The following is a 46,720-nucleotide window of genomic DNA, read 5'->3' as shown; positions in this document are numbered from 1 at the left end:
CGCATTTTTGCTCTCGCGCCACGTGCTCAGGCAGAAAAAATAGAGGGTTTGACAAAAACGTTCATAGCAACGAATCTCATCCACGCTATTTGCACATATTTGCGATGTTTTTAAATCTAACGAATCTCAGACACTCTATTTTGCCGTTTATCCTCTGTTTGGAGCAGTAAAGACTGAAATAACGTTACCCAGCTTCGTTACATTTTGAGGAGGGTTATTTTTACACAGATAGCGATCATCAGCTTCGTTATAAAAAATTCGTTCACGTTCTGAGTCACATTTTCGATCAAGAAAGAAATAAACCAGTGTAACTGGTAAGTGAAAGTGACAAATAACACTGAGCCTGAACAGATTTGTGATCAGGCTAGCGTCTTTAGACGCAGTTTGGCAACAGGGTGTTATACCCCAACAGCAAACCACCCGCCCAACGGGTGGTCATGATTCTACCAGGTCATGGTATGGGATGCAAAGTTTACGGCCGCCTCCTTTGAAGTCATGTTACTGCCTCATCAATAAATTCAAGGGAACATGACTCCAACAGCGGTTGAAACCCCATACCCTGCCCCCTTATAATGCCTCCCGAATCACACGTTTGTAATACAGCACTGAGAGAAACGCGAAGATCGAGTAGAGCGCTGTATATAACAGCATAACCAGGATCATGGGCGTCCATAGCTCGGTGCCGAACAGGAACCAGCCGGACTTTACGGCAAAATAACTATGAGATAGCCCCGCAATGAGCGGGATGCCGAAATTGAACAATTGCTTCGCTTGAATTCCTCTTAACAAATCGCCTTGGGTGAAGCCGAGCTTCCGGAGTATCGTATAATTTGGCTTCTCCTCCTCGCTTTCATCCATCTGCTTGAAATACAGAATGCAGCCGGAGGTTATCAGGAAGGTGAGTCCCAGGAAGCCGACCACGAACATGATTACTCCCATCGTTTTCTGATGGCTGTGTATGGTGGCCAGCTGTGAGTCATTGGTGCGACTGTTGGCTAACCCAAGTTCGTCAAAAACAACGTTAGCCTCTTTCAGTTTATCTGCATCGGTAATATCGATCCCGATATAGGTGGGGTAGTTCCCTTGAATTTCCGGGTCGATATCCTGTCTTAAACGTTCGAACACCGCCTGGTCTACAATAGCAATTGGAAGGCCGCGGGTGAAATAACTTGATACAAGGAACTCATCCCCCAAGCCCTGAATTTGCTGTGGAACGCTCTCATGTTGACCAATCAGATGGATCTCTCCGCTATGTTGAATCGTGAAAAAGTTCTGCATCAGATCGTTATACCCCGTCAGGAGAGTCTCCTCCTCCGATAAATCAAGCTGATCGACCGCTGTTTCGCTAATGACACTCAGAATAATGGTATTGACTCCGGGATCGTTATTGTTAAGGTGAGTATCCATCACCTGGGCGAAATCCCCTTTGACTTGAAGTACATCAATGGATGTCTCCTGAAACGGAATACCATCAGAGGTCAAAGCCTCTTTGAACTTATCGGCATCAGCTTGAACGATAAATGCGAAGTCATTAGGCACATTGTCCTTCCCCGACTGCTCGGCGGAATAATAGGAAATGTAGCTGAGCGACAACAGGCCGATGGCTAGTGCGGATACCGTCGTAATGATGGTAAGCAGCAGCGCGTTGGACTTCATACGGAACATGATGGAGGAGAGCGACAGAACTTCGTTAATGTTCAAATAGCCCCCTTTTTGCCTGCGAATCAGGTAGAAGATGAACCGTACCGATCCCTTATAGAACAGGTACGTACCCAAAATGACCGAGCCGAGGATGCCCACCATCGCCAGGAAAAGCTCGCTCATATTAACGAAATCCCCGCTGAACAGCCTCGTTGAAATGTAATAACCGAGCGCGATCAACGCTAAGCCGAAGATGCCTAGAATCATCTCCCACACGGACACCTTCTTCACCTTCTCCTCGGTCGAGGATAGCGCTCTAAAAAGCGAGAGGATGCTTTGCCGCATTATGAACGTATAGTTCATCAGCATGATCAGCAGGTAAATCGCCAAGAATACGATGACGGTTTGAATGAAGGCTTGAACAGAGAACCTTAACGCCGCCCCGGAGTCTACCCCTGTGATTTTAAAAAGGATCATGAGAATCAGCTTAGAAAAAGAAAAACCGACGAACATGCCAATCAACAGCGAACCGAAATACAGTATGAAGTTCTCTGTCGTCAGAATACGGAATATTCGGCTCTTGGTCAGCCCGATCAATTGAAATAAGCCGATTTCTTTGCTGCGCCGTTTGATGAATAGATTATTGGCGTACAGCAGGAAGATCGACACAATGACAATTAACAGAATTGATCCAGCGCCAACTGCAGCCCCACCCTTGATGCTTCCCTTGACTTCGTCCATGGCTGGGTCGTACTGCAGCGTAACAAAAGCGAAATACAGCGCAACGCTGAAGATCAGGGCGAAGACGTACAGGTAGTAGTTTTTGGCGTTCTTCTTAAGGTTGCGGAGAATGATGTAATTAATGCTCAACCTGCACCCCTCCTAGTACCCCTTGCGTCTTCATAATGTCCTTGAAGAAAATCTGTCTCGTCACTTCCCCTTTATTTAACTGCGTATAAACCTGTCCATCCTTGATAAAAATCACCCGGCTGCAGTAGCTCGCAGCAACGGGATCATGTGTCACCATGACAATCGTTGCTTGCCGTTTCTCGTTCAGCTCGCTCAGCTTGTTCAGCAAATCGGAAGCGGACTTGGAATCCAGCGCCCCCGTTGGCTCATCCGCAAAAATAATGCTCGGCTCGTGAATGAACGCCCGCGCTGCCGAGGTGCGCTGCTTCTGTCCGCCGGAAATTTCGTTCGGATATTTATCCTTCAGCTCATAAATGCCCAGCTCAGTTGCGACGGCTTGGAATTTCCGGTCTGCCTCTTTCTTGGAGAAATTGGAAATGGACAACGGCAGCAGGATGTTCTCCTTCACCGTGAGCGAGTCCAGCAAGTTATATTCCTGAAAAATAAACCCCAAATGCCGCTTGCGAAACTCCGCCAGCTCTTTCTCCTTCATGCCCGTCATTTCCTGGCCTTCAATGAGTACGATGCCGCCGCTCACCTGATCGATCGAAGAGAGGACGTTTAGCAGCGTTGTTTTCCCGGAGCCCGACGCTCCCATAATGCTCACGAATTCCCCATGCTCGATCGTCAGATCGATCCCTTTTAGTACTTCTTGTTTATTAAATTTATTGCCGTAGCTTTTATGGATTTTCGTAGCTTCCAATATCGCCATTTCTCCACACTCCTATTATTCGGTAGCTCCATTATAAAAGAGGCCGCCAGCCTCGTTCCTTCGTTTCGCCGAACAAATGAACAAGGCATGTGACAATGCTGTCACATGCCTGTGCTACTCGCCTTGAATTTGCACGAACGCATTCCGCTGCGGGAAGGTAAGCCTCATCGTCGTACCGACTCCCGGCCTGGACTCAGCCTCGATGCGAATATGGAGCGCTTGGGCAGCCTTATTGGCTAAGTATAGTCCCATCCCCGTCGCTTTATCCTCATGATGCTTGGTCGTGGAAGTGAAGCCCTTATCGAAAATGCGGGAGAGATCGCGCGGATCAATCCCGCGCCCGTGATCCTGCACTTCCAGCAAAGTAAGGTTGCCACGGGTGCGGCTTGTTACGGAAATGTCTCCGTCTTCGCTGTACTTCACGGCATTGGTCAGCAGCTGGCGGACAATGAAGGCGAGCCATTTGGCATCGCTGAGTATCCGAGTCACCTCTAAATCCACGTCAAAGCCGATGCCCTTCTGCATGCACCACGACCGCAGTGTGCGAATTTCTGCGAAGAGCAGAGCTTTCAAGTCGATTTCCTCGACATACAGATCATTTTCCATGGACGGCATCCGCTTCTGGTGCAGCTGCTGATCGAGCAGCAGATGAATGCGCAGCCATTCGTAGGTCAGCTGCGTTTTCAGGGGCTCTTCCTCCAGCCGCTCCAGCATGAGGTGCATGGCGCTCAGCGGCGTCTTCACCTCATGAATCCAAGACAAGAGGTAATCTTTCTCCTCTTCCAGAGCCGTGCGGTTAAACGCTGCCTCCTGCCTGAGCCGCTCCGTCTGCTGCAGGAGCAGGGTGCGGGTGGCCGTCTCAAAAGGGCGGCGCCCTTCCGCTAAACCGGTGACGTCGAGATGCGGCTCCCATTGCTCCAGATTTTTATAGAAGCGGGTCTCTTGCTGATAACGGACGACCAGGAAAATAACGAAGATCATTGTCGATAGAAATACGATGTAGAGCAGTGAATCCAGCGGGATCTCCGCATCCAGGTAGGCCACAGACAAGGTAAGCAGCTGCAGGACGATGACGAGCACAATCCAGCTGCGGCGTTCGATCAGAAATTTTCTAATCACGGCCTTCACCTTCCTGGGTAGCTCTGTAGTCTTGCCCGGTCGTCGTCTCCCCTTGGATTGCGATGTAGCCTTGCCCGACCTTCGTTTCGATCATACGGCCTAAATCAAGCTCGTCCAGCTTCTTGCGCAGCCGATTCACGTTAACCGTCAGCGTATTGTCGCTGATGAAGCGCTCGTCGTCCCAGAGGCTCTTGATCAGCTCCTCCCGGGTGACGATCTTGTTTTTCTGCTCGATGAGCAGCTTTAAGATGTAAATTTCATTTTTGGTCAGCTCGACGGTACCTGTGGCATTGGTCACTGTGTTCTGCTCATAATCGACCGTCGCTCCGCACCAGGTACGCAGCGAGCCCGCCTCGGTATTGTAATCGTAGACGCGGCGCAGCGTGGCCTGGATCTTCGCCACAAGCACCTCGAAATGAAAAGGCTTCTGTATGAAATCATCCGCCCCCAGCTGCATGGACATGACCATATCCGTCGGGTGGTCACGCGACGACAGGAAGATGATCGGCACATGGGAATGGGCGCGAATCATCCGGCACCAATGGAAGCCGTCGAACTTCGGCAGCTGGATATCAATAATGACGAGATCGGGCTTAACGGCAGCGAACTCCTGCATTACGCTGCTGAAATCCTCGATTCCATATACGTCATAGCTCCATTGCTGCAGCCGTTCCCGGATTTCGCCGAACAGGCTGGCATCGTCTTCGATCAGCATAATTTTAAACATGGCGTCACCACACTTTTTTTCATCATGCTTCCATCTTATAACATAAAAAAAATATTTTGAAATGATGTATTTTTATATTGCGTATCGTAACGCTATATACTATAATATGGATAACAGCTTCGAGGGACTCTATTGTGGAGGGATACTGCAATAGGTTGCTCGTTATCCCAAGCCGTGCTTAATCATTATATAAAGAGAGGAAGATAAACATGGCAGTTAAAATTGAAATTTGTCCACCGTGTAACGCTGAGGGGCGCGACTTGCATGATATTCGTAATAGTGCAATCCAAAAATGGCGCGCTCATGCAAATACCTATGGAAAGAAATTCGGTGTCAACCCGGGATTTTTGCTCTCCGTGATCAGTATTGAGACGGGAGGAAGTGTAACCGCTGGTTCAAGTTATTACGGCCTGTATCAAATCGGGAAAGACATGTTGGACACCTATAATAAAGCCAAAAAAACGAGCTATACGTTAGATGACTTTCGAGGCAAAGGCAAGCTGGTCACTACAGAAGACGGCGCAGGGAAGCTCGCCATTCAGGTATTTGCGGAGTTTATTTCCAACTTGCTTTATATGCTGGATGGGACGAGTGATATATACGGTGACGAGCGACTAATCAAAGATTCTGCGACGAACTGGAATGGAAGTCTCAAATGCGGGACAGACGAAGCTGTTTACTTCTATCCGTTTACTGCTGAAAATGGTGGAACCGCTACAAAACGCGCTACCCGGACCTCGTTCACCTGTTATGGGCAAAATGCCTATAATTTGATGAATCATGCGAAGTCTTGGTGTGGAACTTCCCCATGGTACAGCAGTGATTTGCCATCGGTCACCTTCAGTACCACTTATCGCAAACTGATGGGTAGAGAGGCTTGATCATGTATCATCCAAGCACAGAGTAAATTCTACTCTGTGCTTCTTTCTATGTAATTGCAGATATAATATAATTGGAAATAGATACTTAAAAATGAAGGTGATGGATATTAAAGCTACATGGAAATTAAGCTTGGCTCTTTGGTTTGTTATGCTTGCTGTGGCTTGCAGCTCTCCTAAAGAAGCAGGGGGCAGCCAATCGCTGCAAGCGTATCGGGATTGGGAACAGCAAGTTCAATCCTTATTGAAGGAGACACCATATATTTTGCCTGCATACACTCCTGAATTGGGGCCGATTACAATGGTCTTTAATAAAGAAGCAGCCCCCTCAGAAGATGTGAGGTTTGAGCTGCATCGATCAGATGAATATGGAATTTCGAATAAGCTTACGGGTGTCGGGACGGCTCATGACTTTTATTTCATGTACTCCTGCAGTAAGGATCAAGAGCCAGAATGGAGCGATTCCGAAATTGCAGCACGGCTGATGAATGGCAATGACAGGATCAAGCCGGATCGTAAGGTCATTAATGAATATACTACGATGATAAATCAAGATATCGTCGAGTTTCGAGAAGGCGATTTAAAAGTTTATCAAGCGTTGAGCGTGGAAGGACAAATGCCCAAGGACGATTTTTTTAAAGGTATCATTGCTTTTTTAAAAAAGAAAGGGATAGCCGCTGCTCAAGTTACTGTAACCCAGTTAGAGCGAGAAACTGTGTTGGAGTTTCAAATTCCACAAATTCCTCATACGGATACGTCTATTCATGTTTCGTTTGCCGTCCAGTCGTTGGATGAATTGGAACGGTATTTAGGCGATTTGAATAAATTCAGCCAGTCTGTTTCTTAAATTTCAACAGGTTCAAATTCAATTTGATCCACAATGAACTGATTTCCAGCACGATCGAATTTATAGGTGACATTGAAATCACTCACATAATGGGGGGATACTCCAACAGATCCAGGGAGGTTTAATTTTATTTTTTGATTCTCCAATGAATAAACAACTACACCGCCGAAATAAAGGCGATCTTGATGGTAATCTGGCGCGGGATCAAACCCATAATTAAAGTTATATTCTTTTCCTTGCGTTTTAACTGAAATCGCTAACGTATCATCACCATTTTTAGCGACATTTGATTCAATCTGTTCGGCAACAATATCCTCATAACTTTGTATGCTAATCTCGGATAAATCCTCGGCATTGATTACATGAATATCATACATATCTAAGCCTGTCCCTCGGCCAGTCTGGATAATAATTACGGCTTCTTCCTGACCATCCCCGGTAAGGTCAGTATAGAATACCTGGGGTTGAGTTCCCATATCCGGGATTTCCCAATCAAAGTCTTTTTGCTGCCCATTTACAGCGAGCGTTGCCCCTTCAATTCCATTTTTCGACTCTTTAATGGCATAGAGTTCTACCTTATTATCCTCGGAAGCCCCAATCCGCTTGGCATCAGTCTCCTGTGCCGGCTGGTTTGCTACCAGTTTATTGGGAGACTCGTCTGATCTTAGCGCAACCGATGCTGGCTGATCTGAAGTGCATCCCGAAAGCAATACGACACTCAACAAACTCAACAACATCAATGCACTTATTTTTTTCTTCAATTTAAGCTGCCCCCTTCACATCTTATCTGCCAGAAATTATATCAAATTCAATAAGAAGACAAATTACATGAAAATGACAATATTTAAAAGTGACGAGAGTCTAAGCTTCACAGCCCCTTTCTCGTTATTTAATTTCAGTACGCTGCAGCCACAATTCTTCGATACTGCCCATATCGTTCTCCTTCAGGTACACGAGGGTGCTGCTTTCGATATTTTCAATCAGCTCGAGCCATAGGGAGTCTGACAGGCTGAATTTCCACTTATAGGGGTATTCTTGACTCTCTGTACCTTCCGCAGCTGCCATCCATTTCGCATTTAACTCCTGCACTTTTTGCAGTATACGCATTTGGTCAGCATCCAGCTTACCCTCCGGCATCTCGTGAAAGAGAAGGGTGATCTTTTGGGCATTTAACGCGCTTTGAATGTAGGGAGAGCCCTCTTTCCACAGCTTTAATTTTACAGCTAAATCAACATATTGTTGGATCGTACTGCTGATGCATTGGTTATTGTTTGCCAACGTTCCAGCTTGGCCTTCGGTAATTCGTTCAGCATTCAAAATGTCGTTATACAGGGGAGTGTTCGCTTGGAGGCAGGCTATGAACTGAATGAAGTCTTGATTCATTTCGCTGGAGATATGCTCTTTGTATAATTCCTTAGACCGGTATTGGGATACACATAAAAGAATGAGGAGGATCATAATAGCTCCGGTAATGATTTTACGATAATTCGCGCCTAGTCGCGCTTTGAATTGCACTAAACCACCTCTTTTGTCTATATTGCCGATAATGATCAGAAATCACATATGTACCCATTTTATAGTAAACCGCTTGAGGAGGCTATATTAAAATTCTGAGCAGGGAATGGGGAGGGAAACCAGAGCAGGGAAGGGAAGAGCAGAGCAGAGAGAAGGAGGGTATCTTCAGCCAATGCGCGGGATAAAGGTGGAGGAGTACTGGCATACTGGCAACAGGATGCACCGGACAAGCACATCCTGCTGTCGTATTGTTACACTGTTAAAAGATTCTGCGAGCAGTGACGAACCGCTCCTTCCATTGACCGTCAAACTCTCCAATATGCACGCCAAGCTTCTTCGAATAGGTGTGCAAAATTTGATTATTTCCCGCGTAGATCCCGACATGTCCAATGTCGAGCCCGCGTGAGCTAAAGAACAGCAGGTCTCCTGTACGCAGCTCGTCCAAAGCAACCTCCTGACCTTCCTTCGCTTGGTTGTACGAGACACGGGGAAGATCAATCGATAGTACATCCTGGAATACAAGCTTTACAAAAGAGGAGCAGTCAAACGTATTCGTCTGGTCAGGGGAAGCTCCGAATTCATAAGGCGTGCCTAAGTATTGCTTCCCGTAAGCAATTAGCGCTTCTCCTTGCCGGTCAACGAGAGAGGGGCTCGTATAATCGGTATATTTTGGCTTGGCTGAAATATATCCATGCTTGTTATCCTGGGTACGCACCTCCAGCCAGAAGGCATCGACTTCACGGATGACATGGACCTTCTCTCCGGCGGACAGCATTACTCCAGTGGCAGAGGCACTATTTGCATAGGGCTCGCTGCGCAAATTAACACCCCAGCGAACGGTCGTATCCAAGCTAAGAGGAGAAGAAATGTGAACCGTCCGGGTATCGGGATTCCATTTTACGCTGCTTCCTAAGGTTTCGCTGACAAAACGCAGCGGCATCAAAGTGCTGCCGTCAACAATTTGACCGGGAACCATCAGGCTGACCGGCTTGCCGTTGAAAACAGCGTTAAGTTCTCCTATACGATAGGTTAGAGTATTGCTGTCCTTGGTTGCGGTTACTGTTTTGGCTGCACTATTCCAGATTAGCTTCGCTCCATGCGCTTCAAACAGCGGGCGCATCGGCACCAGTACTGAGCCGTCAATGATCAGCGGCTCTGCTTCAGTCTGAAGCAGGCGGTCGTCAAAATAAATTTCCACCGGCCTTGCTGCTCCCTGTACTTGAGACGCTGTGGCAGCCTCTGCATGGGCCGGGAATGGGGCGGATACAGCAAGCAGAGACGCGGTCAGCAAAAGTAGTGCGGCGTTCATTTTCTTCATGTTGTTCATCACCTGGTTGATTTGATATGATCCTAATGAATTGGACGAGGGCAAGCCGGATTAGTTGTGTTCCAAAAAATTCCGGTATGAGATTGCATGCGTTAAACAGCGAAATGAGGAGGGTTCCTATGTTAGCAAACATTCAACAAGCCCAACAGGGATATATCGCGCGTTTTGAGCGGACGTTGGGGCATTCTGTAGAAGAGGTATGGTCCTGGTTAACCGAGAATGAAAAGCTGGCACAATGGTTCTCGGAGCTCCGGGTCGATGACCTCCGCATCGGAGGGGTCATTAAGTTTGACATGCAGGACGGGACATTTGAGGAACTGGAAATTACGGAGCTTAAGCTGTACTCTATTCTGGAATATACTTGGGGGGAAGACCTTGTGCGTTTCGAGCTGGAGCCGGAGCCTGGCGGCTGCCGTCTTCTCCTCATTGAGAAGCTGCAGCAAATTACGGACCATACCCCGAAAGATCTGGCAGGATGGCATGTTTGCCTGGACGTCATCCAGAAGTTAATGGATGGAGCGGCTATGGAGCCGCGTGAACAGGAATGGAAAGGTTGGTATGAGAAATACGTGCAGCTTATGAAGGAACTGACTTAGTAACGGGTCAGGAAGTTTGTATTTTAAGAAGAGGGGATTCTCCCTCTTTTTTTGTGCATTCTAACAACTTTTTGAAAGTTAGTGAGAAATCGTTGTTTACTCCGTCCTTTATTAGTATGATGAGGAATCACGGACTATAACAATAATCAGAACGAGGGATTTTTCTATGGCTGAAAAAAAGTACGATCAATCGCTGCGCATCAGGACGGTTGGGTTAAGGGAATGGCCTCAGGGAATGGTCTGTTATAACCGTTACGAAGCAACGCCTTACAAGGCATTAGACAGGCTGTTTCAAGTTTATAGGCTGAATAAGTCGGATAAGGTTGTCGATTTTGGATGCGGCCGGGGGCGTGTCTCCTTTTATATTCACAACCGCTTTCAAGTACCGGTGACCGGTATTGAAGTACATGACAAAACGTATGAGGAAGCGCTCGGTAACAAGGCGAGCTACAGGCAGATGGCGAGGCATATCCAAGCGCCGATCCGCTTGAAATATGGTCTGGCCGAGCATTATGAAGTGAAAGTCACGGACAATACTTTTTACTTCTTCAATCCGTTTTCCGCACAAATTTTTGAGCAGGTTGTCGATAACATTTTACAGTCGGTAGAGGGAGATCCGCGAACGGTGGACCTCATTCTTTACTATCCTATTGCGGCATACAAGCGGGTTCTGCAGAACACCCCGTTTCAATTAATCAATAAAGTAACGGTACCCGGGGCAGCTCAGCAGAAGGAGAAGTTTCTGATCTACCGCTGGGCGGACAAATAACATACATCTGAACCGGAAAAACGACCCATCAAAAGGTCGTTTTTGTTTGATTAAGCTTCGATTCGTCTAGCCGCAGCCTTTATTTAAGCTCCAGTTGAGCTTCTGAAGGAAGTCATTTCTTTAATGCTTCAAGCATGTCGTTGATATGACTGTGCATCAACTGTCGGGCTTGTTCACTATGGCGCTCCTCGATGGCGATCGCAATGAGGATGTGATAATTGGACGCTTTAGTCCGCATATGAGGCAAAGTATTCGTCTGTTTCCGGCCTTCGGCAAGGAGGGGGGAGATGGACTCCAGCATGCGAAATAGGACAGGGTGCTGTGCCGACTCGGCGATGAGATGATGGAAGGCAAGATCGGTATCCAGAAACGGGCCGCCCTCTTCCATCTGGTTCACCATTCTCTCTGCGAGCGCACGGAGCTGCTTGACCTGGGAGCGCGTAGCATGCTCAGCGCTTAAGGCAGCAAGTTTAGGCTCAATGAGCAGTCTGGCTTCCAGCAGTTTAACTAGGGAAATATCCCCCAGTTCCTTCAGGTCTGCAGTAGGATCTTCCAATAGTAACGGATCGTTCCGTACGTACATGCCTCGTCCATGTTCGATACTGACGTTGCCCTGGCTTTCCAGAGTCCGCAGCGCTTCTCTTACCGTAGTTACACTCACAGCTAAATCCTTAGCGATTTGCTGCAGCGTAGGTATGCGCGAACCGGGCGGCCATTCCCCGCTAATAATTTTCTGCTTAAGCGTATCTATCGTCATTGTAAAGGCAGTTTTCTTCATCGTAACAATCCCCTGTATATCTTCATATTAGGTTTATATTAACACAACTCGACAAGCTTCTCCTAATAGAAAACCATATTGACACCAAGAAATAAAGATAATATGATACCCTCATAAAGATATGATCTTTATGGAAGTTTTGAAGTATTCCAAAGTATTTGCCTCAATTTAGACAAATTAATCTCTATTAAGATCGTATCTTTATTCGTTTATCCCGATTATTTTGTATAGAGATATGATCTCTTAGAAGCGCGGCTTATTACGAATAAGGAGGAGGATATGATGGAAGTCGTAACTTTTGGAGAGTCCATGGTGCTGTTTAGTACGGATCAGCGCCTGCCGCTGGAGTACGTGCATCAATTCAACAAGCAGATGGCTGGCGCGGAATCCAACGTTGCGATCGGGCTGGCCAAGTTGGGACATACGGTGGGCTGGTTCAGCAAGCTTGGACAAGATCCGTTTGGGCGTTATATTCATCAATTTATTAGAGGACAGGGCGTGGATACTTCACGCTGCCTGTTTACCGGCGAGGCTCCAACTGCGGTGTTTTTTAAGGAGCGCAGAGCGGCTGGCCACACCCAGGTCTACTATTATCGCAACCACTCGGCGGCGAGCTGCATGACTGCAGAGGAATTGGATGAGGCCTATTTGACTCAAGCGAAAATATTGCATGTTACCGGGATTACCCCTGCCCTGAGTGACAGCTGCCTTCATCTGGTTTTAGGGGCGATGGATTTGGCCAGACAGCATGGTGTCAAAATTGTGTTCGATCCGAATATCCGGTGGAAGCTGTGGGAGGCTTCGGACGCGAAGGACATATTGTTGGAGCTGGCCAGTAAAGCAGATTATATATTGCCAGGGCTGGATGAGGGGGAGTTCCTTACAGGCTATAAGGAGCCGGTAGAATCGGCGTCGGCGCTTCTAAAGCTGGGTGCCCAGGCCGTAGTTATAAAGCTTGGCAAGGATGGCGCGTATTATCAAACCTCCGCGAGCAGCGGTTATGTACCTTCTTTTCCTGTTCAGGAAGTTGACCCGGTTGGGGCGGGAGACGGTTTTGCCGCCGGTTTTATTAGCGGATTGCTGCGAGGGGAATCGATCGAGCAGGCTGTCCGCCGGGCGAATGCGATTGGAGCCATCGTTGTTGGCGTGAACGGGGATGTCGAGGGACTTCCGACGGACGAGGAACTAGCCCGCATGCTGTCAGGTGAAAATGATTATCAAAATGTGAAACGGTAGGAGGTGCACCTGTGCACAAAGAGGAGCAATTACAGCAATTGCAAGATTCCGGTATCGTTGCAGTCGTGCGAAGACCCCCTTATTACAAAGCCATTGAGATTGCGGATGCATTGGTGGAGGGTGGTGTTGAAGCGCTGGAGATTACGGTGGATACGGACCGGGCATATGAAATCATTGCGCAGTTAAAAGAAAGGTACCAAGGCAGGGCACTGGTTGGCGCGGGTACGGTATTAAATGAGCAAGCCGCCAAAACGGCGATTGATGCTGGAGCAGACTTTATTTTCTCTCCGATTTTGGATGAAGCGACGATTCGTCTGACCAATCAGTATGGACGTATCTCGATTCCGGGGGTGATGACACCAACTGAGATTGCGAAGGGGCACGAATATGGTGCGGACGTGTTAAAGATTTTTCCCGGCTCGGCGCTGGGCGTGAATTATATCCGAGAGTTATCGGCTCCATTGGGGCATATTCCGATGATGCCGACGGGAGGAGTAACATTAGACAATGCCGGCCAATTTATTCGCGCAGGTGCTGTAGCCGTCGGTATAGGCAGTGCATTGACGGACCGGAGTGCAATCGAAGAAGGACGCTACGACAAGCTTACGGAGTTAGCCCGGCAATTCAGACAGGAAATTTATAAAGCGAGACAAGAAGGAGAGGTTTAAATTGAAAATTACTAAATTTGAAACTTTTATTGTGCCGCCCCGGTGGCTGTTCTTAAAGATTGAAACAGATGAAGGAATCGTGGGCTGGGGAGAACCCGTCATCGAAGGGAAGGCCCATACGGTACAGGCGGCTGTAGATGAACTGATGGACCAGTTGATCGGCAAAGACCCGCTGCGCATTGAAGACCACTGGCAAGTGATGTACCGCGGCGGCTTTTACCGTGGCGGACCGATCATGATGAGCGCGATTGCCGGCATTGATCAGGCGTTATGGGACATTAAGGGAAAATATTACGATGCTCCGATCTATGAGCTGCTTGGCGGAGCCTGCCGGGATTCGATTCGCGTCTACTCCTGGATCGGCGGGGATCGGCCGAGCGATGTAGGGCAAGCGGCATTGGAGAAGCAGCAGGCCGGCTTTACTGCGATTAAGATGAACGCTTCGGAAGAGATGCAATATATCGATAGCTATCATAAGGTGGATCAAGTTGTAGAACGGGTAGATGCGATCCGGGTGGCCACGGGTCCGGATTTTGGCATTGGTGTGGATTTTCATGGCCGCGTACATAAGCCGATGGCCAAGGTGCTGGCCAAAGCCTTGGAGCCCTATAGACTGATGTTTATCGAAGAGCCCGTGCTTCCGGAAAATAACGAGGCGCTTCGAGAGATTGCCCATCATACGAGCACACCGATTGCTACCGGTGAAAGAATGTTCTCGCGCTGGGATTTCAAGTCACTGCTGGAAGATGGCTATGTGGATATCATTCAGCCTGATTTATCGCATGCGGGCGGGATTACAGAGTGCAAGAAAATTTTTGCGATGGCGGAAGCCTACGATGTGGCCGTGGCGCCTCATTGCCCGCTAGGCCCGATTGCTCTTGCCGCCTGTCTGCAGGTTGATGCAACAGCCTACAATGCGGTCATTCAGGAACAAAGCCTTGGAATTCATTATAATCAGGGGAATGATCTGCTCGATTACATAACGGACGCCTCCGTCTTCTCGTATGAGGATGGGCATGTGAAGATTCCTCATGGCCCGGGCCTCGGGATTACAGTGAATGAGGAGTACGTCCGCAGGATGGCGCAGGAAGCGCCGCACCGGTGGAGAAATCCGGTCTGGAGGCATCAGGACGGATCGGTAGCCGAATGGTAGGAAGCAGCCCCCGGTTCACAGTTCAAACAAAATGACCCTGTAATCAAACAAGTGTCAGTTTGAGAGCCCTTTCATATCGTCTACAATGGGGGTACCTGTACCTAATTCGATCATGTGAGGAGTGTAGAAATGATTAAAGTACCAAAATATTGGGAAGATTTGAACGTACTGCAGAAGAACAGAGAAGCGTCAAGAGCTTATTATATACCCTACGGGGATGCGGATTCCGCTTTAAGTCAAAAACGGGGAAAGTCTCCATTTTACCGCACGCTTAACGGCAGCTGGAAATTTAAATATCATGAGTCAGTCCAGCATGTAGGGGATGACTTCTATCGTGCAGATGCGGATGCTAGCGATTGGGACGATCTTATCGTACCTTCATGCTGGCAGGTCAAAGGATATGACCAGCTCCACTATACGAATGTGAACTATCCTTTCCCTTGCGATCCGCCGTACGTGCCAAATGCGAACCCTGCAGGATTGTATATAAGAGATTTTAATATATCACAAGAGTGGGACGGCAAGCGGAAGTATATTGTTTTCGAGGGTGTCAATTCCTGCTTCTATCTTTGGATTAATGGAGAATGGGTAGGTTACAGCCAGGGCAGCCGCATGCCTGCGGAATTTGACATTTCACCTTACGTGCAAGCCGGGAACAATCGAATTGCTGTAATGGTATTGAAATGGTGTGATGGCTCCTACATTGAAGATCAGGACTTGTGGAGATTTTCCGGGATTTTTCGGGACGTTTATTTGCTGGCTCGCGAAGAGGCTCATATTCGGGATGTGTTCAATCGTGTGGAAGTGGCTAGTGACTATCAAACAGGCCATATCATTTGTGAGCTGGACACCATCGGAGAGCTGGAAGCTCGAGTGGAACTGACCGACGGAGAGGGCCGAATTCAGGCTTCAGGAACCGTGACCGCAAATGGGAAGGGAAGCCTTGAGCTTCCGATCGACAAGCCTAAGCTATGGTCTGCCGAAACACCGTACTTATACCAGCTCTATATTTATGCAGGTGATGAAGTGCTGCACTTTTCCGTCGGGTTTAGGCGAGTGGACATCGTAGATGGCGTGTTCAAGATCAACGGGGTGGCTGTCAAGCTAAAAGGAGTGAATCGCCATGATTCTCATCCTGAGCTGGGACAGACGATACCGATTAATCACATGATTCGGGACTTGAAGCTGATGAAAGCTCACAATATCAATACGATCAGAGCGTCGCATTACCCGAATGATTCACGTTTTTTGCAGCTCTGTAATGAATATGGCTTCTATGTCATTGATGAAGCGGACCTGGAATGCCACGGTGTTTTTCACGCGGTAGGCAATTTCAATATGCTTACGCGGATGCAGGAGTGGGAGCATGTATTTGTCGAACGGGCGGAGCGTATGGTGGAGCGCGATAAGAATCATCCTTCTGTCGTGATCTGGTCCATGGGGAATGAATCCGGCTATGATACGAATCATATGGCAATGGCCAGATGGACGAAGGCGAGAGACAACTCAAGGCCGGTTCATTATGAAGGCTCCGATCCAAGGCATTTGGGCAGCCCTGATGTGGATGTATTGGATATGGAGAGCCGGATGTATTCTTCCCCGGCATACATTGAAGCTTACGCCAAGGATGAGAACAGCACGAAGCCGATGTTCATGTGTGAATACAGCCATGCTATGGGAAATGGCCCTGGAGACATTAAGGATTATTGGGATGTCATCTATAAATATCCGAAGCTCATGGGCGGCTGTGTTTGGGAATGGTGCGATCATGGTATTTTAACAACCAATAGTGAAGGCATACGTTATTTCGCTTATGGCGGCGATTTTGGCGATCAGCCGAATGATGGGAACTTCTGTATCGATGGATTAGTCTCTCCTGATCGAATTCCCCATACCGGGCTGCTTGAATTGAAGAAAGTGATTGCTCCGGTTCGGCTGGAAGCAAACAACTTGGCGGAAGGATCGATCGAGGTCACGAACTTATATGACTTTATTGACCTCACCCATTTGACGCTGTACTGGAAAGTGGAGAAGGATGGAGAGCTGGCAGAGCAAGGTCAGATGGAACTGGGGCAGATAGCTCCGCACACATCCCAAGCTATCCAAATTGACTATTCGTTGCCAAAGGCATCAGGAGGAACCTGGCTGCTGACATTGTCCTGCCGATTGAAGCAAGATACCGGCTGGGCAAAAGCGGGGCATGAAGTCACCTTTGAACAGTTTGAACTTCCTGTAGAGAGGCTCGAGCCTGCAACGGGTTCGATGTGTTATCCCCCCATCCAGCTGACCGAGGGCGACCAACAATTGATCATAGAAGGCTTTGATTTCCGTCATGTGTTTGATTTGTATAATGGAACATTTATTTCCGTATCCAAGCATGGCGTTAGCATGATCGACAAGCCGATGAGCTTTAACATTTGGAGAGCCCCGATTGACAATGACCGCAAAATTAAAGTGAAGTGGATGGAGGAAGGCTACCATCGAGCATACATGCATGTTTATGAAGCAAGTGTAACGGAACAGGGAGCTTCGTCCGTGGATCTTTGCGTTAAGTTCTCCCTGAGCGGACATACCAAGCCTCCTTTGCTGCATGGAACAGCATATTGGCGTGTGCTCGGAAATGGAGAAATCAAGCTGAAGGTTGAAGTGGAGGTTCGCGAGGATCTGATATTCCTGCCTCGATTTGGACTGCAGCTTACGATGCCGGCTGGATCAGAAGAAGTGGAGTATTTCGGCAATGGTCCTCACGAGAGCTATATAGACAAACAGCAAAGCACACGCAAAGGGAAATATTTAACTACCGTAGACGAACTGTTTACGCCTTACATCATGCCGCAAGAGAACGGATCTCATAATGGAACCGATTGGGTGATTGTGTCCAATGAACAGGGGATGGGGTTGGAAATTACAGGGACCGAGCCGTTTTCCTTCAATGCCTCCCATTACACTCCAGAGGATTTGACCCAGGCGATGCATGCGCATGAGTTGGTCCGGCGGGAGGAGACGATCGTTCATCTGGATTATAAGATGAGTGGCGTGGGTTCGAATTCCTGTGGACCGGAGCTGTTGGAAGCTTATCGTCTCGACGAGAAGCAGTTCGTATTTGAACTTAACATCCGGCCAATCTTCAAGGAAGATGAATAAGCACGAGATAATCAAGGTGTCCCCGAAAACCATTTCAGGGACACCATTTGTTCAAAATAATCGGATTATTTGCTATACTGTGAGGGTTAAATATTCGGCCTAATTACATGACACTAGCTTGAAGAAGGTATTGATGATGAGTAACTTGAAGAGAAGATTGCCTTGGATCAGAATTATCGGAAGTGTACGCACCAAGCTGCTGCTCATTTTTCTCGTTGTTGCGATACTTCCCTTGGGTACACTTGGTTACTTCTCGTACCACAAATCGTCCAAAGTCGTAAATTCGCAGTTTGGCAGCTACGGCATGTATGCGGTAGAGCAGCTTAAGCTGCATTTCGATGCTAATCTGAAGCAAATGGATCAAATTACAGGGAATATATTAGCTTATATGATTGCTTCCTCTATTTTAATTGGGGACGAGGCGCCAACGACCTATGCCCAATACGTCGAGGAAAGAGATTTTCAAAACTACCTCTCGTCTTTGGAAAATACGAATATTTTTAAAGTGGCCGTCATTACTCCTTCCGGAAGAGTGCTGGGAAATAGCTCTGTGAATGAAGAGAGCCTAGGGAACTCTTCTTTTTGGTCTTCTGCGTTCGCTTACGACAAGAGACATGTGGTGATCCATATTCCAGATTACTATTCAACACCGGATGATAATTATACGATCAGCCTGGTAGTGCCCCTGAAAACCCGGTTTGGATTTCCTGGCGGGAGCTGGTTGCTGATCGATATGAAAGCGGATACGATTTTAAATTTAATACGTTCTTTCGAGAAGGATACACAGTCCCACCTGCAAATCAGAGATGCAGCCGGGGAGATACTGCTGCAGACGTCTTCCGATTATATGAACCAGGAGGATGATATTGTCTGGTCCCGCTCACTCGATACGGAAGACTGGACGATCGAAGCAAGGATACCTCATGCGAAGTTCTATGAATCCTCCACCGTTATTTTGCGATACTCTGTATTTATTGCTATATTAGCTGTCATTTTGGGAGTGGTCATGGCGAGCTTCTTTTCGTTTCGGTTCACGATGCCCATTATGAAGCTATCTCAATCGATGCGAAGATTTGGCGAAGGTAATTTGTTGATACGTACTCCTGTGATGTCATCCGATGAGCTGGGATATTTAAGTGAGTCTTTCAACAAGATGACCGGACAAATCCAGGAGCTGGTTCACGAAATTAGCCGGACGGAAAAGCTCAAAAGTGATGCAGAGCTCAAAGCGCTCCATTACCAGATCAATCCTCACCTTTTATTCAATACATTGAATTCTATCCAGTGGAAAGCCAAGCTGGCCCGCCAACCGGAAATCCATAAAATGCTGCAGCATTTAATCGTTGTGCTGGACGGCAGCTTTAACTTCAAACAGACCCTTGTCCCGCTTCATAAAGAATTGGAAATCGCCCGTCACTTTATAGAGATTCAGCGCTTTCGGTATGAGGATACCTTCACATTCGAGCTGCAAGTGCAGCCGGGGCTGGAAGATTGTCTTATTCCGCGTATGGTGTTTCAGCCACTGCTTGAAAATATATTTTTTCACGGATTTCGCGATGGTCACGGTCATATCCATATGAGAATTTTTGCCGCCAATAGTGAGTTATATATGGAGCTGGAGGACGATGGCATCGGGGTCAAGCCTGAGCATATGGAGTTCATTAGCTCCGGCATGAAGATACCAGGCAAGCAAGGCGGGCTCGGTCTGCGGAATGTGGATGAACGGTTTAAGCTGCATTACGGGGATGCCTATGGTTTAAAGTTTGAATCAAACAGAAATATAGGAACGAAGGTGACTTTGACATGGCCGATCACAAGAGAACTTCATCTCCAATCAAAGTATTAATCGTAGATGATGAACAGCTTGTACGAAAAGGGCTGCGTATGACCATTGATTGGGAGAAGCACCAGATGACCGTAGTAGATGATGCGCCCAACGGAAGCTTGGGCTGGCAGTTATTTATGAAGCACCGTCCTCAGCTGGTTATTACGGATATTGTTATGCCGGAAATGGATGGCATAGAGCTCGCTCAGCGGATAAAAGAGGAAGCCCCGGAGACGGCCATTTTATTTTTGAGCTGTCACCGGGACTTTATGTATGCCAAGCAAGGGATTCATATTGGGGTCCAGGATTATATTGTAAAAACTGATATGGATGATGAGCATATTGACGACTCCTTGAATCGTGCCCGCATGGAAATAGAGAAGATAATCGTGAAGCAGCAGGCTTCGCTGTCCCTGGTGAAGGGGCTGCAGGATCCGTCCGGGGAAGCGCTGGGGGCATGGCTCCACGACCATAGCTACGAGGCACAAGAGTATGTTATGCAGCAGCTTCGGGCCGGATGGAAATGGATGCTGTCAGGGGCTTGTTTATTTCATATTTACATTCCTCAAGAACAGGAAGCTGTTCTCTGCTCCTCCCGGAACCAGTGGAGAGGACTGTCCATGGCTTATCAGGATCAATTGAAGCTGCTGGACATTGATGCCCATTCCGCCCTCGTCGTATGTGATCAAAAGCTGCAACGGAACGTACAATCGAAACTGGTGGAAATGAAATTGCAGAACAATAGGCTAGAGTGGCGGCAGGCGGGCCCGATTGCAAACGCGGAGAGCTGGTTTTCCGCCGTCAGGAAGCTGTTCCGGTTATGGAAGGTAGAGTGTCATACGGAACTGTTAAGCATGGCGCATAAGGAAGATATTATTGAAGCCATGGACTATATTGATCAGCATTTGGATACGGACCTGCGGGCTGCGGATGTTGCTGCGTATATCGGAGTAAGCCGCAGTTATTTCAGCACTATTTTTAAGGAAGCTACAGGATGCAGTATTATTTCCTATATTTCAGAGCGCAAGCTGGAGAAAGCCAAGGAACTGCTTAGTGCCACCACGATTCGAACCGAAGAAGTTGCGGAGAAGATCGGTATTCAAGATGTGAAATATTTTTCGAAATGGTTTAAGAAGCGCGCCGAGCTGACACCTGGACAATACCGCACTCAAACAAAATGACGATTCTATCAAACAAATAGACAATAACGCCTGGTTTGCCCGGGCTTTTTTTTTTATTTATCGAAAAAGATCACCCTAAAATCAAACGTCTGTCGGTGTGAAAGCCTTTTCAGGGCATTTATGATAAAAGAGAACCAATTAACTTAACTCACTAGGGGGTTACGACGTATGAAAAGAAAAAGCACCTTGTTCGCACTGGTTGCTTGCTTGATGATCTCTTTACTGACCAGTGCTTGCTCCAGCTCTGAGCAGCCGGCCGCATCAAATGAGCCGAGCAGCACCGGCAACGATCCGGTCAAGCTGGTTGTCTGGATTTGGGAGACCGCAAAAGACGGCTTGGATTTAAATATGGAAGCTTTTCAAGCCAAGTATCCGAATATCGAAGTTGAGTTTCAAACGATGAAGTCTACCGACTTGTACTCTAAATATTTAATTACCTCAAGTACAAGTGATGCGGTACCGGACATTATTGCAGTGGAATCCACGAATCTGTCCCAGATTGTCCAGATTGACTCTTTGCTGGATATCACTGACCGTGTTGAGCCTTATAAAGATAAAATGAGTGCCTATAAATGGGAGGATGCGACCAAGGACGGGAAAATTTACGCGATGCCTTGGGACAGTGGCCCGGTCGTAATGTTCTACCGCAACGATCTATTCGCCGAAGCGGGTCTTCCTACCGATCCTGAAGAGGTCGCACAGAAAATTCAGACCTGGGAAGATTACTACGAGGCGGCCAAATTAGTCAAGGAGAAGACGGGAGCTTATATGTACGGGGACTCCAAGACAAATTCCAGCAGCCGTATGTTTGAATCGATGATGTGGCAACGCGGCTTGTGGTACTTCGACAACAATGGCAACGTAGCCGTAGATTCACCGGAAGTGAAAGAATCGGCTGACTTCCTGATCAAGATGCAGAAGGAAGAGCTCGTTTTCGATGCCCGGGCGAACACGGACCAGTGGGGAAATGGTATTCGTGATGGCAAGATCGCGACAGTTGTCGGGGGATCCTGGCATGATGCGATCATTGAAAATCAATACTCTCCGTCCGATGCAGGGAAATGGTCTATAACAATGATGCCGAAGTGGTCCAAGGAAGATGCTTATACCGGCGCTAACCAGGGCGGGGCTAATCTAGCGATCAATAAAAACTCGAAGCATCCGGAAGAAGCATGGAATTTCATTGAATTTATGCTCGGTAATGAAGAATCCCAAGTGAAAATGATGACGGGCGCAGGCCTATTCCCGGCTTTATTGCTCGGCGATGATGTATCGATGGACGAAGCGTCAGCTTATTTCAATAACCAGCCAATTCGCAAAGTATATGCTCAATCTCTGGCCAATACCTATCCGCTCGCTTACACTTCCGATTTCCCGATGGCAAACAAGCTGATGACGGACGTCTGGGCCAAAGTGTTCCTGAACGATATGAGCTCGGAGCAGGCTTTGAAGGAAATGGCGAACGAGCTTCGCAGCAAGACAAAGAGGAACTAGCATGTTAGAACAGGAGGGCCCGATATGAAGACATCCAGATGGAACAAGCAGCTATTGTTTGCTCCTTATATATACATATCACCCTATTTCATATTGTTTTTCATCTTCTCTTTATATCCGATTTTATATTCGTTCTACCTTAGCTTTACGGACTGGAACGGCTCGGGTGAGAAGACGATGGTTGGATTTAGCAATTATGTTGAGCTGTTCGGGGATAGGAGCTTTTGGCTATCCCTCTGGAACAGTTCGCTGATCTTCTTGATGTATGTGCCGGTGATGCTGTTTCTTGGACTCATTTTTGCATCCTTGCTGAATTCAAATTGGATGGTTGGAAAAGGATTTTTCCGAATGGCCTTGTTTGTGCCCAACTTTGTATCCGTAGTGGCTGTATCCTTTGTATTTGTTCTGTTGTTTAATACCCAGGATGGTTTAATTAACAGTGTGCTTCGCAACATTGGCCTGATCGACCGTCCGCTTCCTTGGCTCGAATCGCCTTGGTGGGCCCGTCTTTCCGTAGCTATGATGGTAATGTATCGTTGGCTTGGCTACAATATGCTCCTGCTGATGACAGGCTTGCAGAACATATCCAAGGATTTGTATGAAGCGGCCTATGTAGATGGAGCAACGAAATGGAAAAGCTTCTTCTTCATTACGATTCCGTTAGTCAAAAAAATGCTGCTATTCTGTACCGTCCTATCTACGATCGGAACATTTTCACTGTTTACAGAGCCCTTTATTTTGACGCAAGGCGGGCCGCTTAATTCGACATTGACCCCAGTTCTCATGCTTTACACGGAGAGCTTCCAAAACTTTAATTTCGGTTACGCATCTTCGATTGCCGTCTGCTTCTTTATTCTGATGATGGTAATTTCATTACTTCAAATGCGTGTATTCGATGATAAAGATTAGGAATGGGGGAATAATTATGGAAAAAACTCTGAAGCAGCGTCATCCGGCCACGTTGGGGAGTAAGCGGGGATGGACCTCGGCGCTGACCTTCATATTCATGATATTTGCTTCACTGGCTACGCTGTTCCCGCTGTTCTGGCTGTTCAGTTCGTCGCTTAAGGATATCAGTGAAATATTTGTGAATCCGCCGATCTGGATTCCTGCAACACTTCATTGGGAAAACTTCACGGAGCTATTTGTAAACCGGAAATTTGGCATTATTACCTGGAACAGCTTCTTGCTGTCCACGACATCTACGTTGATTGCTTTGTTTTTTTGCGGCTTGGCTGGCTTTGCCTTCGCAAAGTATCAGTTCAAAGGCAAGCAGGTACTGTTCGTATTTGTCCTCGCCTCTCTCATGATTCCACACGAGGCGACGATGGTTCCGCTATTTTCCATCTATAAGGGTTTGCATTTAATAGATAACATTTGGGGCGTCATTCTCCCGGATTTGGCCAGCGCCTTCGGTATCTTTTTCATGCGTCAATATTGCGCTGCTCTTCCCGATGAGATGCTGGAAGCGGCACGTATTGACGGCTGCAGTGAATTTAAGCTCTTTCGCCGCATTGTTCTGCCGAATTTAAAATCAGGATTTGCCGGGCTGGGCATCATTCTGTTCGTCAAACAGTGGAACAACTTTCTGTGGCCTTCAGTTATTTTAAGGTCGCAAGAAAATATGACATTATCCGTCGCGCTCAAAGCGCTTGAGGACAGTAACAACACGCCGTACCATCTCATTATGGCCGGCTCTGTCGTCAGCGTCCTGCCGCTGTTGATCATCGTCTTGATCTTCCAGAAGCAGCTGATTGCCGGGATGATTGAGGGCGCGATCAAGGGCTAGGATAACACAATAAATGATCGTATGAAGCATTGGGAAACGTCCGAAAGAGGAGAGTCACTTCGGGCGTTTTTTTTGTTTGAACGTGCATTAGACAGAAAAAGCACTCCACTCGTGATTAATTTCACAAGACATTCTGCCAAAACAATCTATTATTAAAATAAGTTACATAGTAGAACGTTTGTGTCGACTTATGGGGGGAGGGATAAAGCGTGAAGTATTCCATTGGCGAATTTGCTTCGATGGTTGGCGTGACGACGGATACACTGCGGTTATATGAGAAGCATAATATTGTCCGGCCGCTGAAGAACAACTATAACAAATACCGGTTTTTCAATGATTTTGACGCTAGAGATTTACTCATGAGCAGGTGGTATCGCAGCATGCAAATTCCCCTGCATGAGGTGGCGGCGCTTATGGATGAAGCTTCATCTGACGAGATTGTGGCAAAGGTAACAGAAGCACAATTTCTTTTGGAAGCGGAAATTAAGAGAAGTACAATGCTTTTAAATAAAATGAAAGAGATCAATCAAGAACTGAAGCAGATCCCGGACGCTTTGTATCAATGTCAAATCAGGCAGCTGCCGGGAAGATACCGGATTAAGCAGACGTATCGGAATGACTTGCTGAAGCAGGAGGAATTAACTTGTTTGGTGCAGGACTGGATGGAGAAGCTTCCTTACACCTACTACTCCTTTCGAATGGAAAATCAGGATCAAACGATAGAACATGAAGTGATGGATTACAACTGGGGCTTGACTCTACTTGAAGAGGACGGCCGGAGGCTGAATGCTGTGTTGAATGACAGCGTCGAGTATCTGCCACCGGCAACTTGTATATGTGCCGTTATTGTCCGGGCTCATGAGGAATATATAAGCAGTGATTCATTTCAATTTATGCTTGATTACATGAAGGAATCCGGTTATTCGGTAGCAGGCGACATTACGGGCAAAATTTTGCTCAATGAGAAGTTGGGGGATTACAGCAGAACGTATTTGGAAATTTATATACCGATTCAGTAAATATTCCGGCTAATTGTCCCAGAGTTCATCTGTTGTGATGGACTTTGGGATTTTTTTCACATATTATCCATTGACCTTGGAGCGGCACCAATGTTTACAGTGAGGCTAACAGTCTTCAATGCTGAAGACAGATGAACAAACTAGCGGACAGAACAGGGGGAACAGCAATGCGCCAACAAGCAGAGCACCACAAAGTAAATCAACAAACAGCCAGTCATCGAAAAGCTGGCCGTAAAATTACTATCCTTTCGCTGTGTCTCATATTGATGCTATCTATTTTAAGCGGATGCAGCGGCAATACGGACCAGTCGAAGGAGCCGGAGCAAACGAATCAGAAGCAGGAATCCGGCACCGAGATGACAAGCAATTTTAAACCGGGGACGTATACGGCTGAAGCGGATGGAAAGGATGGAAAGATTCAGGTTGAAGTCACTTTTGACGAGGCGGAGAACATCACCGATATTCGCATCGTCAGCCAAACGGAGACGGCGGGAATCGGCGATACGGCCATCGAAAGAGTGAAGGAGCAAATTATTGCCGGGCAGACCTTGGCGGTGGACGCCGTTAGTGGAGCTACAGAAACGAGCAGCGCTCTTGTGGCTGCTGTGGAAGATACGGTGAAGCAGGCTGGAGCCAGCTTAGAAGCCTTCAAGGGGAGAGCTGTGCAAAAAGCCGGAATAGGCCAGGTCGAGCAGCTTACAGCCGACGTCGTAGTGGTGGGCGCCGGGGCCTCCGGGGTATCGGCGGCCGTATCTGCGGCGGATCAAGGCGCCAAGGTGATTCTTATTGAGAAGACAGCGACTATAGGCGGGGCAAGCAATTTATCTTGGGCCGGCAAGTTTTACAATTCTTCGGCTGCCGTAGAGAGTGGGCTGAAGGTCGAGGTTGAGCGGGAAATTGCCGATTGGATCATCAATAATCACTGGCGAGTCGATGCGGCCGCGATTCGGCAATATGTCACGAAGTCCGGCGAAACGTATGACTGGTTAGCGGAAAAAGGGTACAAGACGGCGTTCCTGAACTTTGCCGGAGAACAGCTTCACGTACTACCTCCTTACGAGACCCGGCAAGAAGCGCTGAGAGCCATGCTGGCTGAATCGGTGGAAAGACAAGGCGGGCAAGTCATTACGGAAACAACCGCTAAGAAGCTCATGACCAATGACAAGGGGGAGGTCACTGGTGTGATTGCAGAGCAGGCGGATGGGACGACACTCGAAATTAGCGCCAAGAGCGTCGTCATGGCGACTGGCGGCTATGCAGCCAATAAGGAAATGGTCAAAGAAAGCTTTGGCTTTGAGGGAGTGAATGGCGGCCTGGGCCAGAACATCGGGGAAGGTTTGCAGATGGCATGGGAGGCAGGAGCGAAAGTACCGGATAATTTTGGCGGACAAATGCTGCACCAGACGCTGGCGAGAGCTACGGATAAGCTGAAATCACAGTATTCGCCTTTTGAAGCCAGTTATCCGCTGATGCTGACGTATTTGCCCAACTTTATGAATGTAGGCCCTTCGGGAGCCAGATTCAGAGATGAGGCATCCACGCTTACAGCTGTGGCCGCCGCCAATACGAGTGCTTTCAACGGAGCCTATCATCTGGTTATCGTCTCCAAATTACAGTTGGATGCCCTTATGGAGCAAGGAATGAACGGTGTTAATGCACCGAAATTACCAGGCATGCCGCCGGAATTTTACGCTTCTTTCCAGGATCAGTTTACATTGGACAACCCTTGGAAGAACGCAGATAAAGTATTCGACGCGATGGTAAAGAACGGGGATGGCTACAAAGGCAATACGATCGGGGAATTGGCCCAAAACGCCGGAATGGACCAAGGCGTGCTCACCGATGCATTCACTAAATATCAAGAAGCGACGAGGACGGGAGTGGATACCGAATTTGGCAAAGATAAAGCGTATTTACAGCCGATGGGGGATCAAGGGCCGTACTATGCAATTATTGCGGAGATCAACAACTTGGGATCGGTTGGCGGACTGCTCGTCAACACGAAGTTCGAAGTGCTGAATGACAAGCGGGTGCCGGTTAAAGGCCTGTATGCGGTAGGCCTGGAGTCGGAAGGCGTACTGTTCAACGATACGTATGTCGGCAACGGCGTAGGGATCGGCTACTCGTTCACCTCGGGGCGCCTTGGCGGGGAGAGCGCGGCAAACAGCGCTTTAGCCAAGTAGAACCGCCAAAATTAGGGAGCTGCATCAATGCAGCTCCCTTTTCCCTTTGCAAGCTTCAGGCCCCTTCTCCGGCGGACAGCCCGATTAAATCGCTCACGGTAACTAGTCGGTACCCCTCGGCAAGCAGCTCTCTTACCAAAATCCGCACCGCCTCTACCGTTTGCGAGCGGTCGCCGAAGCCGTCGTGGAACAGCAGCACGCTGCCCGGAGACACCTTCTCCTTCGTCTTGTCGACAATATGCTGCACTCCCGGCTGCTCCCAATCCATAGCTTCACCATTTACCGCTCCTACTATGGTATATCCCCGGCTTCTAATAAACTGAGCTGCTTGCTCGTTATAATCAAAATACGGTGGACGGAACGTTTGCGGCTTCACCCCGACGGTTTCTATAATTAATTCTTCTGTCCAGACAACTTCATTTATACATTCCTGCTCACATAGTCTAGACATATAAGGGTGCGTATACGTATGGTTGCCAATTTCATGTCCTTCGCTAACGACCGTTCGCACCAGTTCACGATGCTGTTCGATTTGGTTGCCGATCATATAGAAGGTTGCCTTGGAGCTTGCCTGCCGGAAAATATCAAGAAGCTGATGAGTGTATACAGGATTAGGGCCATCATCAAAAGTAAAAGCTACAACTTTTTCTCGAGCAACGAATTGGTCGACGATTGAAATATTGGACATGTGCGAGCCTCCTTGTTATGCGCCTGCCCTTGTGATCGAACCTGCGGCGATCCTTCTACAATCCGGTACGGAGCAGCAAGTATGCGATAAAGACCGGTAGAATGCTGATTTCAATTATATATCATATAAATAATGATGCATAATGCTGTTTTCGTTGAATCATTGCCTGCATTATCGGCAGCATCAACGGCTGAGTCATCGCCTAGACCATCTGTGACATAATTGTGTCTATTTCAGATGAATTAAGGCCTGCATATATCTTTTTAAATCCCCCTTTGATAAAATCAGGCTTACCTAAGCGCTTTTTAAATAGGAAAAGCAAACAACTAAATGAATGCGCTTTCAAATATGATGAATTGGGGGCGGATCGCATGTGGAATGTTTTGCTGGTTGATGATGAACCACTCGTTTTGGAAGGGCTGCGAACGATGATAGCTTGGGAGAAGTACGGATTCCAAATTTGCGGAGAGGCGCTTAATGGCAGCGAAGCGTTCCGGATCATCCGGGATTGTCAGCCGGAGCTGGTCTTTACGGACATTCATATGCCGGTGCTAAGCGGCCTGGATCTGATTGAGCAATGTAATCAGCTGCTGCCGAAGCCTCCCAAATTTGTTGTGTTAAGCGGCTACGATGACTTCAGTTACGCTCGTACAGCGATGCGGCAAAAGGTAGCCGAATATTTGCTGAAGCCAATCGATGATGAAGATATAAACAATTTGCTGATTAAGCTGAATACAAACATCTCAGACGAAATAGCGGCGGAGCAAAGCGAGGTGAAGCAGCAGGGCCTCGTCGTCAACCATGTCGTTAACCGCCTGATTCAAGGCGAATCCAACCCTATCTTGGAGCATCAGGCCGTAAAATCCCTGCACTTGCGGGACAACGCCCAATTGCAATGCCTGCTCATTGAAGCGCCCGACATGGCGGTCGACTTGAAGGCTTGGACGGCCGCGCACTTTGCTCAGGAAGCTGTTCATACTTTTCGTGACAACGCTGGACGGACGGGGCTGCTCATTCAGTTAGAGGCTAGCCTGGATGACATGGCAGAGGAAGCCGCAATGGAATTATACAAGCAGCTGCCTGCTCGCGCGGAGCAGCCTGTATTGATAGCCGTTAGCAGTCAAATGGGCGGGATTCGCTCCATCAGTAAGCTGTACCGGCAGGCAGCCGAGATCATTAGCGCGAAACAGGGTCAGGGAAGAAGCGGGGTATTTTACTATTGCGGCTATCCGGCCGCAGGAACAAGAGAGGTGCAGCACAGAGAGAAATTCGATGTACTGTTCAATAGGGTTGCAGAAGGAAATGCGGAGAACATCAGGGCTAGTGTACAAGAGTTCTTCGCTTCTTTTGCAAGTCATCCGTACCGTATTGAAACGGCCAGAGCTTATGTGGTGAATCTGGAATTAATGATCTGCCAGCGGATTGCGGAAATGAACGGAGAGCCGGATACGTTAATGAAAAAGCTGCAGCAAGCATATGGTTCTTTAGGCGACATCGCGGACTATGTAACAATGAAAAATTATGTGCTCCACCTAAGCGTGCAGGCGGCGGTTTGCTTGCGCCAGCTTCGTCAGGAAAATGAAGGGAATACGATCTTCCATGTCATTCAGTATGTGGACCGGGAGTTCCGGGGCAAATTGCAGCTTAAAGAGCTGGCCAGGCAATTTCATATGAACGCGACTTATTTAGGACAGCTGTTCAAGAAAAATACAGGCAAATCGTTTAACACGTATTTGAACGATAGGCGGATTGAAGAAGCTAAACGGCTGCTGAAACGGACGCAGACGAAAATTTCCGATATTGCCGTACAAGTCGGCTACCCGAATACGGACTATTTTATTCATAAATTCAAGCAAAGCACCGGCGTGCTGCCCTCGGCATACAAACAGGATGCAGGGATAAACCCGGCTAATGAGCCAGGAGGAGTCACGGATGGCTAAAAGAAAATGGAAGCTTGGAAAAGTCGTGAATGATATTTCGTTAAACTATAAGTTTTTTCTCATTTTTTTAATCGGCGTGCTGCTTCCGATCATCCTTACGAACTTATTATTTATGGATCGCATGTCCCATTTGATCACATCGAGAGAGGAGCAGAACTTGGAGATTTCGTTAGAACGGGCCAGGAAGGACATCCATGATTATATTGATGGCGGCATCGCGGTCAGCCATGCCTTAAGCCGGGACAAAACGCTGTATGAGATGCTGGACCGGGTATACGAAGATCAATTGGATTTCTATGTCGCATTCGATGAGCAGCTCCGCCACCGGGTAACTAGCTACATGCCGGTAAATAACCAAATTCAGCATATCACCATTTTTACGGATAATCAGTCCATCGTGAACGGAGGCAACTATCAGATCATTAACGATGAAGTGAAAAGCAACGGTTGGTATAAGCTGTGGAAAGAGTCGAACGAGCGCGTGCTTGTTTCGGCGTATCAGGCCGCAGATAGCAGTGATAAAGCCTTAATGGCTCCTTATTTAAGCGTGATTGAGAAAATGGATTCCATCGATCAGTACAATTCTTACGATAAGCTGCTTAGGATCGATATTGATCTAAGTAAAATTTATGATGTGATCGTACGGGAGCAGGATTACTTGAACCTCTATTTGGTCAATGAGCATAACCAGATCATTATGTCGTCAGACAGCGGTTACCAAAGAGGCAGCACGGATCCGTACCCCGTATTTAAACTGCCAGCGAAGTATAAGAGTGAGGATGTATATATCCTATCAATCGGTACGGCCAAATATGTGAAGGGTTGGCGGCTGATCGGGCTCGCGGAAGGCACGCGGATTACGAAGGCGATGCTTGAAATGCGAGTGTTCGTAGGCGTGATGGCCGCCGCTGTAACCCTCGCGGCGTCATTGTTTATTTACGTTATGCTAAGATCCTACAACTACCGGGTTAAGCGGTTATCCCGGCATATGCAGAAAGTGTCAAACGAGAAATTCGACCTGATCCAAATCGATGAGGGACGCGATGAAATCGGCGGCTTGATCCGCAATTTCAACCGGATGACCGCCAAGATCAACTCCTTGATCAACAACGTTTATAAGCTGGAGATTCAGAAGAAAAATCTGGAGATGGAGCGCGTCCGCGCAGAGTTGAACTTTATGCAGAGCCAGATGAATCCCCATTTTCTGTTCAATACGCTGAACGCGATTTTGGTCGTATGCACGAAGAACAACTATTCGGACGTGACCGATATTATCAAGAGCTTATCCAAGCTGCTGCGCAGGCTGCTTAGCTGGACAGAGGACGTTGTATCCCTTGAGGAAGAGCTGATGTTCATTGAGATGTATTTGAAAATCGAGAAATTCCGCTTCCGGGAAAAATTCGACTACCGGTTCGAGATCGAGGAGGAGGCGCTCCAATATAAAATTCCGAAGATGAGCATTCAGCCGCTGGTCGAAAATGCCTGCAAGCATGGCATTCAGATGATTGACGGGCTTGGAATCGTCCGGATTAGCGCCGCGGTGAGGGAGGCCCGCCTTTGCATCGTCATTACGGATAACGGGAAGGGCATGGAGGCCGCCAAGCTTCGGGAGGTCATTCTTGCCGTCCGCAATGAGAATTCTACGGGAACGAGCATCGGGATCCGCAACGTGTACCGCAGGCTGGAGCTGTACTATGACGACCAGGTACGCTTCGATATCGTCAGCCGGCCCGGGAAAGGGACCGAGATCAGCTATGAGATTCCGCTTAGGCTTCTTGATCACACATCTAAGCTAGGAGGAGAAGAGAAACGATGACGTTCAAAGTACTCTTGATTGACGATGAGCCCGGCGCACTGGAAGGGATGCAGTTGTGGGTCGACTGGCGGAGCATCGGGTTTGAGGTGTGCGGAACGGGGAGCAACGGCGTCGAAGGCTTGCAGCTGATCAAGGAGCTGGAGCCAGATTTGGTAGTGACAGACGTCAATATGCCGCTCATGAACGGGCTGGAAATGATCGCGGCCTGGCAGGCGGAGCAATCGAGCGATGTCCGCTTTGTCATTATCAGCGGGTACAGCGAGTTTGAATATGCCCAGAAGGCGCTGCGCTTCGGCGTTAGCCACTATTTGTTGAAGCCGATCATTTCCGGTGAAGCTGAGGAGGAACTGGCCGAAATTCATGAGGAGCTGGTGCAGGAGAAAGAGAAACAAGGCATGACGCAAATCGCTTTGTATGAAGAAATCGTCTCCCAGCTGAAGGAGCTCTTGCAGGTGGAATTACCGGGCCAAAGGCGGGTTGAGCCACAGCGGGAGAACACGGTTTTGGACCGGTTATCCCAGGTCCGGGATAAATGGAATTTTTGTCTTGTGCAGACGGAGGAGGCCTCGTTCGCTGACTTGCGCGGCAAAGCAGCCGCCCTGCTGTACGAGGAAGAAGCGATGTACTTGATCGATTTGGATATGAACCGCTTCGGTATCGTATACGGCGATTTCCCCGGCGAGGGAGGAGAGCGGGATTCATGCCGGATACTTGAGGAGCTCGCGCGGCTGTATGCCGGGCAGCGGGTATTTATGGCGATCGGCGAGGGCACGGATGACTTGCTGCAGATCGGACACAGCTATCAGACCGCAAGGGAAGCGATAATGCACAAATTTTATGATACAGCGTATGATCGTATTTACCGTTACGAACAGACTGCAAAACAGTCTTTGAATTACCGCTATGATCAACTGGCGGCGGTCGAGGGAATCATCGGTGCGTTTACGCTTCTGGATCAGGCGGCCTATCGAGAGGCGGTAGACTCGGCAGCTCGCAGTTTTCGGGAGTTGCTCGTCGCCCCGGAAATCGTCAAGAAGGTTGTCATTCATATGATGTGCATCATAATGGAGTATTTCAAAGAGACGGGTGAGACGAAGGCCAAGCTGTTGTTTGAAAAATATGAGCTTCCCGGTTTATCGGATTCTGTATTTATTTTGAGCGATCTGATGGACCTGCTTCGATCCTGTGGTACGGAAGGCATCGAACTGCTTCTGCAGGAGCAGTCCAGGAAATCGCAGGGGATGGTGCACAAAATTAACGATTATATTCTCGAGCATTACCGCGAGCGCCTCACCCTGAAAAAACTAGGCGAAATGTTCTACATGCATCCGGCGTATTTGGGCCAGCTGCTGCTGCGAAAAAACGGTATCAGCTTTAATGAGCTCATACACAATCTGCGGATTGAGGAAGCGGTGCGCTTGCTTGGACAGAGCCAATTGAAGAACAGCGAAATTGCCGAGCTTGTCGGCTACAGTCACTATGGCCAGTTTTTTAAGCAATTCGAGGCTCGGATGCGGATGTCGCCCAACGAATACAAGAACACCATGTTCTAATATTTTTTGGGTTAATCCTTTAATAACGTTATAGTTCGGTTCTGTCGGCGCTTCTAAAATAAAGATAAGTTACATGAAAGGGCTTACAAAAAAGGCTTATGTAACTACAAATATTGACGGAGGTGCTTATACAATGGGGGTTAAGTCTAAATCCTTGCTCCGGCTGGGTACGATGTTGTTATTGTCGTTCAGTATCATTCTTGCCGGGTGCAGCGGCGGGGACGCTAAATCCAACGGTAACAAAAACACTCCTGAACAGACAGCGACTGGGAACAATGACAGTAAGGCAGAACCATTTGAAATCAGTGTCTTCATCGGGGAAGCAGGTCAACAGCCAACACCAGACAACAAGATATACAAGATGATTAAAGAAGAGACCGGTGCTTCCTTTAAATTTGAATTTTTGGCGGGTGACATTGATCAGAAGTTGGGCGTTATGATTGCAGGCTCGGACTATCCTGATCTAATGACGGGAAATACAAAGCTGACTACAGCCGGGGCTTATATCCCACTAGAGGATTTGATTGAGGAACACGCTCCAAACTTGAAAAAACATTATGAAAGATACTGGAATATGATGAAGGATCCAAATGACGGTCATATTTATATTCTTCCGAACTATGGCGTTTTAAACGGTGACCCTGCCAGCAACTGGTATGCAGGACCGGCCTTCTGGATCCAAAAGGCGGTATTGGAGGATGCAGGTTATCCTCAAGTCAAAACGCTGGATGAATACTTTGATTTGATCGCTAAGTACAAGGAGAAATACCCAACGATCGACGGAACCCCGACCATTGGTTTCGAGATTCTAAACTATGACTGGAGAAACTGGGGATTATTCAACGCTCCGCAGCATTTGATCGGTCATCCGAATGACGGCGGCGTCGTTGTAAAAGACGGCAAAGCAGAGATTTTTGCCGATAAGGATTACGCGAAACGGTACTATCAGAAGCTGAATGAAATGAATGCGGCTGGATTAGTCGATAAAGAGGCATTTACGCAAAACTACGACCAGTATATGGCCAAAATTTCAAGCGGCGCCGTTCTCGGCATGTTTGACCAGCATTGGAATTTCCAAACAGCTGAGGAGTCTTTGATTACACAGGAGAGGCTCGACAGAACTTATATCGGTCTTCCTCTCGTATACGATGCAAGCATAAGAGATCACTATAAGGATCGTCCGGCACTGAACCTCAACAACGGTTTTGGCATCAGTGTTAACGCGAAGGATCCTGTCAAGATTATTAAGTTAATGGATCGCTTGATAGAAGAGGATTGGCAGAAAATTCTCCTTTGGGGAATTCCAGACGAGGACTACTATGTCAATGAGGAAGGCCGCTTCATGAAAACGCAAGAGCAGCGCGATAATTTTAATGACGGCACCTGGAAATTGGGCAACAAAGCGGATGCATGGGTTAAATTTGCACCGAAAATGGAAGGTTTCTTCTCCGATGGGAACTCCACGGATGCAGCCGCTCAACCTGAAGAATTCAAGGCTGGGTTGAAACCGTATGATAGGCAGTTCCTTGAAGCTTACGGCTTTGACAGCCCCGTTGATTTCTTTAGTGAGGCACCGGAGAATGACATTACTTATCCAGCTTGGTCCGTAGACTTAGTTGATGGATCGGAAGCGAAAATTGTAAATACGAAGCAAAATGAATTGTCTACCAAATACTTGCCGAAAGCCATCCTAGCCAAACCGGCCGATTTTGACAAAGTATGGAACGAATACGTATCCGAAATCGGGAAGCTCAACATCAAAGCGTACGAAGACCGGATCAATGAAGTGCTGCAATGGAGAAGAGATTCCTGGACAGTGAAATAAGGCATTGGCGTTAAACCGGAGGGTGGCAGACATGCCTAGTCTCCGCCTTCCGGAATAATAGGCTTGGGGAGACAACAACTTATGGATGAGACCTTAACAAAAAATCGTACCGTCCGGAAGTCCAAAAAAGGAAAGAAGATTACTTGGTCCCTCATCAAAGATCAGAGTCAGCTGATTTACATGTCAGTGCCTCTGCTGGCTTACATCGTTTTGTTTGCCTATGTTCCGATTTGGGGATGGTCAATGGCTTTTCAGGATTACAAGCCGGCGCGCAGTTTTGGCGATCAGAAATGGGTAGGATTCAAGCATTTTGAATTTCTGTTTAAAGACGATAGTTTCTTGCAGGTGCTGCGAAACACACTTGCGATGAGTGTTATAAATTTGATTCTCGGCTTTACGACCGCGATTATATTGGCTTTATTGCTGAATGAAATCAAGAAAGTATTTTGGAAAAGAACCGTACAGACGATATCCTATCTTCCGCACTTTTTGTCCTGGATTATCGTAACCGGGATCGTCGCGACATCACTTGCTTCAGACGGCATAATCAATGACATTCTGCTCAAGCTCAATGTTATCAAAGAGCCGATTCAGTGGCTCAGCGAAGGCAAATACTTCTGGGGTATTGTCGGTGCTTCCCATGTGTGGAAAGAGGTCGGCTGGAATACGATCATCTACTTGGCCGCCATGTCCGCGATCGATCCCGCACTATACGAAGCTGCAGATATTGATGGAGCAAGCCGCTATAGAAAAATGTTCCATATCACTTTGCCGGGGATAAAGCCAACGATAATTATTTTACTGATTATGTCGATCGGTCATATTCTCGAAGCGGGATTTGAAGTTCAATATCTGCTTGGCAACGGTCTTGTTGTCGACTGGTCGCAAACGATAGACATTTTCGTGCTGAAATATGGGATTGCGCAAGGCAATTACTCTCTAGCCACTGCTGCCGGTATATTTAAAACGGTCGTTAGCGTAACCATGCTGCTCTTCGCAAACTGGACCGCTAAACGACTAGGGGAAGAGAGGCTGTTATAGTTATGGTAAATCAATCCACCAGCCCAAGGCCAGCATCTGCTGCCGCAGTGAGTAGACGCATCCGAAAAGGACGAATTGAGCCGGTCTTTTTCCATACATTCAACACGATATTTATGATCATCTTGGTCATCGTCACCTTGTATCCCTTTCTGAACACGATCGTCGTATCTCTTAATGCAGGGAGTGATACGATCCGTGGCGGATTGTATCTTTGGCCAAGGGAATTCACCTTGCAGAATTACAAGGCGGTTTTCGTTTCGGGAACGATCTATAACGCATTTTTGATTTCGGTGGCCAGAACGGTGCTGTCGACTTTGCTGAATTTGTTCCTGACCACGATGCTGGCTTACACGCTGAGCCGGCGGGAATATGTGTTCCGCAAGCCGATTACCTTCATTTTTATCCTGACGATGTACTTTAACGCCGGTCTGATTCCGGGCTACTTCCTGATGAAGGACCTGCACTTGATCAATACGTTCTGGGTGTACGTGATCCCTTCGATGATCAGTGCGTTTAACATGATCGTGATCCGCACCTATATCGGATCAATTTCCGAAAGCCTGGTCGAGTCGGCGAGGATCGATGGAGCCGGTGATTTCAAAATTTTCTGGCAGATCATTTTCCCGCTCTGCAAGCCGGTGTTGGCCACCATTGCCCTGTTTGTAGCTGTAGGGGCCTGGAACTCTTGGTTTGACGCTTTCATCTATACCTCTTCCCGGCAGGAATTGAGTACTTTGCAATATGAGCTGATGAAGCTGTTATCCTCCAGTATGAATGCGAACAACAACCCCGCGGTAGCGGCAGGAGCAGGGATGAGCCAGGAATCAGCGAAGGAAATGGTAACGCCTCTGTCCATCCGTGCAGCCGTAACGGTAGTGGCTTCGGTGCCTATTTTGCTGGTGTATCCGTTCATGCAAAAATACTTTGTCGTCGGGCTCAATGTAGGGAGTGTTAAGGAATAACGGGAGTTAAGGAATATGGAACATTAAGGAATAGCGAGTTGCTGAGAAATAATGGAATTTTACGGAAACAGATATCTGGTTCGGATCGGATGATCAATCAGTCAGGAGGAATTGGTTTTGACGAAGGAACATAGGCGTACGGAAGCAGCGTTGAAGGATATGTTTGCCGATGATTTTCGGATCGGAGCTGCCGTGAACCCGCTGACTATTCAGTCGCAGGAGGAACTGCTGGCCTATCATTTCAACAGTATTACGGCCGAGAATGAAATGAAATTTGCCAGCTTGCAGCCGGAGGAGGGGGTCTATACCTTCGAAGAGGCGGATCGGCTAGCGGCTTTTGCCCAAAAGCACGGTATGGCGATGCGGGGACACACCCTGGTGTGGCATAATCAGTCGAGCGGCTGGCTGTTTGAAGATAAGAAGGGGAACGCTGTCGACCGGGCAACCCTGCTCGAGAGAATGAAGTCACATATCCACACGGTGGCCGGCCGTTATAAAGGCGGGATTTACGCTTGGGATGTGGTCAATGAGGTTATAGCGGACGAAGGGGATGAACTGCTGCGCCGGTCCAAATGGCTGGATATCGCCGGACCGGAGTTCATTGCCCGGGCGTTTGAATATGCGCATGAGGCCGACCCAGACGCCGCGCTCTTCTATAACGATTACAACGAGTCGAATCCGGGCAAGCGCGACAAAATCTATACTTTGGTGAAGTCGCTGCTGGATCAAGGTGTGCCTATTCACGGCATCGGCCTTCAGGCACACTGGAATCTGTACGGTCCTTCGTTGGATGACATGCGTGCAGCAATAGACAAATATGCCAGCCTCGGTCTGCAACTGCAGCTGACCGAGCTGGATCTATCGATGTTCCGTTTCGATGATGAACGAACGGACTTGACAGAGCCTTCGGCTGAAATGCTCGAGCTGCAGGCTGAGCGGTATGAAGGGATCTTCAAATTGCTGAAGGAGTACAGGGACGTGATTACGTCCGTCACCTTCTGGGGAGCAGCGGACGACTACACGTGGCTGAACGACTTTCCCGTGCGGGGGCGCAAAAACTGGCCATTCCTGTTTGATGAACAGCATCGCCCCAAACCCGCTTTCCATCGGATTGCTGCACTTGCCCGCCATTAATTTCACCAAATTGGAAATTGGGGTCCAGACAGAATGAAATACAACGGGCAAGGACGTACAGAAGGGACGGGAGTCAAGACCTAATTTAAAAAAGAAAAATAAATTAAAGGGTTTTACATATTAGATATGGTTAATATGTAAAACCCTTTTCTTATTTTACTAAAGCACCCGGTAGTTTAAGTGCAATACTTCACAAACTCATTCTGAAAAAGCTGTTAGAACAGCCTTATCGGTTTGATTTAAGCACCCGTTGTTAAAGAACTTTTCCTATCTAACATTACCAACAACTTCTTATAATTAGATAATGTTTCTTTATCTTCAACTTTATAACCAGATTTAAAAAATGAAATATCTCCTGCTCCTTCGTTAATTTGATTCCTTGTTTCAAGAATTCGTTTTAAGTTTTTTGCAGTTCCAATACTTCCAGAAATAATATCCACTTCCTCAGGGAATATATCCCTTATGCTATCTTCAAAATATGGGAAATGGGTGCATCCGAGAACAATCGTTCCGTACTGCTTTAAATCAAACGAAGATAGTTCTTCTTTTAAATAAGGTATAACTTTCTCTTCTCTAAATTCAAAACTCTCAGCGAATTGAACAAGACCAGGAAGAGGCACACTTTCAACAATATCGTAATGGTCGATACTTTTCACAAGATTATGGAACTTTTCCTCTCTGAGAGTCAAATTAGTCGCAAACACTAATACCTTTTTTTGTTTCCCCGCCCAGCTTTGAATGGCAGGTTTTACGGCTGGTTCAATACCCAAAATAGGGAAATCATAATTTTTACGAAGGTCATCCACTGCAATACTAGTTGCAGTATTACAAGCAATGACTAATGCTTTGATTTCTTGATTAGCCATAAAGTCAACTGCATTAAAAATATATTCCCTTACCTCTTTTTTCGGCTTTTCACCATATGGAACGTGTAAGGTATCTGCATAAAATATGTAATCTTCATTTGGTAAAAACCTCAATGCTTGATGAAGTACAGTCATTCCACCAATTCCAGAATCAAAAAAACCTATTCTCACTACTTTCACTCTTCTCCTAAATTAATTAATGTTTCTAATCATATATTAAGAATACCATTTTTAAAAATATTATTTTTAGTTACTCCTTATATTTTATTGAACTAAACTACCCCGTTAGTTGAAGAAGAGGAACAGTGCGTTTTAAATGGACGTATGATTCGAGTGTTTGTCTTGTTGAACCATGCATGATATCTTGAAAGTGGAATCAACCATTTGATGGAGGTGTCCTAATGAAAGTACTATTTATCGGCGGAACGGGAACGATCAGCTCAGCGATTACGCAGCAGCTGGCAGAGACGGATTGCGAGTTGTACTTATTGAATCGGGGAACAAGAAATAGCGGTTTGCCTGATGGAGTCAATATCCTGCAAGGAGATATTAACGATGAAGCCGCAGTGGCTCGGCTTATCGAGAATATGCACTTTGACGTCGTGGCTGATTTTATCGCCTTTCACCCCGAGCAGTTGGAGAGAGATTATCGCCTGTTCAACGGAAAAACGAAGCAGTTTATCTTTATCAGTTCGGCGTCAGCTTATCAAACGCCATTGTCGGATTATAGAGTTACTGAAGGAACGCCTTTATCGAACCCTTATTGGGAGTATTCCAGAAATAAAATCGCCTGCGAAGAGTATCTGATGAAGCAGTACCGGGACAATGGCTTCCCGATTACAATTGTAAGGCCTAGCCATACGTACTCCGAGCGTTCCATCCCGCTGGGTGTGCATGGCAGCAAGGGTAGCTGGCAGGTCGCTAAGCGGATGCTCGAGAACAAACCGGTCATCATTCATGGGGACGGGACTTCTCTTTGGACCATGACGCATAACAGCGATTTTGCCAAGGGCTTCATTGGCCTGATGGGCAACATCCATGCGATCGGTGAGTCCGTTCATATTACGTCCGATGAGTCGGTCACCTGGGACCAAATCTATGAAATTATTGCGGATGCATTGGGTGTGAAGCTGAATGCGGTGCACGTGTCCTCTGAATTTTTGGCGGCATGCAGCTCGGATGATTTACGGGGCAGCCTGCTGGGAGATAAAGCGAACACAGTAGTGTTCGACAATTCTAAATTGAAGCGCCTTGTTCCGGAATTCGTGGCCACGACTAGGCTTGATCAAGGCATCAAGCAAACCGTGCAGTACATACTGGCCCATCCTGAGCTTCAGCTCGAAGATCCGGAATTCGACGCATGGTGTGACAAGGTAATTGGAGCACTGGACAGCGCGGTGAAGGCTGTAACGGAGTAGTAGAGCATAAATCTGCAACAAGCAACCCCTTAAGCGGAAGGCATGGACCTTCTGCTTAAAGGGCTTTTTTTGCATTTGAGTTAATTTTTGAGCAGCAAATATACAAAATAGGGGGTGCCGATCAAGGCAACCATGATCCCGGCCGGAATGCCGTCGGGCTGAACGATGTTGCGGCCGAGGGTATCGGCTATGAGCAGCAGCCATCCGCCGATGAGAATCGCGATCGGGATGAACAGCTGGTTGCGAGGCCCGACCAGCGCTTTGGCGATATGTGGGGCCATCAGGCCGATAAACGAGATTCCGCCCGTGACGGAAACGGCAGATGCCGCAAGGGCAACGGCAGTAAGCAGCAGGACGATCCGCTCTTTTTCCACCGGCAAGCCTACGCCGATCGTAACTGGCTCGCTCAGCTCCATCAAATTCAGGCGATGGGCTTTGTACAAGGCAAAGGGAATAAGCACGATCAGCCAGGGCAGCATCGCCCAGATGAAGGGCCAATCGGAACCCCAAATGTTGCCGACGATCCACTTGGCGATGAAGTCGACCTTGGTCCGCTCAGCAGAGGAAATGAGGACGATCATTACCCCGGACAGCGCCATGGAGAAGCCGATCCCGGTAAGCACCAGTCGTACAGGCTGAAGGCCAGCCGACCTATGGAATGAGAATAAATAGATGGCGCATACCGTTAGAAAAGCCCCAATGAAGGCTACCATAGGAAGCAAGTACACAAACGACCCGGCCTTAATCGGAAAAAATAAAAAGAACACCGCAATAGCCACGCCAGCGCCAGAGTTAATGCCTATAATTCCCGGGTCAGCCAAATCGTTGCGCGTGATCCCTTGCAGGATGGCTCCCGACAAGGCTAGTGCCATGCCGGCCAGCAGCGTAATGATGATTCGCGGCAGCCGGACGGAGAACAGTACGAACTCCTCTTTGAATGTACCCTGTCCCAGCAGGGTAGGGATTAGCCGGTCATAAGATAAGGAGGAGTAGCCGATCCCCATGCCAATAACGACTGTGGTGATGATCAACGCCAGCAGGATTAGCAGAATGAGGCGCTGTTTGCGCAATAATGCCCGTTGTATCATGAGAATGCTTTGCCTCCTTTATGTACGATGAACAGGAAGAAAGGAAGCCCCATCATCGCCACAATGGCGGCCACGGGCGTCTCGTAAGGAGCGTTGATGGTTCGGCCCAGCGTGTCGGCAAAGAGCATAAATGCGGCTCCCGAAACCGCCGACATCGGAGTGATGAACCTGTAATCGGTACCTACGATGGCCCGCACGACATGCGGAATCATCAAGCCGATGAACGCCATGTTCCCGACAAGCGCCACGGAAGCTCCGGCCAGCATAATAATGACGAGGAAGAGAACTGTTTTGATGACCGCGATGTTCTGGCCGAGCCCCATGGCCACCTCCTCGCTTAAGCTGAGGATCGTCAGCTGGCGGGAGAGGAATAACGACACCAGGATGCCAACCACGATAAAGGGTACGATGATCAGAAGCTGCTTCCAGGTCGTGCCGATAATTCCGCCGGCCGTCCACATAGATACGTCCTTGGATATTTTGAAATAAATCCCGATGCCTTCAGCAATCGCAAACAGGAATGCCGAGATAGCAGCCCCGGCCAGCACGATTCGAAAATGGGACAGACCGCCCCTCTTGGCCGCGGCGATCCCGAAGACTAGCGCGGCCCCGACTGCCGCTCCGATAAAGCAGCCAATCATAATGCCGAAATAGTTAGCGGCAGGAATAAAGGCGATCGTTACGGCTAACGCCGCATTTGCCCCGGCTGTCAGGCCAAGCAGACCGGGATCGGCGAGCGGGTTCTTCGTCATGCCCTGCATGATGGCCCCGGCGACCGCCAGAGCAGCCCCGACGAAGATGGCCGCAATTTCACGCGGCAGGCGGATTTCGCGAATCATGGAAATTTTGTCGCCTGCAGCATTGGAGGTGAGCGCCAGCCATACATCTTGGAGCGTCGTATCTGCGGCCCCGAAGACCATGGAAATGACGAACATTCCGATAAATGCCAGTATTCCGGCAAGAAGCTTATAGGTGAATGGGATGGATTTTCGTTTTTTTGTGGTCATCAGTCACTCATCTTTTCTTTAGTATCACTTGTTCAAAAAGTGTTCAATAAAAAAATCCAGCTGAAAATCCAGCGTTAGCGGATCATTGAAATAAAATTCCTTCGCATTGGCTTCGAATACGTGACCGTTTTTAACGGCGGGCATGTTCTTGTACGTATCGGTCTCCTGGAAGGAGTTGTCCGTATCCGGATTTTTGCTGAAGATCAGGTAGTCTCCCGCGTATTCAGGCAGCACTTCCAAAGATAGGGCGTAGTATCCGTCCTTAAGCGCCATTTCTTTGACTTTCTCCGGCATTCCCAGCTTCATTTCCTGGTATAGGATTTCCGTTCCACGACCCCAGTTGTCGCCGAAAACGTAAATCTGCTTATCGAAGTTCTCGATGACCGAGACCGTGGCATCTGCACCGATTTTCGCTTTAATATCTTCTCCGGCTTGATGCGCCCGCTGCTTGAAATCGTCGATCCATGCTTGCGCCTCGTTCTCCTTGTTCAGCAGCTTGCCGATCTCCAGGTGCTGGGTCAAGTAATCAACTTTCCCATAAGTAAACGTAACCGTCGGAGCAATCTCTTGCAGCTTACTGATATTGTTGATGTTGGATAGACCGATGATCAGGTCGGGTTCAAGCTCAATGATTTTCTCTAGGCTTTCGTCGGAAACTTCCTCCACATCCTTGAATTTATCGGCGAAACGCGGATTCATCTTCGACCACGAATCGACCCCAACCAGATTTACGTTCAGAGCCATGACATTACCGGCAAAAGAGGACAGCACGATAACGCGCTGCGGATTTGCAGGCACCTCGACAGGTCCGCTCTCAGATTGGTAAGTGATCGTTCCGGCCCCTTTATTGCTGTCCGGCGTTCCCGTATTCTCTGAGGCGGTCCCCGTATTACGACCGGCTTCCCCATTGTTGTTTCCTTTATAATCTGCGGTCTGGCTGCCGCAAGCGCTAACCAGGAGTACAAATAATAACATCATGGGAGTCCATAGCTTTTTCACTTCTGTAGTCTCCTTCTTAATCACGTTATAGTTTCGTGTAACAGTTAAGTCTTTAACTCGATTCCTTGAACACCTACTTGATAATGATTATCAATTTCAATATAATTACTATAAAGTTGCCAGTTTCTGTTGTCAATTGTTAATTTGATCGTTATTCATTGCTGAGGGGTGAGTGGATGTGGAGGAGCAAGAGCAGGATTTATATGATGTAACTATTATTGGCGGAGGGCCTGCGGGGCTTTATTCCGCTTTTTATAGCGGGCTTCGCGAGATGAAAACCAAGCTTATCGAATACCAGCCGCGTTTAGGCGGGAAGATTCATGTGTATCCCGAGAAGATGATTTGGGATGTCGGCGGACTGACGCCGGTGTCGGGCGAGAAATTAATCGAGCAGCTCGTCGAGCAGGGGCTGACCTTTAACCCGGAGGTCGTGCTGAATGAAAAGGTGGAATCCATTTCTCAGAACGAAGCAGGGATTTTCGTATTACAGGCTGCTTCAGGACGGAAGCATTATTCCAGAACGGTTATTGCTGCAGTAGGCGGGGGGATATTGAATCCACAAAAGCTGGAGATTGAAGGGGCGGAGAGATTCGAGGTGTCCAACCTGAACTACACAGTAAAATCGCTCCAGCGGTTCAAAGGCAAGACCGTAATTATTTCCGGAGGCGGCAACTCCGCGATTGACTGGGCGAATGAACTGGAGCCGATTGCCGGCCAGGTCTACTTGACTTATCGGAAGGAAGCGCTGTCCGGGCATGAGGCGCAAGTGACCCAGCTTATAAATAGCACGGCGGTCTGTTATTTTAATTCGTCGATTACAAAGCTGATTGCTGGCGGGAACCACGAAACGATAGAGCGTGTAGAGCTGACGAACCATGAGACGGGCGAGGTGGCGTACCTCGCTGTCGATGAAGTCATTATCAATCACGGCTATGAGCGCGATACGGCTTTGCTGGAGAACAGCAAATTGGACATAGAGAGGGCGGATAATTACTATATCGCCGGCAGTGCTAATAGTGAGTCCTCCATCGAGGGGCTGTATGCAGCGGGGGACATTTTGAAGCATGACGGGAAGCTGCATCTTATTGCGGGAGCTTTCCAGGATGCCGCCAATGCGGTTAACCGGGCGAAGCAGTATATCCAGCCAGATGCTTATAAGAGCGGTATGGTGTCGTCGCACAACGAGATTTTCAAGGCGCGCAACCGGGAATTGATCAAGCAAATGATTAAGTAAATGATCAAGTAACTGGAGTGGCTTGAGCCTCATTTATATTCAAAGCACTTTACCGCATAAGAAATCAACGGTATGCAAGGGTGAGCAGGGCTCTTCATACGGTTGATTTTTTTATTTGTCCAAAATGTAGTGTGCCTTGAGTCTTAGGCAGGAAGCTAGCAGACTGTGCAACCTTTAGAAAGGGCATGTAGTCTATATATAGGAATAGGAGGAGGTTGGATCATCATGAGGAAAATGACACGTACCTTACTGTCCATAACGGCAGCACTAACATTAAGTATAAGTACATTCATTGTGCCTGCTGCGCCCGTAGTGGCGGCGAACGTAAGTGGTACTCCTGAAGGCGATGTTGCCAAAATGTATCGCGTTAAGCATGAACTGAAGTTCAATATGAAGGGAACCTCTGCGACTTTGGACGGGAAGGCTGTGCACGCGGATAAGCCGATCTTGAAGGGGGGGCGGGTATTCGTGCCGCTGCGTACCCTACAGGAGAGCGGGGCTGCCGTCTCGGTCACTTGGGATGCCAAAAAACGAGAGGCGCATGTCGTGATGAAGCCAGAGCTTGCCCCGGGCTTGCAGGAGTTGGTGTTCAGAATCGGTTCCGACCAAATTTATTTTCCTGACGGAATCGCGCTTGAAGACGAGAAGATTCCGAAGCCATTCTTAGCGAATGGACGCACGTATATTCCTGTGAAGCCTTTGGCTTGGCTAGGTGTCACCGCGTCGATGAACCAGGGAACGGTTACATGGAATTGGAGCGAGAAAATCATCGAAGTGATGACCCCGAACTGGGAGACAGAGGGGGAGACCACTACATTTTCAATGCTGTATCAGGATGACATGTATGCCCCCCAATTTTTATACTCTTTTGGCAGCGGGGGTTGGGGAGGGGGGACGGGGACGGTTACGGCAAAAGGAATAGAACTGGACGGCCGCAAGTACAATCGCATGAAGTTTACGGTCGATCTTCGTCCAGGCATGAACCCACTGAAGCTTTATGCGATTTCTGCAGGTACCGCCGATCTCACTGTTCTTCGTAAGGTTAGCGATCCGCACGCGGTATCCGTCAGGTTGACGGATGAAGGACAGCAATATATCACCCTGGACAGACCAGCGTCCGGCTATCTGGAAGTGGGGACTAGAGCCGAAATTCCTGTTGAGGGAACGATAGTGAGTCCAAATGAGCACTTTGACCAAGTCACCATAATGGCACAGAAGTTTGCTCCTAAATCAGAAGGACCGGGCTATGATGTATATACGACGGTAAGCACAAACAAGCTCCCGATCAAGGACAACAAATTCTCAGGCACCATTCAAGTAGAAGACCCTGGTTACTATTTAATTATGGTTATCAGCCCTCAATACATTTCGTCCCTGGAGCTAGGGCGGTTGTCAACCGTCTGGGCCGAGTTTGCTGTCAAGGTGGAATGATGGCCTGCACGGTGTCGGGGGCCTCGAAGTTCCGCAAATTGGGACATATGAAATAGAGCTTAAATCACCTGAAGGGACACCGATACTGTTTTATTAGTAAAATTACATTGTTACCGTGTTGAAGGAGCTGATTCCGGCTCCTTCTCTTCATAGTTCGGGATATTGCCGGATTCAAATCTTGGTATCCTTTATCCGGTTCAAGCGTTTA

At 48.0% G+C, this 46,720-nt stretch carries 39 protein-coding genes (1 of these 39 running past the window's edge); 25 read left to right on the top strand and 14 right to left on the bottom strand.

Annotation, left to right across the window (positions count from 1 at the left end):
* Nucleotides 1-567: 567 nt before the first annotated feature.
* From G358_RS0112260 to G358_RS0112245, 4 genes are all read right to left on the bottom strand, one after another.
* Nucleotides 568-2,511 (bottom strand): ABC transporter permease, encoded by a 1,944-nt coding sequence (locus G358_RS0112260; RefSeq protein WP_019637523.1) that lies wholly within the window; start codon nucleotides 2,509-2,511, stop codon nucleotides 568-570.
* On the bottom strand, nucleotides 2,501-3,262 hold the full coding sequence (locus G358_RS0112255; RefSeq protein WP_019637522.1) for an ABC transporter ATP-binding protein: 762 nt from the start codon (nucleotides 3,260-3,262) through the stop codon (nucleotides 2,501-2,503). The genes G358_RS0112260 and G358_RS0112255 overlap by 11 nt, the downstream gene beginning before the upstream one ends.
* Nucleotides 3,263-3,376: 114 nt before the next feature.
* A complete protein-coding gene (locus tag G358_RS0112250; RefSeq protein WP_019637521.1) occupies nucleotides 3,377-4,381 on the bottom strand; it encodes a sensor histidine kinase in 1,005 nt (334 codons plus the stop codon).
* Nucleotides 4,374-5,108, bottom strand: a complete 735-nt coding sequence (locus tag G358_RS0112245) for a response regulator transcription factor (protein ID WP_019637520.1) — start codon at nucleotides 5,106-5,108, stop codon at nucleotides 4,374-4,376. The genes G358_RS0112250 and G358_RS0112245 overlap by 8 nt, the downstream gene beginning before the upstream one ends.
* Before the next feature lie 209 nt (nucleotides 5,109-5,317).
* On the opposite strand from G358_RS0112245, the gene G358_RS0112240 reads away from it, so the two are divergent.
* Both G358_RS0112240 and G358_RS0112235 read left to right on the top strand, forming a co-directional pair.
* On the top strand, nucleotides 5,318-5,989 hold the full coding sequence (locus G358_RS0112240; RefSeq protein WP_019637519.1) for a hypothetical protein: 672 nt from the start codon (nucleotides 5,318-5,320) through the stop codon (nucleotides 5,987-5,989).
* 91 nt (nucleotides 5,990-6,080) lie between these two features.
* Complete coding sequence (locus G358_RS0112235; RefSeq protein ID WP_019637518.1) at nucleotides 6,081-6,833, top strand: hypothetical protein; 753 nt, start codon at nucleotides 6,081-6,083, stop codon at nucleotides 6,831-6,833.
* Here G358_RS0112235 and G358_RS0112230 read toward each other — a convergent pair.
* The 3 genes from G358_RS0112230 to G358_RS0112220 all read right to left on the bottom strand — a co-directional run bounded on the left by G358_RS0112230 (nucleotide 6,830) and on the right by G358_RS0112220 (nucleotide 9,666).
* The gene (locus G358_RS0112230; protein WP_019637517.1) at nucleotides 6,830-7,594 is read right to left on the bottom strand and encodes a hypothetical protein; all 765 of its coding nucleotides are present in this window, start codon (nucleotides 7,592-7,594) and stop codon (nucleotides 6,830-6,832) included. The genes G358_RS0112235 and G358_RS0112230 overlap by 4 nt on opposite strands.
* Nucleotides 7,595-7,718: 124 nt before the next feature.
* The gene (locus tag G358_RS0112225; RefSeq protein WP_019637516.1) at nucleotides 7,719-8,348 is read right to left on the bottom strand and encodes a hypothetical protein; all 630 of its coding nucleotides are present in this window, start codon (nucleotides 8,346-8,348) and stop codon (nucleotides 7,719-7,721) included.
* A gap of 259 nt (nucleotides 8,349-8,607) precedes the next feature.
* Nucleotides 8,608-9,666, bottom strand: a complete 1,059-nt coding sequence (locus tag G358_RS0112220; protein WP_019637515.1) for a stalk domain-containing protein — start codon at nucleotides 9,664-9,666, stop codon at nucleotides 8,608-8,610.
* Nucleotides 9,667-9,794: 128 nt separating this feature from the next.
* Between G358_RS0112220 and G358_RS0112215 the strand changes: the two genes are divergently transcribed.
* Together G358_RS0112215 and G358_RS0112210 are read left to right on the top strand one after the other, a co-directional pair.
* A complete protein-coding gene (locus tag G358_RS0112215) occupies nucleotides 9,795-10,271 on the top strand; it encodes an SRPBCC family protein (protein ID WP_019637514.1) in 477 nt (158 codons plus the stop codon).
* Between the two features lie 166 nt (nucleotides 10,272-10,437).
* Nucleotides 10,438-11,040, top strand: a complete 603-nt coding sequence (locus G358_RS0112210; RefSeq protein ID WP_019637513.1) for a class I SAM-dependent methyltransferase — start codon at nucleotides 10,438-10,440, stop codon at nucleotides 11,038-11,040.
* A gap of 112 nt (nucleotides 11,041-11,152) precedes the next feature.
* On the opposite strand, the gene G358_RS0112205 is transcribed toward G358_RS0112210, so the two are convergent.
* Nucleotides 11,153-11,818: a FadR/GntR family transcriptional regulator gene (locus G358_RS0112205; protein ID WP_019637512.1), complete on the bottom strand. Its 666-nt coding sequence runs from the start codon at nucleotides 11,816-11,818 to the stop codon at nucleotides 11,153-11,155.
* Nucleotides 11,819-12,100: 282 nt separating this feature from the next.
* Here G358_RS0112205 and G358_RS0112200 point away from each other — a divergent pair, with 282 nt between their 5' ends.
* The 11 genes from G358_RS0112200 (at nucleotide 12,101) to G358_RS0112150 (ending at nucleotide 27,510) form a co-directional block, all read left to right on the top strand.
* Nucleotides 12,101-13,054 carry a sugar kinase gene (locus G358_RS0112200; protein ID WP_019637511.1) on the top strand — a complete coding sequence of 318 codons (954 nt, stop codon included), beginning with the start codon at nucleotides 12,101-12,103 and terminating at the stop codon, nucleotides 13,052-13,054.
* 11 nt (nucleotides 13,055-13,065) lie between these two features.
* Nucleotides 13,066-13,722, top strand: a complete 657-nt coding sequence (locus G358_RS0112195) for a bifunctional 4-hydroxy-2-oxoglutarate aldolase/2-dehydro-3-deoxy-phosphogluconate aldolase (protein ID WP_019637510.1) — start codon at nucleotides 13,066-13,068, stop codon at nucleotides 13,720-13,722.
* Between the two features lies 1 nt (nucleotide 13,723).
* Nucleotides 13,724-14,875 (top strand): galactonate dehydratase, encoded by a 1,152-nt coding sequence (gene dgoD / locus G358_RS0112190; protein ID WP_019637509.1) that lies wholly within the window; start codon nucleotides 13,724-13,726, stop codon nucleotides 14,873-14,875.
* Between the two features lie 129 nt (nucleotides 14,876-15,004).
* Nucleotides 15,005-18,019, top strand: a complete 3,015-nt coding sequence (locus G358_RS0112185) for a glycoside hydrolase family 2 TIM barrel-domain containing protein (protein ID WP_019637508.1) — start codon at nucleotides 15,005-15,007, stop codon at nucleotides 18,017-18,019.
* A gap of 133 nt (nucleotides 18,020-18,152) precedes the next feature.
* Nucleotides 18,153-19,865, top strand: a complete 1,713-nt coding sequence (locus G358_RS0112180) for a sensor histidine kinase (protein WP_084662782.1) — start codon at nucleotides 18,153-18,155, stop codon at nucleotides 19,863-19,865.
* Complete coding sequence (locus tag G358_RS0112175; protein WP_019637506.1) at nucleotides 19,823-21,025, top strand: response regulator transcription factor; 1,203 nt, start codon at nucleotides 19,823-19,825, stop codon at nucleotides 21,023-21,025. Before G358_RS0112180 ends, G358_RS0112175 begins: the two co-directional genes overlap by 43 nt.
* A 168-nt stretch (nucleotides 21,026-21,193) precedes the next feature.
* Entirely contained in the window at nucleotides 21,194-22,519 is a 1,326-nt protein-coding gene (locus G358_RS0112170) for an ABC transporter substrate-binding protein (protein WP_019637505.1), read from the top strand.
* A 24-nt stretch (nucleotides 22,520-22,543) separates the two neighbouring features.
* Nucleotides 22,544-23,428 carry a carbohydrate ABC transporter permease gene (locus G358_RS0112165; RefSeq protein ID WP_019637504.1) on the top strand — a complete coding sequence of 295 codons (885 nt, stop codon included), beginning with the start codon at nucleotides 22,544-22,546 and terminating at the stop codon, nucleotides 23,426-23,428.
* 16 nt (nucleotides 23,429-23,444) lie between these two features.
* Nucleotides 23,445-24,308 carry a carbohydrate ABC transporter permease gene (locus G358_RS0112160; RefSeq protein ID WP_019637503.1) on the top strand — a complete coding sequence of 288 codons (864 nt, stop codon included), beginning with the start codon at nucleotides 23,445-23,447 and terminating at the stop codon, nucleotides 24,306-24,308.
* A 209-nt stretch (nucleotides 24,309-24,517) separates the two neighbouring features.
* Nucleotides 24,518-25,327 (top strand): MerR family transcriptional regulator, encoded by an 810-nt coding sequence (locus G358_RS0112155; RefSeq protein WP_019637502.1) that lies wholly within the window; start codon nucleotides 24,518-24,520, stop codon nucleotides 25,325-25,327.
* Between the two features lie 167 nt (nucleotides 25,328-25,494).
* Nucleotides 25,495-27,510 carry an FAD-dependent oxidoreductase gene (locus G358_RS0112150; protein ID WP_019637501.1) on the top strand — a complete coding sequence of 672 codons (2,016 nt, stop codon included), beginning with the start codon at nucleotides 25,495-25,497 and terminating at the stop codon, nucleotides 27,508-27,510.
* Nucleotides 27,511-27,565: 55 nt separating this feature from the next.
* On the opposite strand, the gene G358_RS0112145 is transcribed toward G358_RS0112150, so the two are convergent.
* The gene (locus G358_RS0112145; protein ID WP_019637500.1) at nucleotides 27,566-28,198 is read right to left on the bottom strand and encodes a polysaccharide deacetylase family protein; all 633 of its coding nucleotides are present in this window, start codon (nucleotides 28,196-28,198) and stop codon (nucleotides 27,566-27,568) included.
* A 371-nt stretch (nucleotides 28,199-28,569) separates the two neighbouring features.
* On the opposite strand from G358_RS0112145, the gene G358_RS0112140 reads away from it, so the two are divergent.
* The 7 genes from G358_RS0112140 (at nucleotide 28,570) to G358_RS0112110 (ending at nucleotide 38,469) form a co-directional block, all read left to right on the top strand.
* Nucleotides 28,570-30,138, top strand: coding sequence for a response regulator transcription factor (locus tag G358_RS0112140; RefSeq protein ID WP_019637499.1), 1,569 nt, complete (start codon nucleotides 28,570-28,572; stop codon nucleotides 30,136-30,138).
* On the top strand, nucleotides 30,131-31,954 hold the full coding sequence (locus G358_RS0112135; RefSeq protein WP_019637498.1) for a sensor histidine kinase: 1,824 nt from the start codon (nucleotides 30,131-30,133) through the stop codon (nucleotides 31,952-31,954). Before G358_RS0112140 ends, G358_RS0112135 begins: the two co-directional genes overlap by 8 nt.
* Nucleotides 31,951-33,507, top strand: coding sequence for a response regulator (locus tag G358_RS0112130; RefSeq protein ID WP_019637497.1), 1,557 nt, complete (start codon nucleotides 31,951-31,953; stop codon nucleotides 33,505-33,507). The genes G358_RS0112135 and G358_RS0112130 overlap by 4 nt, the downstream gene beginning before the upstream one ends.
* Nucleotides 33,508-33,640: 133 nt before the next feature.
* Nucleotides 33,641-35,332 carry an extracellular solute-binding protein gene (locus G358_RS0112125; RefSeq protein ID WP_019637496.1) on the top strand — a complete coding sequence of 564 codons (1,692 nt, stop codon included), beginning with the start codon at nucleotides 33,641-33,643 and terminating at the stop codon, nucleotides 35,330-35,332.
* An 81-nt stretch (nucleotides 35,333-35,413) separates the two neighbouring features.
* Nucleotides 35,414-36,373: an ABC transporter permease gene (locus G358_RS0112120; protein WP_019637495.1), complete on the top strand. Its 960-nt coding sequence runs from the start codon at nucleotides 35,414-35,416 to the stop codon at nucleotides 36,371-36,373.
* A 2-nt stretch (nucleotides 36,374-36,375) separates the two neighbouring features.
* Complete coding sequence (locus G358_RS0112115) at nucleotides 36,376-37,335, top strand: carbohydrate ABC transporter permease (protein WP_019637494.1); 960 nt, start codon at nucleotides 36,376-36,378, stop codon at nucleotides 37,333-37,335.
* 159 nt (nucleotides 37,336-37,494) lie between these two features.
* The gene (locus G358_RS0112110) at nucleotides 37,495-38,469 is read left to right on the top strand and encodes an endo-1,4-beta-xylanase (protein ID WP_051107681.1); all 975 of its coding nucleotides are present in this window, start codon (nucleotides 37,495-37,497) and stop codon (nucleotides 38,467-38,469) included.
* Between the two features lie 239 nt (nucleotides 38,470-38,708).
* Here G358_RS0112110 and murI read toward each other — a convergent pair whose 3' ends face one another.
* Nucleotides 38,709-39,506: a glutamate racemase gene (gene murI, locus G358_RS0112105; protein WP_019637492.1), complete on the bottom strand. Its 798-nt coding sequence runs from the start codon at nucleotides 39,504-39,506 to the stop codon at nucleotides 38,709-38,711.
* A gap of 230 nt (nucleotides 39,507-39,736) precedes the next feature.
* Here murI and G358_RS0112100 point away from each other — a divergent pair, with 230 nt between their 5' ends.
* A complete protein-coding gene (locus tag G358_RS0112100; protein WP_019637491.1) occupies nucleotides 39,737-40,753 on the top strand; it encodes an SDR family oxidoreductase in 1,017 nt (338 codons plus the stop codon).
* Between the two features lie 80 nt (nucleotides 40,754-40,833).
* Here the strand turns inward: G358_RS0112100 and G358_RS0112095 are convergent, their stop codons facing one another.
* From G358_RS0112095 to G358_RS0112085, 3 genes are read right to left on the bottom strand one after another with little or no spacing between them, the layout of a single operon-like run.
* Nucleotides 40,834-41,841 carry a FecCD family ABC transporter permease gene (locus tag G358_RS0112095; RefSeq protein ID WP_019637490.1) on the bottom strand — a complete coding sequence of 336 codons (1,008 nt, stop codon included), beginning with the start codon at nucleotides 41,839-41,841 and terminating at the stop codon, nucleotides 40,834-40,836.
* Nucleotides 41,838-42,848, bottom strand: a complete 1,011-nt coding sequence (locus G358_RS0112090) for a FecCD family ABC transporter permease (RefSeq protein WP_019637489.1) — start codon at nucleotides 42,846-42,848, stop codon at nucleotides 41,838-41,840. Before G358_RS0112090 ends, G358_RS0112095 begins: the two co-directional genes overlap by 4 nt.
* Nucleotides 42,849-42,872: 24 nt before the next feature.
* Nucleotides 42,873-43,847 (bottom strand): iron-hydroxamate ABC transporter substrate-binding protein, encoded by a 975-nt coding sequence (locus tag G358_RS0112085; RefSeq protein ID WP_019637488.1) that lies wholly within the window; start codon nucleotides 43,845-43,847, stop codon nucleotides 42,873-42,875.
* Nucleotides 43,848-44,025: 178 nt separating this feature from the next.
* On the opposite strand from G358_RS0112085, the gene G358_RS0112080 reads away from it, so the two are divergent.
* Together G358_RS0112080 and G358_RS0112075 are read left to right on the top strand one after the other, a co-directional pair.
* Nucleotides 44,026-45,081, top strand: a complete 1,056-nt coding sequence (locus G358_RS0112080; protein ID WP_019637487.1) for an NAD(P)/FAD-dependent oxidoreductase — start codon at nucleotides 44,026-44,028, stop codon at nucleotides 45,079-45,081.
* Nucleotides 45,082-45,306: 225 nt separating this feature from the next.
* Nucleotides 45,307-46,512 (top strand): stalk domain-containing protein, encoded by a 1,206-nt coding sequence (locus tag G358_RS0112075; protein WP_019637486.1) that lies wholly within the window; start codon nucleotides 45,307-45,309, stop codon nucleotides 46,510-46,512.
* Between the two features lie 171 nt (nucleotides 46,513-46,683).
* On the opposite strand, the gene G358_RS0112070 is transcribed toward G358_RS0112075, so the two are convergent.
* A protein-coding gene (locus tag G358_RS0112070; protein ID WP_276203564.1) for a serine hydrolase domain-containing protein crosses the window boundary here: on the bottom strand, nucleotides 46,684-46,720 show its final stretch. Its footprint extends 1,442 nt past the window's final position; only the last 37 of its 1,479 coding nucleotides appear in the window; its start codon lies beyond the right edge, outside the window; its stop codon occupies nucleotides 46,684-46,686.

It is taken from the genome of Paenibacillus fonticola DSM 21315 (assembly GCF_000381905.1).
In the GTDB taxonomy this organism is placed as follows: Bacteria; Bacillota; Bacilli; order Paenibacillales; family Paenibacillaceae; genus Fontibacillus; species Fontibacillus fonticola.
Note: the sequence above shows the minus strand (reverse complement) of the source record. Positions and strands in the feature narration are given on the sequence as shown.

Excerpts from the sequence above, each read along its gene's own strand:
- G358_RS0112255 (WP_019637522.1), bottom strand. The coding sequence starts at position 3,262 with ATGGCGATATTGGAAGCTACGAAAATCCATAAAAGCTACGGCAATAAA.
- G358_RS0112245 (WP_019637520.1), bottom strand. The coding sequence starts at position 5,108 with ATGTTTAAAATTATGCTGATCGAAGACGATGCCAGCCTGTTCGGCGAA.
- G358_RS0112240 (WP_019637519.1), top strand. The coding sequence starts at position 5,318 with ATGGCAGTTAAAATTGAAATTTGTCCACCGTGTAACGCTGAGGGGCGC.
- G358_RS0112235 (WP_019637518.1), top strand. The coding sequence starts at position 6,081 with ATGAAGGTGATGGATATTAAAGCTACATGGAAATTAAGCTTGGCTCTT.
- G358_RS0112220 (WP_019637515.1), bottom strand. The coding sequence starts at position 9,666 with ATGAAGAAAATGAACGCCGCACTACTTTTGCTGACCGCGTCTCTGCTT.
- G358_RS0112215 (WP_019637514.1), top strand. The coding sequence starts at position 9,795 with ATGTTAGCAAACATTCAACAAGCCCAACAGGGATATATCGCGCGTTTT.
- G358_RS0112210 (WP_019637513.1), top strand. The coding sequence starts at position 10,438 with ATGGCTGAAAAAAAGTACGATCAATCGCTGCGCATCAGGACGGTTGGG.
- G358_RS0112205 (WP_019637512.1), bottom strand. The coding sequence starts at position 11,818 with ATGAAGAAAACTGCCTTTACAATGACGATAGATACGCTTAAGCAGAAA.
- G358_RS0112200 (WP_019637511.1), top strand. The coding sequence starts at position 12,101 with ATGGAAGTCGTAACTTTTGGAGAGTCCATGGTGCTGTTTAGTACGGAT.
- G358_RS0112185 (WP_019637508.1), top strand. The coding sequence starts at position 15,005 with ATGATTAAAGTACCAAAATATTGGGAAGATTTGAACGTACTGCAGAAG.
- G358_RS0112180 (WP_084662782.1), top strand. The coding sequence starts at position 18,153 with ATGATGAGTAACTTGAAGAGAAGATTGCCTTGGATCAGAATTATCGGA.
- G358_RS0112175 (WP_019637506.1), top strand. The coding sequence starts at position 19,823 with ATGGCCGATCACAAGAGAACTTCATCTCCAATCAAAGTATTAATCGTA.
- G358_RS0112170 (WP_019637505.1), top strand. The coding sequence starts at position 21,194 with ATGAAAAGAAAAAGCACCTTGTTCGCACTGGTTGCTTGCTTGATGATC.
- G358_RS0112165 (WP_019637504.1), top strand. The coding sequence starts at position 22,544 with ATGAAGACATCCAGATGGAACAAGCAGCTATTGTTTGCTCCTTATATA.
- G358_RS0112160 (WP_019637503.1), top strand. The coding sequence starts at position 23,445 with ATGGAAAAAACTCTGAAGCAGCGTCATCCGGCCACGTTGGGGAGTAAG.
- G358_RS0112150 (WP_019637501.1), top strand. The coding sequence starts at position 25,495 with ATGCGCCAACAAGCAGAGCACCACAAAGTAAATCAACAAACAGCCAGT.
- G358_RS0112145 (WP_019637500.1), bottom strand. The coding sequence starts at position 28,198 with ATGTCCAATATTTCAATCGTCGACCAATTCGTTGCTCGAGAAAAAGTT.
- G358_RS0112140 (WP_019637499.1), top strand. The coding sequence starts at position 28,570 with ATGTGGAATGTTTTGCTGGTTGATGATGAACCACTCGTTTTGGAAGGG.
- G358_RS0112135 (WP_019637498.1), top strand. The coding sequence starts at position 30,131 with ATGGCTAAAAGAAAATGGAAGCTTGGAAAAGTCGTGAATGATATTTCG.
- G358_RS0112130 (WP_019637497.1), top strand. The coding sequence starts at position 31,951 with ATGACGTTCAAAGTACTCTTGATTGACGATGAGCCCGGCGCACTGGAA.
- G358_RS0112125 (WP_019637496.1), top strand. The coding sequence starts at position 33,641 with ATGGGGGTTAAGTCTAAATCCTTGCTCCGGCTGGGTACGATGTTGTTA.
- G358_RS0112120 (WP_019637495.1), top strand. The coding sequence starts at position 35,414 with ATGGATGAGACCTTAACAAAAAATCGTACCGTCCGGAAGTCCAAAAAA.
- G358_RS0112115 (WP_019637494.1), top strand. The coding sequence starts at position 36,376 with ATGGTAAATCAATCCACCAGCCCAAGGCCAGCATCTGCTGCCGCAGTG.
- G358_RS0112110 (WP_051107681.1), top strand. The coding sequence starts at position 37,495 with ATGTTTGCCGATGATTTTCGGATCGGAGCTGCCGTGAACCCGCTGACT.
- G358_RS0112100 (WP_019637491.1), top strand. The coding sequence starts at position 39,737 with ATGAAAGTACTATTTATCGGCGGAACGGGAACGATCAGCTCAGCGATT.
- G358_RS0112095 (WP_019637490.1), bottom strand. The coding sequence starts at position 41,841 with ATGATACAACGGGCATTATTGCGCAAACAGCGCCTCATTCTGCTAATC.
- G358_RS0112090 (WP_019637489.1), bottom strand. The coding sequence starts at position 42,848 with ATGACCACAAAAAAACGAAAATCCATCCCATTCACCTATAAGCTTCTT.
- G358_RS0112075 (WP_019637486.1), top strand. The coding sequence starts at position 45,307 with ATGAGGAAAATGACACGTACCTTACTGTCCATAACGGCAGCACTAACA.